This window comes from Sphingobacterium sp. Ag1 (assembly GCF_000988325.1).
Lineage (GTDB): Bacteria > Bacteroidota > Bacteroidia > Sphingobacteriales > Sphingobacteriaceae > Sphingobacterium.
In genome coordinates, this window is record NZ_LBGU01000031.1 from 57,672 (window position 1) to 115,342 (window position 57,671).

General features: G+C 38.8%; 49 protein-coding genes (1 of these 49 only partly in view). 25 read left to right on the plus strand and 24 right to left on the minus strand.

Annotated features, from left to right (window positions below):
- From AAW12_RS07400 to AAW12_RS07455, 11 genes are all read left to right on the plus strand, one after another.
- Positions 1-433, plus strand: the 3' portion of a protein-coding gene (locus AAW12_RS07400) for a spondin domain-containing protein (protein WP_046672971.1). Its footprint begins 866 nt before the window's first position; 433 of the gene's 1,299 nt are visible here — the last part of the coding sequence; the start codon falls outside the window, past its left edge; the stop codon is at positions 431-433.
- Between the two features lie 161 nt (positions 434-594).
- Positions 595-1,296 carry a peroxiredoxin-like family protein gene (locus AAW12_RS07405; protein ID WP_046672972.1) on the plus strand — a complete coding sequence of 234 codons (702 nt, stop codon included), beginning with the start codon at positions 595-597 and terminating at the stop codon, positions 1,294-1,296.
- 79 nt (positions 1,297-1,375) lie between these two features.
- Positions 1,376-2,215, plus strand: a complete 840-nt coding sequence (locus tag AAW12_RS07410) for an AraC family transcriptional regulator (RefSeq protein ID WP_046672973.1) — start codon at positions 1,376-1,378, stop codon at positions 2,213-2,215.
- A gap of 1,303 nt (positions 2,216-3,518) precedes the next feature.
- The gene (locus tag AAW12_RS07420; RefSeq protein WP_197083994.1) at positions 3,519-4,118 is read left to right on the plus strand and encodes an RNA polymerase sigma factor; all 600 of its coding nucleotides are present in this window, start codon (positions 3,519-3,521) and stop codon (positions 4,116-4,118) included.
- Positions 4,119-4,367: 249 nt separating this feature from the next.
- The gene (locus AAW12_RS25365) at positions 4,368-5,543 is read left to right on the plus strand and encodes a FecR family protein (protein WP_156167573.1); all 1,176 of its coding nucleotides are present in this window, start codon (positions 4,368-4,370) and stop codon (positions 5,541-5,543) included.
- A 193-nt stretch (positions 5,544-5,736) separates the two neighbouring features.
- Complete coding sequence (locus tag AAW12_RS07430) at positions 5,737-9,099, plus strand: TonB-dependent receptor (RefSeq protein WP_084823102.1); 3,363 nt, start codon at positions 5,737-5,739, stop codon at positions 9,097-9,099.
- Between the two features lie 18 nt (positions 9,100-9,117).
- Positions 9,118-11,031 carry a RagB/SusD family nutrient uptake outer membrane protein gene (locus AAW12_RS07435; RefSeq protein ID WP_046672976.1) on the plus strand — a complete coding sequence of 638 codons (1,914 nt, stop codon included), beginning with the start codon at positions 9,118-9,120 and terminating at the stop codon, positions 11,029-11,031.
- A 49-nt stretch (positions 11,032-11,080) separates the two neighbouring features.
- A complete protein-coding gene (locus AAW12_RS07440) occupies positions 11,081-12,262 on the plus strand; it encodes a DUF5000 domain-containing lipoprotein (protein ID WP_046672977.1) in 1,182 nt (393 codons plus the stop codon).
- A gap of 35 nt (positions 12,263-12,297) precedes the next feature.
- Positions 12,298-13,500 (plus strand): DUF4998 domain-containing protein, encoded by a 1,203-nt coding sequence (locus tag AAW12_RS25370; protein ID WP_197083996.1) that lies wholly within the window; start codon positions 12,298-12,300, stop codon positions 13,498-13,500.
- A 23-nt stretch (positions 13,501-13,523) separates the two neighbouring features.
- Positions 13,524-15,881 (plus strand): discoidin domain-containing protein, encoded by a 2,358-nt coding sequence (locus tag AAW12_RS07450; protein WP_046672978.1) that lies wholly within the window; start codon positions 13,524-13,526, stop codon positions 15,879-15,881.
- Positions 15,871-18,255: a glycosyl hydrolase family 95 catalytic domain-containing protein gene (locus tag AAW12_RS07455; protein ID WP_084823104.1), complete on the plus strand. Its 2,385-nt coding sequence runs from the start codon at positions 15,871-15,873 to the stop codon at positions 18,253-18,255. Before AAW12_RS07450 ends, AAW12_RS07455 begins: the two co-directional genes overlap by 11 nt.
- 298 nt (positions 18,256-18,553) lie before the next feature.
- Here the strand turns inward: AAW12_RS07455 and AAW12_RS07460 are convergent, their stop codons facing one another.
- From AAW12_RS07460 to AAW12_RS07480, 5 genes are all read right to left on the minus strand, one after another.
- Positions 18,554-19,771 (minus strand): transglutaminase-like domain-containing protein, encoded by a 1,218-nt coding sequence (locus AAW12_RS07460; protein WP_046672979.1) that lies wholly within the window; start codon positions 19,769-19,771, stop codon positions 18,554-18,556.
- Positions 19,772-20,399: 628 nt separating this feature from the next.
- Positions 20,400-20,873, minus strand: coding sequence for an SRPBCC family protein (locus AAW12_RS07465; protein WP_156167574.1), 474 nt, complete (start codon positions 20,871-20,873; stop codon positions 20,400-20,402).
- Between the two features lie 179 nt (positions 20,874-21,052).
- Entirely contained in the window at positions 21,053-24,016 is a 2,964-nt protein-coding gene (locus tag AAW12_RS07470) for a response regulator (protein WP_053003567.1), read from the minus strand.
- 145 nt (positions 24,017-24,161) lie between these two features.
- Complete coding sequence (locus AAW12_RS07475; protein ID WP_046672980.1) at positions 24,162-24,479, minus strand: hypothetical protein; 318 nt, start codon at positions 24,477-24,479, stop codon at positions 24,162-24,164.
- Positions 24,480-24,502: 23 nt separating this feature from the next.
- Positions 24,503-25,294, minus strand: a complete 792-nt coding sequence (locus tag AAW12_RS07480; RefSeq protein ID WP_046672981.1) for an SDR family oxidoreductase — start codon at positions 25,292-25,294, stop codon at positions 24,503-24,505.
- Between the two features lie 128 nt (positions 25,295-25,422).
- Between AAW12_RS07480 and AAW12_RS07485 the strand changes: the two genes are divergently transcribed.
- Entirely contained in the window at positions 25,423-25,782 is a 360-nt protein-coding gene (locus AAW12_RS07485; RefSeq protein WP_046672982.1) for a winged helix-turn-helix transcriptional regulator, read from the plus strand.
- Between the two features lie 242 nt (positions 25,783-26,024).
- Here AAW12_RS07485 and AAW12_RS07490 read toward each other — a convergent pair whose 3' ends face one another.
- The 3 genes from AAW12_RS07490 to AAW12_RS07500 all read right to left on the minus strand — a co-directional run bounded on the left by AAW12_RS07490 (position 26,025) and on the right by AAW12_RS07500 (position 28,486).
- Positions 26,025-26,414 (minus strand): DUF5856 family protein, encoded by a 390-nt coding sequence (locus AAW12_RS07490; protein WP_046672983.1) that lies wholly within the window; start codon positions 26,412-26,414, stop codon positions 26,025-26,027.
- A 187-nt stretch (positions 26,415-26,601) separates the two neighbouring features.
- Positions 26,602-26,967, minus strand: coding sequence for a response regulator (locus AAW12_RS07495; protein ID WP_046672984.1), 366 nt, complete (start codon positions 26,965-26,967; stop codon positions 26,602-26,604).
- Positions 26,957-28,486 carry a PAS domain-containing sensor histidine kinase gene (locus AAW12_RS07500; RefSeq protein WP_046672985.1) on the minus strand — a complete coding sequence of 510 codons (1,530 nt, stop codon included), beginning with the start codon at positions 28,484-28,486 and terminating at the stop codon, positions 26,957-26,959. Before AAW12_RS07500 ends, AAW12_RS07495 begins: the two co-directional genes overlap by 11 nt.
- Before the next feature lie 343 nt (positions 28,487-28,829).
- Here AAW12_RS07500 and AAW12_RS07505 point away from each other — a divergent pair, with 343 nt between their 5' ends.
- Positions 28,830-29,834: an alpha/beta hydrolase gene (locus AAW12_RS07505; RefSeq protein WP_231585225.1), complete on the plus strand. Its 1,005-nt coding sequence runs from the start codon at positions 28,830-28,832 to the stop codon at positions 29,832-29,834.
- 237 nt (positions 29,835-30,071) lie between these two features.
- Here the strand turns inward: AAW12_RS07505 and AAW12_RS07510 are convergent, their stop codons facing one another.
- Together AAW12_RS07510 and AAW12_RS07515 are read right to left on the minus strand one after the other, a co-directional pair.
- On the minus strand, positions 30,072-30,680 hold the full coding sequence (locus AAW12_RS07510; RefSeq protein ID WP_046672986.1) for a flavin reductase family protein: 609 nt from the start codon (positions 30,678-30,680) through the stop codon (positions 30,072-30,074).
- A gap of 19 nt (positions 30,681-30,699) precedes the next feature.
- Entirely contained in the window at positions 30,700-32,118 is a 1,419-nt protein-coding gene (locus tag AAW12_RS07515; protein WP_046672987.1) for an SDR family oxidoreductase, read from the minus strand.
- Positions 32,119-32,462: 344 nt separating this feature from the next.
- Between AAW12_RS07515 and AAW12_RS07520 the strand changes: the two genes are divergently transcribed.
- Entirely contained in the window at positions 32,463-32,723 is a 261-nt protein-coding gene (locus AAW12_RS07520) for a hypothetical protein (RefSeq protein WP_046672988.1), read from the plus strand.
- Between the two features lie 242 nt (positions 32,724-32,965).
- Positions 32,966-33,409, plus strand: coding sequence for a hypothetical protein (locus AAW12_RS07525; RefSeq protein WP_046672989.1), 444 nt, complete (start codon positions 32,966-32,968; stop codon positions 33,407-33,409).
- A gap of 190 nt (positions 33,410-33,599) precedes the next feature.
- Here AAW12_RS07525 and AAW12_RS07530 read toward each other — a convergent pair whose 3' ends face one another.
- Positions 33,600-33,965: a hypothetical protein gene (locus AAW12_RS07530; protein ID WP_046672990.1), complete on the minus strand. Its 366-nt coding sequence runs from the start codon at positions 33,963-33,965 to the stop codon at positions 33,600-33,602.
- A gap of 38 nt (positions 33,966-34,003) precedes the next feature.
- Positions 34,004-34,900 (minus strand): cyclase family protein, encoded by an 897-nt coding sequence (locus tag AAW12_RS07535; protein WP_046672991.1) that lies wholly within the window; start codon positions 34,898-34,900, stop codon positions 34,004-34,006.
- A 546-nt stretch (positions 34,901-35,446) separates the two neighbouring features.
- Between AAW12_RS07535 and AAW12_RS07540 the strand changes: the two genes are divergently transcribed.
- On the plus strand, positions 35,447-35,899 hold the full coding sequence (locus AAW12_RS07540) for an Hsp20/alpha crystallin family protein (protein WP_046672992.1): 453 nt from the start codon (positions 35,447-35,449) through the stop codon (positions 35,897-35,899).
- Between the two features lie 277 nt (positions 35,900-36,176).
- A complete protein-coding gene (locus tag AAW12_RS07545) occupies positions 36,177-37,205 on the plus strand; it encodes an LLM class flavin-dependent oxidoreductase (RefSeq protein WP_046672993.1) in 1,029 nt (342 codons plus the stop codon).
- On the opposite strand, the gene AAW12_RS07550 is transcribed toward AAW12_RS07545, so the two are convergent.
- A complete protein-coding gene (locus AAW12_RS07550) occupies positions 37,206-37,787 on the minus strand; it encodes a Crp/Fnr family transcriptional regulator (protein ID WP_046672994.1) in 582 nt (193 codons plus the stop codon).
- Between the two features lie 309 nt (positions 37,788-38,096).
- On the opposite strand from AAW12_RS07550, the gene AAW12_RS07555 reads away from it, so the two are divergent.
- The 5 genes from AAW12_RS07555 to AAW12_RS07575 all read left to right on the plus strand — a co-directional run bounded on the left by AAW12_RS07555 (position 38,097) and on the right by AAW12_RS07575 (position 42,563).
- Entirely contained in the window at positions 38,097-39,098 is a 1,002-nt protein-coding gene (locus AAW12_RS07555) for an alpha/beta hydrolase family protein (RefSeq protein WP_053003568.1), read from the plus strand.
- Between the two features lie 142 nt (positions 39,099-39,240).
- On the plus strand, positions 39,241-40,026 hold the full coding sequence (locus tag AAW12_RS07560; RefSeq protein ID WP_197083997.1) for an aminoglycoside 6-adenylyltransferase: 786 nt from the start codon (positions 39,241-39,243) through the stop codon (positions 40,024-40,026).
- 153 nt (positions 40,027-40,179) lie between these two features.
- Positions 40,180-40,914, plus strand: coding sequence for a helix-turn-helix domain-containing protein (locus AAW12_RS07565; RefSeq protein WP_046672995.1), 735 nt, complete (start codon positions 40,180-40,182; stop codon positions 40,912-40,914).
- Between the two features lie 73 nt (positions 40,915-40,987).
- Positions 40,988-41,521, plus strand: a complete 534-nt coding sequence (locus AAW12_RS07570; RefSeq protein WP_046672996.1) for a dihydrofolate reductase family protein — start codon at positions 40,988-40,990, stop codon at positions 41,519-41,521.
- Positions 41,522-41,756: 235 nt separating this feature from the next.
- Positions 41,757-42,563: a hypothetical protein gene (locus tag AAW12_RS07575; protein WP_046672997.1), complete on the plus strand. Its 807-nt coding sequence runs from the start codon at positions 41,757-41,759 to the stop codon at positions 42,561-42,563.
- A gap of 128 nt (positions 42,564-42,691) precedes the next feature.
- Here the strand turns inward: AAW12_RS07575 and AAW12_RS07580 are convergent, their stop codons facing one another.
- Positions 42,692-43,243, minus strand: a complete 552-nt coding sequence (locus AAW12_RS07580; protein WP_046672998.1) for an antibiotic biosynthesis monooxygenase — start codon at positions 43,241-43,243, stop codon at positions 42,692-42,694.
- 271 nt (positions 43,244-43,514) lie between these two features.
- Positions 43,515-43,895, minus strand: a complete 381-nt coding sequence (locus tag AAW12_RS07585; RefSeq protein ID WP_046672999.1) for a hypothetical protein — start codon at positions 43,893-43,895, stop codon at positions 43,515-43,517.
- Between the two features lie 551 nt (positions 43,896-44,446).
- Between AAW12_RS07585 and AAW12_RS07590 the strand changes: the two genes are divergently transcribed.
- A complete protein-coding gene (locus tag AAW12_RS07590) occupies positions 44,447-45,412 on the plus strand; it encodes an SDR family oxidoreductase (RefSeq protein ID WP_231585226.1) in 966 nt (321 codons plus the stop codon).
- Between the two features lie 329 nt (positions 45,413-45,741).
- Complete coding sequence (locus tag AAW12_RS25375; protein WP_053003569.1) at positions 45,742-46,536, plus strand: hypothetical protein; 795 nt, start codon at positions 45,742-45,744, stop codon at positions 46,534-46,536.
- 397 nt (positions 46,537-46,933) lie between these two features.
- Here the strand turns inward: AAW12_RS25375 and AAW12_RS07600 are convergent, their stop codons facing one another.
- From AAW12_RS07600 to AAW12_RS07615, 4 genes are read right to left on the minus strand one after another with little or no spacing between them, the layout of a single operon-like run.
- The gene (locus tag AAW12_RS07600; RefSeq protein WP_084823106.1) at positions 46,934-48,661 is read right to left on the minus strand and encodes an IPT/TIG domain-containing protein; all 1,728 of its coding nucleotides are present in this window, start codon (positions 48,659-48,661) and stop codon (positions 46,934-46,936) included.
- A gap of 4 nt (positions 48,662-48,665) precedes the next feature.
- Positions 48,666-50,333, minus strand: coding sequence for an IPT/TIG domain-containing protein (locus AAW12_RS07605; RefSeq protein WP_156167575.1), 1,668 nt, complete (start codon positions 50,331-50,333; stop codon positions 48,666-48,668).
- A gap of 4 nt (positions 50,334-50,337) precedes the next feature.
- On the minus strand, positions 50,338-52,044 hold the full coding sequence (locus AAW12_RS07610) for an IPT/TIG domain-containing protein (RefSeq protein WP_046673002.1): 1,707 nt from the start codon (positions 52,042-52,044) through the stop codon (positions 50,338-50,340).
- Between the two features lie 5 nt (positions 52,045-52,049).
- Positions 52,050-53,735, minus strand: a complete 1,686-nt coding sequence (locus tag AAW12_RS07615) for a hypothetical protein (protein ID WP_046673003.1) — start codon at positions 53,733-53,735, stop codon at positions 52,050-52,052.
- A gap of 425 nt (positions 53,736-54,160) precedes the next feature.
- On the opposite strand from AAW12_RS07615, the gene AAW12_RS07620 reads away from it, so the two are divergent.
- Positions 54,161-55,132, plus strand: a complete 972-nt coding sequence (locus AAW12_RS07620) for an Rpn family recombination-promoting nuclease/putative transposase (RefSeq protein WP_046673004.1) — start codon at positions 54,161-54,163, stop codon at positions 55,130-55,132.
- A 222-nt stretch (positions 55,133-55,354) separates the two neighbouring features.
- On the opposite strand, the gene AAW12_RS26725 is transcribed toward AAW12_RS07620, so the two are convergent.
- The 5 genes from AAW12_RS26725 to AAW12_RS07640 form a co-directional block, all read right to left on the minus strand.
- Complete coding sequence (locus tag AAW12_RS26725) at positions 55,355-55,477, minus strand: hypothetical protein (RefSeq protein ID WP_262506840.1); 123 nt, start codon at positions 55,475-55,477, stop codon at positions 55,355-55,357.
- A gap of 1 nt (position 55,478) precedes the next feature.
- Entirely contained in the window at positions 55,479-55,766 is a 288-nt protein-coding gene (locus tag AAW12_RS07625; RefSeq protein WP_046673005.1) for a hypothetical protein, read from the minus strand.
- A gap of 283 nt (positions 55,767-56,049) precedes the next feature.
- Complete coding sequence (locus tag AAW12_RS07630) at positions 56,050-56,514, minus strand: GyrI-like domain-containing protein (RefSeq protein ID WP_046673006.1); 465 nt, start codon at positions 56,512-56,514, stop codon at positions 56,050-56,052.
- A gap of 7 nt (positions 56,515-56,521) precedes the next feature.
- Positions 56,522-56,995, minus strand: a complete 474-nt coding sequence (locus AAW12_RS07635) for a YdeI/OmpD-associated family protein (RefSeq protein ID WP_046673007.1) — start codon at positions 56,993-56,995, stop codon at positions 56,522-56,524.
- Between the two features lie 3 nt (positions 56,996-56,998).
- Positions 56,999-57,628, minus strand: coding sequence for a hypothetical protein (locus AAW12_RS07640; protein WP_046673008.1), 630 nt, complete (start codon positions 57,626-57,628; stop codon positions 56,999-57,001).
- Positions 57,629-57,671 lie beyond the last annotated feature (43 nt).

Genomic DNA, 57,671 nt, shown 5'->3' on the forward strand with positions numbered 1-57,671 from the left:
TGATGCATCAGGCCTGGCGACTTATCTTAAAACACTCGCAGGTGTAAAAGCTGTTTATATCCTTCCGGCGGCTAGCTCAACTGTATTACTTCCTAAAATCGGAGCGCAGGCGGGAAGTAGCGTTTCGCAGCAGTTAAGTGTAGCAAGTGGAGACCGAATTGCCATTGCAAGCATGTACGGGCTTTCCAACGATTGGTTCTTTGCCACAAAAGGTAATGGAATTGATGCAACAGTAAAAGGAGATGTATCCTATTCAATCGGATTGTTTGACAATGGGACAGCGATTAATCAGTTTCCCGGAGCCGGCAATGAGCAAGCAGGATTAGGCGGCACTCCTGCGACAGAACGTAAACCTGTTATAGAAGTGCCTAATCCAAATGGGTTCACCACACTGCCATCAATTTCCAGCATGATTAAAGTAACAATCAACTAATTTTTGAGTCCGGTTATACGTACGAAAATCTCATGGATATTATTGTCCTTACTGGAGACAGGACAATCAGCAACCTATTACATGCAGGGCTAAAGTATCGATTGAGTTTCCATGGACACAAAGTATAGATTCAGTTTAATAAGTAGTAAATGTGTTGTAAAATGAAAAATTATATAAAAACAAAATTAGCTGCGTTTATTGCGTTGCTGTTATTCACGACGTGCATCGCAGGCATAGCCAATGCGCAAGAGCCGTCTCGCATGAGTAAAGCTGACGGCGTGATACATAAAATCGAAATGAAGCAATCCCCTTATCATATTCCGCAAAATCCGGAAGACATCAGCCCGCTATTGTGTGGAGAAAAAATACCGATGGCCGTATTGTTTGACGTTTCCGGTAAAGGATTTGATCTCAATAGGGCGATTTCCCAAAAACCGACCATTTTGGTTTTCTACCGCGGTGGCTGGTGTCCTTATTGTATCAGACAACTTTCGGGCTTACAAGAGGCCTTTTTAGGATTGGAAGAAATGGGGTATCAGTTGATTGCCATAAGCACAGACGAATCTGAAGGACTAATGGAAGCTGCAGCAAAAGAAAAATTAAGCTATACACTTTTATCGGATTCAGATCTTGCGCTGTCGAAACAAATGGGGATTGCATATAAAGCTCCAAAAGACTATTGGGAGATGCTTCCGAAAACAACTGGAGGTAAGGACAGCGAGTTATTGCTTCCAGTGCCATCAGTTTTTATAGTCGATCAAATGGGAACCATACACTTCGAATTTATCAATCCCAATTTTAAACAGAGATTGTCCTCCAATCTGCTGCTTGCAGCTGCAAGCAGCATTAAAGAAGACCTTTAAATTTCTAGTTTTTGGATAGTAGACTCTTAAGAAAATGATTAAATTTATGCGAATTGAAATGCTGTAAGTAAACGACAACATGATTAGGGAGTATAATGATAACGTGACCGCAGCACGGTTTGTGATGCATAGTGACAACAACCAGTTTTCAGGTAGGGGACTTCGTAGTGCGGGTTCTCTGCCTATCAACACATTTATCTACAACAAGGGCGGCGAACAGAAAGTGACGATCGATGAGATTAGCTATACGATGCCATCAAGGTGTATACTTCCTTTGGTTTCCAATCAGCATTTTGTATTTGAGCAGCCCGATGCGCTGACTGCCTGGCAGTTTAATAGGGAGTTCTATTGTATCGTTGACCACGATGCTGAGGTCGGTTGTGTTGGTTTTCTGTTCTATGGTATTCGACATCCAATGTTCATTGTATTAAATGATACTGCTGTCGAAGAAATGTCTCATCTGGAGAATGTGTTTTCCAATGAGATGATGGTAAAAGATAATTTTCAGGGTGAAATGCTGCGCACCCTTCTTAAGAGAGTTATTATCAATACCACAAGAATTGCAAAGCTCCAAAGTGAAAGCTATCAGCTATTTCCCGACGAAAAAATGGATATTGTGAGAAAGTTTGCATTGCTACTGGAATGTAACTTTAAAGAGGAACATGAAGTCAGGTTCTATGCCGCTGCACTCAACAAATCACCAAAAACACTGAGCAATGTATTTGGTCTGTTGAAACAGTCAGCGCCATCTGTTCTTATCCGTAACCGAATAATTCTTGAGGCTAAAAGGTACCTCCATTATACCGAGAAGTCAGCGAAGGAAATAGCCTACGAACTTGGTTTTGAAAGTCCTGCCCATTTTAGCCGGTTTTTCAAAAAGTATTCTGGAACAAATGTTTCAGCTTTTAAGAACCTTTGATCATAATTCAAGGCACGGGTTGCCGTTTAGAGAAAGACTGTATTGTATGGGAATTTGATTTATACCTTTCAATGAATATGCGATTAAGGTTTCCTTATGAAAAATAAGTGAATTTGCTCTTAAAATAAAACGTATGCCATTGGTAAACTGGCGCTAGAAAATTGAAGCCCAATATAACAAATTATTAATACTCTGTAAATGAATTTATTAAAACGGTATTTTGTGTTGATAGGGATGATCATTGCATTGATTTTTATGTACATTGCAATTTCGGTTTATCCGGGTGGAACGTACCAGAATGAATCATCGATTGGATTTGATTGGTCAAAGAATTTTTTTAGTAACTTATTTGGAGAAAAAGCATTAAATGGAGCCGAAAACACCGCTAAATACTGGGCATTTATAGGTATGTTTTTCTATTCCATAAGCTGTGCTGTATTTTTTGTTCATATATCAAAAAAAATTCCTAATACAACAGCGTCAAATTTCATAAAGTATGTTGGAGTACTTACTATGCCCTTTACATTTTTTATAATTACACCCTTTCATGATTTGATGTTGGCTATTTCAACTAATCTGTTTTATTCATGTGTGGTATGTATTACCGTATACGTGCTCAAATCTAAACTCACTTTTTTAAATATTATTGCATATTATGTTTATTCATCTTTTATTATGCAACCTATTTGTATGTTACAGGACAGTGGGATTTGCTATCATTAATACAGAAAATAAATAACGGTAGCACCATGATATTGATTATAGGGCTTGAGTATTTTACGGATCAAACTGATTTTTCCAAAAGAATCGGATGAGCTATCTTTTCAAAAATTGTATAAATAGTTCATAGAAAATAATAGGTGGCCTAGCCGGCGCGGCCACCGGACTATTTTTATCGCATCTGTTGCTAGCTATGGGACAGTTGGCTATTGCTGGATTTTGTAAAACCCGTCCTACACTATCTTTCTCTCTAAGGGGGAGGTAGAAGCCATCGTTGAACTCATCATTAGAGAATCGATAATCTTTCTGGATATTGACCTTTCTATTAAACCGGCATATCGGTTACATCGTAATATTTTACATGTTTTTAGGTGTTTTATACATTTCCGATTTAAATTATATTATTTCTTTTGTTTAAATATCAATTGTCAGGCGATTGTCAAGTGGCCAATGAAATTTTGCTGCTACATTAATGCGTCAAGTACCTAGAAAAGCGGGTGTATTGAAAGTGTAATCTACCTTCATGTACACGATAAAGCAATTGAAAAACCAAGGATTATTGAACTTCGAAAGAAAAAGAATTATGAATCTAGAGGACAACATGATATTGCTCCTACAATTGGCTGAAGGAAATCAAAAGGCATTTGAAACATTCTATTATAATCATAGGGCGCAGTTGTTCGGGCGGATATTAAAGCAGGTTCGTTCTGTGGAGTTTGCTCAGGATATCGTTCAGGATGTATTTGTTAAAGTCTGGCAGAATAGGGCACAGATCGATGTTTCGAAAAATTTCAAATCTTATCTCTATTCAATTGCACAGCGCACAGTTTACGACTATTTTAGAAAAATTGCTTCAGATGAAGTGAAGTGCGAACAGCTGATGATCCTTTCCAAGGGTAAACGTGCGAATGATATCGATGAAAGCCTTTCGTATAGAGAAATGGAGAAATACCTAAATGATATTCTGGATTTTGTTCCCGAACGATGCCGGGAAGTGTATGTTCTCTGTAAGCTTGAAGGCCGTAGCTATGATGAGGTATCCAAACTTTTAAATATTTCAACGGCGACAATCAATAATCATATCGTAAAAGCGACCGGTATTATCAAGTCGCATTGGAATTGGAACTGTTATTTTCTCCTGATGACTTTGATCGCAGAGTATCATTCGATGTTTTATTTTTAAGAATTGTCTCAGCGATATCTTTTGTTGATCGACAGGGCTTAAATCTGCCTGTCATTGTATTCCCAGATGCGCCGTTAGTCCGGGTTGGCGTTACTAACGGGGATGGCGCGTTTTTCCGTAGATTTCGTGTAATCGTGAACATATGCATAGGCACTAGCTGCAGCGATATAAATAATCTAATTTTTTTTATTTGGCATAGTTGATTTTTTTTTTGCTTACGTATATAGTATAAAAGAAAGACCAATTACTGTGGAAGAAAACCAAATAATAAGCTTATATAAAAGATATCTGGCGGGAGAGTGCACAGACGAAGAAATTCATTTGTTGATGCATTACATGCGACAAAAGGAGCATGCAAAATTATTCAAGGAAGTGATTTTGGATAGTTTGGAAAACGAAGAGGATATTGCGTTAGATGACCATGCAAAGAAAACCATCCAACGGATGGACGAATACTTTGAACAAGAATATTTTTATCAGAATCGAAGGAAGCCCGGTAGGAAGTTACTTGGATGGATTCCAATAGCTGCCGCGGCTCTAGTTATCTGTACAATTTCAACGATATGGTATATAAAAAGGGATGATGAGGCTGCTCAAATTGCCATGACAAATTCCTACAATACCTTGATAACCAGTAGTGGTGAGGAAATCGCGCTGGATGGTACTTCGAATGTGGAAATATTGAGACAGCATGGCACTATCATCCTACAGGATAGTTTAGGAGATATCCATGTTAACGTATTGGATAGCCTCTCAAATATGGATGCTACAACTATTTACCAGACTATTAGAACGGCAAAAGGCAAGCAGTCGCGAATATATCTTACGGACGGAAGTGTTGTGGCCCTAAATTCCGACTCCCAGCTTAAATTCCCGCTACGTTACACCGCAAATCAACGGGAGGTTGAACTTCAAGGGGAAGGATTTTTTGATATTGAGACCAATAAACAAAAGCCATTTATAGTTAAAACAATAGATCAACGTATTAAAGTGTACGGGACCAAGTTCAATGTCAACAATTATGAAAACGAACAAACTACCAAAACCACGCTATTTCACGGCAAAGTTTCCGTGCAAAATCTAATAGGAACATCACCTCAAAAGGAATATATCCTACAGCCAGGAGAACAAATAGTCCTGGATAAGAAATCCAAGGTATTAAAACAGGATAAGACTGGAAATGAGGAGCAGGTATTAGGTTGGAAAAATGGTGTATTTATTTATGATAATGCCACATTAGGAGAAATTATGAAGGATTTTGCCAGGTGGTATAACATTGAGGTGGATCTCGAAACCCTTCCTGCACTTACGTTTAGTGGAACTATACCAAGAAATTATGACCTAGACAGAGCACTAAGTGTTATCGCACGAACAGCGAATATCAAGATTAACAGAACGGGGACAACATTAAAATTCGAAAAATAGATGAAGAAAACAAACTAAACAAAAAAGCCGACAGTACTGGCATACCGTCGGCGAACATTAGGGTAATACAAAATTTTTCTAACTAACCTAACATCACAAAAGTATGAATTTAAAAGTTCAATACAAGCATTTGTATTGTTTATTACATCGCTTATCGTGGACTGTAATATGTTCTCACAAGCATCTAATCATAATGAAGCTAACATTTGTAATAACATTTTTATGTTCGATTTCAGCATTTGTGGAAGGCTATGGCCAACGTATTAATTTGGATCTGAAAAATGCGACTGTCGAGTCCCTGCTGAAAGAGGTCAAGAGACAGTCTGGCTACGATATGTTCTATAATATCGATTTGATCAGTCCTTTAAAAAGGAGCAATTTTAGATTGAAAGATGCTACACTTGATGAGGCTTTAACCGCAGTTACAGAGAACCTGGGGCTCGACTATGAGATTGAAGAACGAATGATTGTTATCTCCAAGAAAAGGGCGAATCGAGCCAGCCAAAATTTGATCAAAGGCTTTGTCTCCGGGGAAGACGGCAAAAAGCTATTGGGTGTTTCTGTCGTTGAAAAAGGTACAAGTAATGGTACTACAACTGATGGTGATGGTAATTATAGCATTAAAGTATCAAATCCCAAAGGGGTTCTTATTTTCTCTATTGTTGGTTATGGAAAAAAGGAAGTTCAGATTGACGGGCTTCAGCAAATTGATGTTCAGCTTGTGGTCGATAAAAGTGAACTGGATGAGGTTGTTGTTGTTGCTTATGGTCAGCAGAAAAAGGAGAGCATGGTCAGTTCCATTACAACAATCAACCCAAAAGAATTAAAGGGACCTACAAGTAACCTTACAACAATGCTCGCAGGGAGATTGTCTGGGGTAGTGGCTTTTCAGCGAAGTGGTGAACCAGGAGCTGACAATGCGCAGTTCTTTATTCGTGGGATCACTACATTTGGAAGCGGAAAAGTAGATCCTTTGATTTTGATTGATGGAATGGAATCTACTTCAGACGCTCTAGCAAGATTGCAACCGGATGATATCTCAGGTTTCTCCGTATTAAAAGATGCCGCTGCATCTTCGCTGTATGGCGCAAGGGGCGCAAATGGTGTGGTATTGGTTACTACTAAATCAGGTATTTCCGGGAAAACAAAATTTAATGTCCGAGTAGAAAATTCCCTTTCTTCGAATACACAGAATTTCAAGTTAGCTGACAATATTACGTACATGAAGCTAGCAAATGAGTCCGTATTGACCAGGGATCGTATAGGAGAACTGCCGTATAGCCAAAATAAAATTGACCGTACAATAGCTGGTAATAACCCCTTGTTGTATCCGAATAATGACTGGATAGGCCTGTTGATAAAAGATTATACACTCAATCAACGATTCAACATGAATATGAATGGTGGTGGGAAAAATGCACAATTTTATATTGCTGGAACTTATAACGTGGATAATGGCGTGTTAAAATCAGAACACGGAAATAAATTCGATAACAATATCAACTTGAAGAGCTATCAAATCCGTTCAAATGTGAATGTTAAGCTAACGCCGACGACAGAGGGAATTGTACGAACTTCGGGCAGTTTTGATGATTATCAAGGACCGATAGGCGGTGGTGGCAATATTTTTCAGGGGGCTATTGCTGCAAATCCCGTCAATTTTCCCGCTATTTTTCCGGCATCCGATATGCCCTATGCACAGCATCCGTTATTTGGAAATGCTAAAATTAGTGAAAGAGGAGAGGCCCTATATTTTAACCCCTATGCGGAAATGGTCTCCGGATTTCAACAGTACAATCGGTCAACATTAAATGTACAGTTGGAAGTCAAACAAGATTTCAACTTCATCACTCCGGGTCTCAATGCAAGGTTAATGGCTTATACACAACGCTATTCTTATTTTGATTTAAGCCGAAGATACAACCCATTCTATTATCGGGCCAATGCAATTGATGCCGATGAAGATAAATATACGTTAGAACTGCTAAATGAGAAAAATGCAACAGAGTACCTGGATTATAATAAAGGGAGCAAAGTTTCAAATACAGTTGGCTATATGGAAGCCGCAGTAAATTATAGCCGAGTTTTCTCCGAAAAGCACAGTGTCGGAGGATTGTTGGTGACTCAGCTGCGGAGTTATCTTACCGGTAATGCCGATGATCTTCAGGCTTCTCTTCCTTTTCGAAATCAAGGTTTATCGGGGCGATTTACGTATGGTTATGACAACAAGTATTTACTCGAAGCAAATTTTGGGCTGAATGGCTCCGAACGTTTTGCAAAAAATCACCGTTATGGTTTTTTCCCATCCATAGGTGTAGCTTGGAATGCCTCGAATGAAGAATTTTTCAAGCCACTAAGAGAGACAATAACAAAACTAAAATTTAGAGCAACCTACGGATTGATCGGTAACGATCAGATCGGTAACACAGATGATCGTTTCTTTTACCTGTCAAAAGTCAATTTGAGGGATGGCGGACATGGATCGGCCTTTGGTACAAATTATATCTATAGCAAAGATGGGGTGTCAATTTCGAGATATGCCAATGAAACGATCACTTGGGAACAGGCCACAACGGTCAATTTGGGAATGGATCTGAATCTATTTAATAGTGTGAATATTATTGTAGATGCATACAAAACACGTCGAAATAATATCCTAATGAATCGAACATTTATTCCTACGACAATGGGACTATCTGCTCCTATACAGGCCAATGTAGGCGAGGCAGAAGGGAAGGGTGTCGACCTTTCGGTAGATTACAATAAGAATTTTGGAGACATGTGGATACAAGCCAGGGGAACGTTTACCTATGCAAAGAGCAAATTGCTGGTGAATGAGGAGCCTAATTATCCAGCCAATTTATCCTATTTGTCCAAAATCGGCCATTCACTTAACCAGTATTATGGTTTGATTGCGGAAAGACTGTTCGTCGATAATGAGGAGGTGAAAAACTCTCCAGTGCAGAGCTTTGGTGAAGTTATGGGAGGGGATATCAAATATCGGGATATCAACGGTGATGGCATAATCTCCTCCTTAGACTATGTACCCCTAGGTTTACCTACAGTGCCTGAAATTATTTATGGTTTTGGCTTGTCAGTGGGTTATAAGAAATTCGATCTTAGTGGATTTTTTCAGGGTTCAGCGAGATCCTCTTTTTGGATTGATCCCGATAAAACAAGTCCTTTTGTGATGAATGGTCCCTATCAGCATGGACTCTTGCAGGCTATTGCTGACGATCACTGGTCTGAGGAAAATGGCAACATCTATGCCTTTTGGCCTCGTTTGAGTCCAACGCTAAACCAAAATAACCTCAAGCCTTCCAGCTGGTGGATGCGTAATGGCGCATTTTTGAGATTAAAGACCGTTGAGTTGGGTTACAATTTGTCGAGCAAGATGCTTGACAAGATGGGCGTGGGGCCAATTAGGCTCTATTTAAATGCGAGCAACCTCTTCGTGAAGAGTAGTTTTGATCTTTGGGATCCCGAAATGGGCGGCAATGGTCTAAGATATCCACTTCAAAAAGTATACAATTTTGGTCTAAATGTCCAGTTCTAACAAAAAAAGAAATTTAATATGAAAAGATATGCGATTCATTTGACTTTTTCAGCAGTATTGCTGCTCTTGATGATGAACTCCTGTAAAAAGAATTTTTTGGATGTTGTCCCTGATAATGTCTCCACCATAGATCATGCTTTTTCCAACCGTAATGAAGCAGAAAAGTTCTTATTTACCTGTTATGATGGTTTACCCAGAGAAGGCCATCCTGAAATGAACGCCGGTTTGAATACGGGAGATGAGCTGTGGATTTATTGGCCCATGCCGACAGGAGAGGATTATTCCAGTTTGTCCCCTTATAATATTGCTCGGGGGCTACAAAACAAAGATGAACCGGAATTGAACTATTGGGATGGTTTTGATGGGCGGTCTATGTGGAATGGGATTCGAAACTGTAATATATTTCTTGAAAATATTGATCGCGTTAAAGATGTGGAACCTTATATCAAAAGCCGTTGGATTGCTGAAGCTAAATTTTTGAAAGCCTATTTTCACTGGTATCTATTCCGGATGTATGGGCCGATACCCATTGTTGATAAAAACTTGCCAATATATGCCAGCCCTGAAGAGGTCCAAGTAAGCCGACAGCCTGTAGATGCCGTGGTCAACTATATTGTCAATCTATTGGATGAGGCTGTTGGGGGAGAGGCAAATGTCGGATTGCCCGATAAGATTTTGAATCAGGCTACCGAGCTTGGGAGAATTACCAAACCTATTGCATTAGCCATAAAAGCTAGGCTACTTGTGACAGCGGCAAGTCCTTTGTTTAATGGAAATACAGACTTTGTTAGTTTAAAGAACCCGGACGGCACAGCTTTATTTAATCCGACTTACGATCAGAAAAAATGGGAAAGAGCAGCAGAGGCTTGTAAACTCGCTATTTTGGCAGCAAAAAATGCTGGTATCGATTTATATCGTTTTACTTCACCAACAAATTCAGTAGATGATTTTACAAAAACGGAAATGAGCATCCGCAATGCTGTATGTGAAAAGTGGAATTCGGAATTGATTTGGGGAACGACCACAAAGCCCGATGATACTTGGACGTTACAGCTCTATGCAAGTCCACAGTTGGATCCGAATGTTCCTAATTCTGGCTTAAAGGGGCAGTTGGCACCTACTATGAAAATGGCTGAGCTGTTCTATACAGAAAATGGTGTGCCTATTACAGAAGATAAAACCTGGGATTATGCCAATAGATTTCAATTAAGGACAGCGACCTCGGCCGATTTAGGTATACAAAATGGTTATCAGTCGGTAGGGCTGCATTTTGACAGAGAGCCCCGTTTTTACGCTGATATGGCTTTCGATGGTTCCAAATGGTATATGGAAAATGGGAATTTCAATATCCAAGCCAAATCTGGGCAGCATTCGGGGAAAAAGCAAAGTCGGATCTATTCGGTAACGGGCTATTATACGAAGAAACTGGTAAATTGGAAAATGGTTGCAAGTGCGACCAACATCACTGTAGAGCGTTATCCTTGGCCTGTTGTGCGACTGGGAGATCTATATCTGCTTTATGCTGAGGCATTAAATGAAACGGACAACAAAGCACTTGCGCTGGAATATGTCAACCTAATTAGGGATCGTGCAGGATTAAAGACTGTCGAATCTTCCTGGATCAACTTCGCTAAAAATCCTAATAAATATAACGATAAGAATGGTTTACGGGAGATTATATATCAAGAGCGTTTAATTGAAATGGCTTTTGAGGGAAGCCGATTCTGGGATCTGAGACGCTGGAAAAAAGCAGGTGAATTCCTGAACCAACCGATTTATGGTTGGGATGTGATCCAGACAAGCTATACGGATTATAATCGTAGGGTTTTATTGTTTAATCAAAGTTTCAATAGCCCAAGGGATTATTTTTGGCCGATCAAAGACTACAGTATTTTAGTCAATCCAAACTTGGTTCAAAATGGAGGTTGGTAATCTAAACCACAGCAAAATTTAGTATGAACGACTAATCAATGAGAAAAAAATGAAACGAATAATATTTGTGTTATTTGCGGGACTGCTAATCGTGGGAGCGATTGGAGCCTGTCGGAAAACTGAGGTGGGCACAATGGATAAAAGCGATAAGCAAGCCCCAGGGCCTGTTAGCAACGTCGAAGTTGAAAATTTAAATGGTGGGGCTAAAATAACATATAGCTTACCAACTGACGATGATCTGCTTTACATAAAGGCCGAATATACAACGAAGCAAGGTGTGGTCCGTACGACGAAAGTGAGTAGATACCTGGACAGTGTGGTCCTTGAAGGTTTCGCTGATACCGATGTTTATGAAGCTAGACTATATGCCGTGGATAAAAGTGAGAATGTATCTGTACCATTGGTGGTAAAAGTACAACCCAAAACACCACCTTTTGAGCTTGTAAAAGAAAAGCTCCTCGCTAGTAAGGCATTTGGTGGAATTGATGTTGCCTATCAGAATGATACCGAATCGGATGTCGCTATTGTTGTTTTAACAAATGATAAACTCGGCAATTTTGTGCCCGTGAAGACACTGAGCACCAAAGCAAAAAAAGGAAGTTTTGGTCCAAGAGGCCTTCCTTCAGTGCAAACTCGATTTGGACTGATGGTACGAGACCGTTGGGGTAACCTTTCGGATACAACATATGTGACCTTAACACCGATCTTTGAGGAGAGACTGGATCGAACAAAAATGAAGGGACTGAATATTAATGGTACTGATGCAAAAAATTATCCAGGCAATGAGGTGGAGTATCTTTTTGATGGTGACGTGAGTAACAATCATGCTTACCATACAATTGATCCTGTAAAAATGCCACAGTGGTTTACATTCGATATCGGACAAACTGCTAAGTTGAGCCGTTTAGTTTGGTTTATGCGACCAGGATGGTTTTATGACTTACACAATCCAAGAAAAGTGGAGATATGGGGTTCTAATAACCCTAGCCCTGATGGTAGTTTTACAAATTGGGTTTTATTGGCTGAACATGAGCAGATTAAGCCTTCAGGTTTGCCTCCGAAACAAAATTCCAATGCTGATATTGAGGCAGCGCTCGAGGGCGAAACGGTTAATATCCCAATCGATGCTCCAGCTGTAAGGTATATCCGATTTAAAACATTACGGAATTGGTCCGATGGTGTATATGTGAACTTTACCGAACTGGCCCTATTTGGCAATTCAAATCCTTAGTCGATGCAATGCTAACTTAAAGTGAAAATATGAAAATGGTAAAATATATAATCTGCTTTTTCTTCATCTCGGCGGGAATAATTATGACCTCGTGCACCAGAGAAGATGCGTATAAGGAAATTACAAAAGATGGTGAAATTTACTACCCTGGTCGCGCGGATACTGTAGAGGCCAATGGTGGAAAAAATCGGATCCAATTGCGGGTTCACCTCGGTAACGATCCTCTGGTCACCAAGGTAAAGGTGTATTGGAAAAATTATACTGATTCGGTAGAAGCAAATGTTGTAAAGACTACTGGAAAGCATGTCGTTGATTTTATGTTCGATAATATTCCTCAGGGAGCCTATTCTTTTGATGTATATACTTACAACGCTAAAAATGCAAAATCAATTGTGAAGAAAGTTAATGGTATGGTCTACGGTGATAATTATCAACGGGCCTTGTCCAATCGTACGGTTAAATCAATCGGTTTTTCTCCAGATGGGAATCGCCTTATTGTAAATTGGAATGCAGCACTAGACGGTGAAAAATTCATTGAACTCAAATATATAGATGAAAACGGCTTGGCCAAAACCACTATTGTTCCTGGGGGAAGTACAACGACGGAACTACCAGGATATAAAGAACAGTCTAAGCTTTCCTACAGGTCCATTTATCTCCCTGAACCTCATGCAATAGATGAATTTACTGTAGACCCGATGGAATCAAGTATTCCACTGTTTGAGCGGCAACTCGATAAGTCGAAATTCAAAGAACTTGTTTTGCCAACAGATGTCACGGACAATTGGGGGTGGCTTTTACGTTTTCTATGGGATGAAAATTATGGAACACCAGGGTTTGCCTCTACATACAGTAACTCGCCGTGGTTTACTTTTGATATGGGCGAATCTGTTTCCATTAGCAAATTTAAAACCTGGCAAGCCTCAGATCGGATTTTTAGAGCTGAAAGCATTAAACGTTTTGAAATATGGGGAAGTAATAATCCTGCTTTGGACGGATCTTGGGGAAGCTGGAAAAAATTAGCCGAATGTAAATCTTTAAAACCTTCCGGTTTGCCAGGCGAGGAATCAACAGCTGGAGATATTGAATATGCAAAAGCCGGTGAGGAATTTGAATTACCACAAGGTTCTTCCAAAGTGAGATATCTCCGGATCAAAGTTTTAGAAACTTGGGGCAATGGTTCATTTATCACCATGGGAGAACTCGGTGTATGGACTAGCGATAAAATGGATAAATAATAACGATTTTATTAAAAAAATGTATGTTTAAGAACACGATTACAACACTTTATTTCGCTCTTGCGGTCAGCGCTGCAGTAGGACAAACGAATGCGACCGCATCAAAAACGATTAAAATAGATGGAAATGGAACTGGAAGACTTTTTGATGGAATAGGTGCGGTGAGCGCGGGATCTTCATCAAGGCTATTGATAGATTATGCGGACAAATCCAGAAGTGATATTTTAGATTATCTTTTTAAGCCAAATTTTGGCGCTGGTTTTACCTACCTGAAGACCGAAATTGGGGGTGATGGCAATACCACCTGTGGATCGGAACCGAGTTTTGCCCGAACAAGAGCGGAAATGGAGAAACCGCATTATAAACGCGGATTCGAATATTGGTTAATGCGTGAAGCTGTTAATAGAAATCCAAGTATTGAGCTTGATGCATTAGAATGGAGTATGCCGGGCTGGTTTAAAGGGGTATGGTCGCAGGATAATGCCGATTACCTGGTCAAATTCATCGATGGAGCTAAGCAATGGGGGCTTAAAATGAAGTATATTTCGGGGTGTTGGAATGAACGCGACTATAATCGAGATTGGATAGTCAATGTTCTAAGACCCAGCCTTGATAGAAATGGTTTTAAGGATATAAAGATCAATGCACCGGAAGGTGCAGGGAAGGCATGGGAAATCAGTGATTTGCTGGTTAAAGATTCCGTATTCAGAAACACCCTATCTTCGATCAGCTATCATTATCCCGATTCCTATATGTGGGGAAATCGGGGTGAGGAGCCAAATCCAAACTCGGTTTTAACTGAGTTGCCATTGTGGTCAGGCGAGGACTTTTCATTACCTGGAGCATCTTGGAGAAATACGACATATTTGGCAAAGAATATCTTAAGATGTTACATCAAATGGAAAATTGTCAAAGTGAATATGTGGTGCCCAATTGCTTCCATGCCCGATATCTCCTGTTTTTCGAATGTTGGCTTGATGAAAGGAGTGATGCCTTGGGCAGGGTATTATGAAGTGTGGCCCACGATTTGGGCCGTTGCTCATTTCAATCAGTTTGCCAAACCTGGATGGAAATATTTGGATAGTGGCTGCGGTGAATTGAGTGGCGATGGTGCATACTGTACCTATAAAAATATGGATGGTAGTAATGATTATAGTATTGTGATCGTCAGCGGTTCAGAAGCTCAGCAATTAAAATTTAATATTTCCGATCTTCCAAAAAACAAATTACACGTATGGAAGTCGGATAGTAAAAGCCAATTCCAACAAGTAGAAGATGTGACAGTTGTAGATGGACAGATTACACTGTCTGTTGATCCGGAATGTATTTATACGATCACAACGACGACAGGCCAAAAAAAGGGCATGCACAGCATTCCTAAAGAGAAAATTTTCCCAACTAAATATGCAGATAATTTTGATAACTACGCTTTAGATCGGGCACCACTTTCACCTCAATATTTTTATGACAATTCGGGGGCCTTTGAATTGGTACAGGGCGAAGGCAACAATAAATATTTACGGCAATTACTGGTAAATGATATCACCCACTGGATTCCGGATGAGTGTGCATATACCTTTGTCGCGCAGAATGCAGAATGGGATCAGGGTGAGATTTCTTCCGATGTTTATGTAGAAAATGATGCCTTTAATGGAGTGGGGTATGCTGGATTAATTTTGAGAGGAGCCTATGACAAAGCCAATCAATCAAACATACCTTTCGGCTATCGTTTCAACATCTATAAAGATGGCACATGGAAGCTATTGACCAAGAAAGCGACACTGGCAAGTGGTATTGTGGATGCGAGCAAGTGGCATAAACTTAAATTCAGCGGAAAAGGAAACACGATCAAAGGTTATATCGATGGGCGGCTTGTTGTGGATCTTCAGGACGATACGTATTCTATTGGTGCTGCAGGTTATGTATCAGGCTTTAATTTTGCTGGGTTCGACAATCTTGTGCTCAATTATACCCCAGCATCGGGAAAATTGCTGTCAGCATGGATGCCGGCAACCTCGCCAGTTGATCCCATAGGACATAGCTTTATCGGCGCGTTTGACGGAAATAGTCTTTCCAAATGGAGCCCAAAAGCTGATGGTACTGCGCAACACCTTGTCGTGGACCTCGGGGCCTTAAAGAAGATAAAGCGATGTGAGACGTTTACAGATTTTGTAGATAAGGGCGTAAAATATAAAATTGAATATTCTGCCGACAATGTAAATTGGTCAATTTTTGCGGATAAAACCAATAATGGTAAGATATCGATCCCTTGTTCCGTGGATCAAGGCAATGCTAAAGCCAGATGGATGAGATTAACACTTTTACCAGAGTCCGATAAGACCATTGCAAATATTTATGAATTTAAGGTTTATGGAGATTAACTCATTTATTTGGGCAAATGGTATTCGAAACCACATATTTATCGTGAAGAAATTTTTAACTGCAATTTATGCGTGCTGCTTCGCATTTACAGCCGTATCGGCCCAGCAAAAGCCTTTGAAGTTGTGGTATGATAAGCCAGCTGAGATTTGGGAAGCGACGTTGCCGTTAGGCAATGGCCGTTTGGGGATGACACCAGATGGTGGAATTTTAAAGGAAAGGATTGTATTGAACGACATCACTTTATGGTCTGGTAGTCCCCAGGACGCAAATAATTATGAAGCGTATAAAACTCTTCCTGCGATCAGAGCGCTTATTTTGCAAGGTAAAAATGATGAAGCACAGGCTCTAGTAAACAGCAATTTTGTCTGTAAAGGAGAAGGTTCGGCAGGGGAAAGATGGGGGAAATTTCAAACAATGGGTGCTTTGGAAATTGACTTTGCCTATAAGGGGGATCCTCAAGGTAAGCAAAAAGTAGAACATTACCGTCGCGAACTATTGTTGGATCAAGCCGTTGCAAACTGTACATTTACGCGTAATGGTGTCAATTACAAAAGAGAATACTTTAGTAGTTTTGACGATGATGTCGATGTGATCAGGTTGACCGCCGATAAGCCGGGACAACTGAACTTTCGGATTGCAATGAATCGGCCAGAGCGTTATCAGGTTAGGACCTTCGGCAATGAATTGCAGATGTCCGGTCAGCTTAACAATGGTTCGGATGGTAAAGGTATGCAGTATTTGGCTCGTGTGCAGGTCAAGTTGAAGGATGGAACTGTCCGCCCACAAGATAGTAACCTTGTTATTGAAGATGCTACAGAAGCTTTGATTTATCTTTCAGCCGGAACTGATTTCAAAGGTTCTGCTTTCAAAGAAAAGACGAGTCAGCTATTGGCTACGGCAATGGCAAAAAGTTATGATCAACAAAAACGCAATCATACAGCTGCCTTTAGAAAGCTCTTTCATCGTGCCTATATTGATCTTGGCGAAGGAGTGGGGGCAGATTTGCCTACTGATCGCCGAATAGCCAATTTTTATCACAAGTTCAATGATGACCCATCGCTTGCTACCTTATTTTTTCAATATGGAAGATATCTCAGTATAAGTAGCACACGAGTTGGTTTGTTGCCGCCCAATTTGCAGGGCTTATGGGCACAGGAGATTAATACCCCGTGGAATGGGGATTATCATTTGGATGTCAATGTGCAGATGAATCATTGGCCACTGGAGGTTGTCAATCTCTCTGAGCTAAATCTACCGCTTGCCGAACTTGTGAAAGGTCTCGTTGAACCGGGAAAGAAAACCGCGAAAGCGTACTATAATGCAAACGGCTGGATTGCACATGTAATTACCAATGTGTGGGGATTTACGGAGCCCGGCGAGAACGCTTCATGGGGAGTATCAAATGCGGGTTCAGGCTGGTTATGTAGTAATTTATGGGCTCATTTTGCTTTTACAAATGATTTAAACTATCTAAAAGACATCTATCCCGTGCTGAAGGGCTCTGCCGAATTTTACAAAAATGTATTAGTGAAGGATCCCAAAACGGGCTGGATGGTGACTTCTCCATCCGTTTCTCCAGAGAATACGTTCTATATGGCGAATGGAAAAACAGCTAGTATCTGTATGGGGCCAACAATTGATAATCAGATTGTGCGGGAGCTGTTTAATAATGTAATCACAGCGTCCGAAAAGTTAAAGATTGATGCTGAGTTTAGACAAGATTTGGTGCGTTTGTTAACTGCAATACCTCCAGCTGGAGTGATTAGTAAAGATGGGCGTATACAGGAATGGCTGGAAGACTATAAGGAAATTGAGCCGACACATCGCCACGTTTCTCATTTGTATGGCTTATATCCAGCGCCATTGATTTCACCTTTATCAACACCGCAACTAGCGGCAGCCGCAAAGAAAACACTCGAGGTTAGAGGCGATAATAGCACAAGTTGGTCCATTGCCTATAAGACACTGTTTTGGGCAAGGTTACATGAGGGTAATAGGGCCTTTAAACTAATCAGAGAAATGTTAAAACCGGTGGCTGATCCAAATAATATGGGCGGTGGTGGTGGCGTCTATCCCAATCTATTTTCTGCGCACCCTCCATTTCAAATAGATGGTAATTTCGGTGCTACAGCGGGTATTGCAGAAATGCTTCTGCAGAGCCATGATGGTTGTATCGATTTGTTGCCTGCTTTACCAGACGCTTGGAAAAGTGGTGAAGTTAAGGGGCTTAAGGCGAGAGGGAACTATACCGTCGATATGAAGTGGAAAGATGGCAGACTGATTCATTATGCTATTCGCTCTACCAAGCCCGAGAAAATTAAGATCAGACTAAATGGTCGATATCGTTGGTATACAACACTAAAAAGCAGCTAGGAATAGCGAGATCATAGCGATTTGCCACCAAATTCTCTTTGGCCGAATGTAAAGGTTTTGTTTCAAATGTAGCTAGATCTTACCTTTAGCTTGATTAGTTGTGATTACGTGGACACTTTAATATCGTAAATAAACCGCAAAAGGTCAGTATAAATCAAAAGTCGTTACTATCCCGTTTTAAGGTTTAGCTGTATGCCTTTGCTTTGGTAGGGACTTTGGAAATTTTGAATTCAGGTTTTATCCAGCAATTTTAAATAGCGTTGGCTGCATGCCAACGCTATTTTTATTGTATTGTTATTTATTGCGGAGATCTCCAGAAGTAGGTAGGATCACACGTAATCACGTTGTTTTTTAAATATTTGTTACTGCTTTTGTCAAACCCGCTAGGAACTAAAGAAATGTACTGCAGATCAGGGTCGGCAGGTCTATATCTACTTTCTGTGTTAAACTGGCTTTTATTCGTACATTGAATCCAGTATAAATTCTTTGCCATATAATAATCCAGGTACCAAAGTTTACTTACTTTGGACTCTGCGTTAAGCTTGAGCGATTGATTATTTTTTAAATGCTCCCTAACTTCTTCAATGCTCAGTAAATTGTTGTTGTCGTCCATCACAAATGTACCATGGGAAGGATCCATCCACAGCCATTTTTTTAGAGTCTCAGCATATACGCTATTGATCACATGGCAATCAGTATCTTTGTCGTCTTTTGGCATGCATGTAACATAGCGTGACTTAAATCCCATAGCGAGGTACATTTCATTTAACGTCATCGCTTTGTGCCGACAGTTGATACCTTTTCCCGTTGCCTTGTGGTAGTTGTAAAAATCAATTGCGTCAAATTCACATAACGCCCAATTGCTGCCGTCATATTTAATGTTATTTGCCACGAAAAACATGATATTACTGATTTTGGAAATTTCGTCGCCATTACCAGCTATCGAGTCCAGGTTGAAAAAATTTTTTACCGCTAATAAATTACGATCGCTCGCTACCTCATAGGTAAATATCGGCAAAGAGTCACTATCCGTTGAAACGTATCCTCCTGATTGCTGCAACAGAGTTAATTTATCGTATTGCTTCAGTTGGACCAATGCTTTTACAAATTTACTTTCCTTACGAATATTATCTAGATCATGATCATTTAAAGCATTACGATAGTCGGTATATCCCCACAAAATCGCCTTTTCAAAACTTGAAACAGCTTGTTTTTTTTGATTGAGTAATGATTGTAAACAAGCAAGGTTGTAGTTTATATTCGCATTAATTTCACTTATCGTAGTTTGATATTCCTGCTTTTCTTTTTCAGATAGCTGTAAGTTGTCCATTTTGGCCGCAATGGCATTTAATACTGTGGCTGCTTTTCGATAATCCTTTGCCGGGTAATAATTATTATATTCCTGTTCTAACTTCTTAAAGTCTGAGAGGAATTTATGCCATGTCGTCGAAGTTGTCTGCGCGATTACACAGGTGGTCAGCAGCATGAAAAGAAGAAGGTTAAATAATAGTTTCATTGGAGGTTTTAGTTAAGTAAATAGTTTTATTGTATCAATGTCAACTGTAATGTTTACGCTTGAAAATCTTTGTCCCACGATTTTATAAAATAGATTTTGCTTTAAGACAGCTATGCCATGTGAAATATTACATCTAGCTGGTGAAATATTATCTAAATACTTTTTAAATAGTTATTACTTAATTCGCCGTGATTGAAGATCGTCTTCAATCCATTCTGACTTTAAAGAAGGATGTGATCTTACGTTTGATTTAGGTGGTTCGTATCTACTTAATTCTCGAGGTGATGAAGTCGGGTTATTTGGCAATTATTCCAAACAGATATCCGATGATAAGGGAACAGAAAGAAGTTTTCTTTCTGACCAGAATTCGGGAATAGGGGCATTCGGATCGTATTAGTAGGTACCTCATAGAATCGGTGTAATGGCACGAGTAATGCAGAATTTCGTGACCGAAAATAGATTTGGTGGGATTGCTTTTCAAACAGGTGTAAATTTCCTGATACCAGCAAAATAACTCAAAGGACGCTCTAAAATGTATGCGTGATTTTTGACAATAAAAAATTAAGCAAGTGAGCCTAGGTTTTGAAGGAAGGATTTGCGTCTGTTTATTCCAAGGAAATAACCCAGATTATTGGGTTATTTCTGTTGTGGCTTCATGCGAATTCAGGTAAGGAGTTCCTACACCTGTTTCAACATATGATTTTAAGCTTGCTGTAAATTGTCTCCAGCCATCCGAGCAGATCTGATAGCATTCAACATCGGGTTGTAATCCCATATGTGTCAGCTGTAGTTCAGTATCATTATTTTTTTTGATGATTTCCCAAATAATGGTTGTACCGATCCATTCTTTCTTGTTTTCTAGACTCGGAATATCTAACAGTGAGTCCTCTACGTACCATACGGCTTTTGTGTTAGGTTCGAGTTCCTGTACGCGAAATTGTTTAAATACCGATTCTCCAAAATGAATCGTAAATGATTCCCCTTGTTTGTTAGAAATGCCTTCAAACATTTCAGTCCACCATAGTGGAATATCATTGGTCAATGCACCAAATACTTTTTCTACAGGTGAATTCAGAGGTATTGTAATACGGTAATTTTCCATATTGACTGATTTATAATTTTTGTTGTGATAACCAAAATTAAGCTTTAGTATCCAACCCAAGCTTGACGTAGGACAAGTATTACCAAATGTATTATAAGCATTTTGGTGGATGATAAATTATAGATGACGCGATAATATGAACTCATTTATATGCTAAGCACACCTTTTTTTCATAACTACTAAACACTAATATATTTTTTGAGTAGTTCAAGAAGGTCCGCTCGCCGTATCGGTTTTGGAAGAAAATCATTCATTCCGGATTCAAGGCATTTTTCTTTTTCCCCTAGCACATTTCCGGCGGTAACGCCTATGATAGGTATGTGTTCATATCCTGGCAGCATTCTAATATGTTGTGTCGCCTCAATACCACTCATTATCGGCATCTGCACATCCATAATAATAAGGGAAAATTGCTTTTTCCTGCATTCTTCCAAAGCCTGTAAACCATTTGCTGCTTCCGCTAAATGTATATTGGGAGCAAGAGACTTCATTATTCTATTGTTCAGGACCATATTCACTGGGTTATCATCAACCAAAAGCACATCTAGTTCTCGCGCAAATGCATGTGAATCTTTCTCAGGCTTTTCTTGAATAATTTCTATCACATTGCTTTGATCTACCTTTTTAAGGGTTTTGTATAGATCATGCGATTTTATAGGTTTCAACAGCAAATGTGTATTTTCTATTTTCCTAACCGAAGTAAGTATATCCAGTTCTTCCGAAGACGACGAAAGTACGATAAATGGTGCAATCTCGTTTTGCTGATTTAACAAGCCTTTTATTTTCGCTATTGTTTCCAATCCGGACATGATAGGCATATGATAATCCATCAGAATCACATCGAAGCGCTCACCCTTCAACATGATATCCAGGGCTTCCATCCCATTAGAAGCTAACGTGGATTTGATATTTTTATAGGTAAGCATATGTTCAAGAATGATCCTGTTACTTTCATTATCATCCACCACCAAGGCCGTTTTAATAGTCGTTTCATCCTCTTCTTTCCATTCAGACATTTCGTAAGGAACCTTAAGATCGAAGAAAAATACAGAACCGCTGTTCATTTCGCTGGTTAGCGACAAATGACTTCCCATATAGCCCAAGATATTGTTCGAGATGGTCAGCCCGAGACCGGTACCGCCATATCGCTTGCTGATTGAACTGTTTTCCTGGGTAAAGGCATCAAAAATATAATTCTGTTTCTCGGCAGGAATGCCGATTCCTGTATCCCTTACAGAAAAACGCAAAGCAATCGTATGATCATCCATGCTCAATTTCTCTACTTTCAGTTCGATCTCTCCCTCTTCGGTGAATTTCACAGCATTCCCCAGTAGATTGATCAATATCTGTTTTAACCTGGCTTCATCAACAGAAAGTGTTTTCGGGAGGCCCGGCTCGACGTTGAGAAGAAGTTCGATATTTTTTTTCTGGGATTGATAGAGGATCACATTGATGACTTGGCTTAACATATCATAAACGTCACTCTTCTCAATCAAAAGGTCCATTTTTCCGGATTCTATTTTAGAAAAATCCAGTATATCATTGATGATGCTAAGTAGGTTTTCACCTGATTCATTAATATAATTCAGATATTGCGTCTGCATTTCATTCAGCGGTGTCCGTAGGAGGAGATCTGAAAATCCAATAACTCCGTTCAAAGGCGTACGGATCTCATGACTCATATTGGCCAGAAATTCGGATTTTGCCCTGCTGGCTATATCCGCAGTTTCCTTAGCGCTTTTCAGTTCTTCGTTTATTTTTACGGCATTTGTAATATTCTGTATGGAAATAATTATACCTCCAACCTCATCTTTTGTAAGATACCAAGGTCCGACTTTAAGATCGTAATGCTGAATTTCTTCTTTTCCTTCCACCTTTAATGCAAAATCTCCGTCGATGTACGTTTTTCCCAGAAGCGCATCCCTGTAAATCTTTTGTCTTTCCGCGGGAACATGAGGAGATATTGTAAATATATTATTGCCGATAGGATTTATTTCATTCATACTAAATTCATCTCGCCATCGGCTACTTACAGCGACATAGTTAAGGGCTTTGTCGAACATCGCCAATGGGATAGGAACATCAGTGGCAAAGGACTGCATCATAGCCTCCTTCTCGGCAACCTCCAGAAACATTTTTTTGAAGGCATCAATGTCCTGAATAATTCCAAAAACCCTGTTGCAAATTTCATTTTCAAATTCGGGAATCCCCTTTACTCTTACCCAAATCGTAACGCCATCATTACGTAAAAGCTTTAGCTCCTCATCAAAAGGTATTCCTTGTTTTATTGCCTTTTTAAAGAGATATTTTATTCTCTTTCTGCTTTCTCCTTCGTAAAATCCAAGGACATTCTCAAAAGTTGGTTGGAAATTAGTGTTAGCTTTGTGAATTTCTCTCGCACTTTGAGACCAGGTGAGCTTTTCGGTCGTCATATTGGCCTCCCAGCCCCCCACCTGGGCAACGACGCTTGTTTCCTCAAGCATTTCCTTCGTATGAAATAGATCTTTTTCTAGCTTGTCCCGACGTATAATGTCGGATTTTATTTGGATATAAACGAAAATGGAAACACCAATAGCTGCGATTGCAGAAAAGATAATGAATAAAATGGTCCGTTGGGTGGAATTGTTCAGATCTTCATTTTTTATAGCAAGCTGACCTTCTCCGTGTTTTACAAATTCCTGAACGAGCATCCGGCATTTATCCATGGCCCGCTTGTTTTGCTCAAGTTCTTCTGGGGTCATTAATATACCCTTTTTACGATTATTAATCAGCGAGGCATATTCTTTCATCAGCAGTTCTGAGGTATGCTGCAGTTCATGAAAGATATTAATTTGGAGTTTATCTTTAAGATTAAATCTGTCTCTATCAGCAATAAGCAGGGGATATTCCTTCCCGCTTTTATCCAACGGTTCAAGAAATTCTTCCTTGCCAGTAAGCTGATAACCCCGGTTGCCTGTTTCAGCATTTAACAGCGTGTTTAAAATATCCTTTATTAAACTGATAGATTCCTTCGTTTTTAGGAGGCTTTGCCTGCTTTCCATCTGCTTATGTATACTAATATAAGCGGCTATAGAACCTGTAATCAGCAGTATTAAAGAGAGCATTACACCTATCTGAAGATTTCTAATAATTTTTTTTGGCATAGGATGGTTGTTTACTGTTAAGATACTAAAAAAGTAAATAATTACCCCAGCTTACCTATTGAATACTTTACATAAGATTGAATACTTTGCATAAGAATCCAAAGGCGGGCAATGTTACTATCGGCGCCAATAGTATATTGCACTGTTAAGTTGTTATTTTCAGATATTTAATTCGATCATTAAACAATTGGAAATGATATTTCAAAACAACAGGACTACCAGGAAATGCACCTGCAGTCTCCGCTGATAAAAGACTTTCACCTTCATTAAAATCCAAGGGTGTCATTGTCGCCCCGTATTCTTTGTTAGCTTTGTCAATCCAGTTTTGAATTTCAATTTGTCCCTTGTGTTTTTTTTCTTCATCAACTACTTCTGCATCTTCAGTGAAACAATTCGCGTAAGCACCACTGTCAAATTTGTTTTGTGCTTTCACGAGTTCGGAGATAATGTTTGGTAAATTCATGTTTTTAATTCTTTAGAAGATTATTAAATCGTTGGTACTGTTCCGCCATCAATAACATATTCTGTTCCCGTTAGATAACTGGCTCTCGGTGAAACCAGGAAGCCAACAAGTTCAGCTACCTCTGCAGGCTCTGCAGGTCTACCGAAAGGGATTCCTCCGAGTGCATCCATTACACCCTGCTGGGCTTCTTCTATGGTACTGTTCGAATTTCTTGCAATTTCTCCTAGCCAAGCTTCCGATGCTGTGGTATTGATCCAGCCGGGCGATACCGTCAGCACACGGACGCCTTTAGGAGTGACTTCGTTCGATAAGCTTTTGCTGTAGTTCCTCAATCCTGCTTTTGCCGCTGCGTAAGGTAACGTTGAATCATATAAGGGTAGTCTGCCTTGAATAGAAGCAATGTGAATGATCACACCGTTTTTGCGTTCAATCATCTGCGGTAAAAAGCCTCTGTCTAGACGGATCGGAGCCAAAAGGTTAGCTTGCAGTGTTGATTCCCAATCCTCATCGCTTAGCACAGCAAATCCTCCTGCAGGTGTAGACGATCCACCGAGATTATTTACTAGGATGTCAAGTCTACCATACTTCGAAAGCACCTCGCTCACCACTTTTTGAGCGCCCTCTACTGTACTCAGGTCGGAAGCAATGAAATGCAGCTTGCTGTTTTCCACTTCTGGGACGTTTCTAGCAGTAATTACAACTGTTGCCCCAGCATGTAATAGTCTTTCCGCAATTGCTCTTCCAGTGCCTTTTGTACCCCCTGTTACCAAAGCAATCTTGTCTGATAATTCGTTGTTGAAATTAAATTGTTCCATTTTTATAAATTGTTTATAGGACAAAATTGAGGTATAAAAGCAGCCTGTGCAAGTACGGAATTACGATTCATATAGGGATAAATTTTTCCCCTATTGTACAAATCGGAACATACCTTTAATTTTGAAATATGTATGAGAGAAAAATAATTCCGAACCTGAACTGCGGTCTCGACTTGATAGGTGAAGTGCTTTATGGCAAATGGAAAATACGCTTGCTCTGGTTTATTGATCAGGGACATAAAAGACCGAGTGAATTGCAGCGTAAGATACCAGACGCCTCTAGACGGGTGCTGAATATCCAACTGAAAGAACTGGAAGATCATGAGCTTGTCATGAAGAAAATTTATCCTGTCGTTCCACCAAAAGTCGAATATTCACTCACAGATTTAGGGATGAGTTTAATCCCCATAATTTCTGCATTGGGACATTGGGGTGATCAAAACGAAGATAGACTGCGAACAATAATTTTAAAAAGAATTTCAGGATAATACGATAGTTGCTCTTATCGGCAATATATTTTAGTTTATCCAGAATTTCTCTTTTATTTTCTTAGCCTTTGCCAGAAGCTTAAGTCGGTAAAACATGAGGTAATCTCGACGTTGACGGTTAAAAAATAGCGTGCTATTTTTTATTAGTGAAGGGTAGAGCAATTGACTATTCGACTCGATCTATAAAAAACGGCCGAATATCGGTTCGGCCGTTACTCGGAAAAAGCTCCCGAACATGGGCATTACTCCAATCTTTTTAATCTGAACAATAACTGTTGAACAGCTTCTTGCGCATCATCAATAATGGATTGTGAGAAGTTTTCCTTAAAGAGTCCTTCTCGTTTGTTTTCAACCTGCTTATAAAAGTCTTCAATGTATTTGATGTAATTGGCCGGTTTTGACGTTTGGGGAATCACGATATCGAGTGTGCCTTCCAATGAAAAAGTGGTTTCCACCAGTCTATCTGTAATATCTATAAGAGACTCAATTGCCTGGTCTAACGAAATATGAGCCTCATAGCTCCCTTTTCCGGTTATCGACCAATGGGTCAGCTTCAATGCGTTCCTGAATGAAATCATTTCACCTAAAAAGTTCGCAATTTCCTGTTTTGAGTTCTGTTGTTTTTTTGCCATGATATTTTACTTTATTTAAGTCACATTTTTGATTATTATAACAACATCCTAGCGGTCAAAGTTTCTAATTTATTAGAAAAACCGCTAGTGATCAAGAAATCAAGGACATCCGGATGACTGTATAGTTTTGTGTGCCAACAGGGCCTACCCAACGAGGTCGGTCGAAATAAGGGATTGTACTATACTTTTAACTAGCCAATACGTCGTGAATACTGGATGTAATTTCATTTAAATCAAAAGGTTTCGCAATAAATCCGTTTACGCCAAGTCCTTCGGCAACATCGCGACCATCTACACTGGCGGATAGTACAAGGATAGGTATATTTTTGATTTCGGGTGTATTGCGAATGATTTTAATCAGCTGGTCGCCCGAAAGCACGGGCATCCAAAGATCCAATAATAAAAGATCCGGTTGATATGCTATAAGCTGTTTGGTCAGATTTGTACTGTTTGTTTCGCTTAAGACCTGGTATCCCTCCAAATCCAGGAACAACTCCAGCATCTCGACAATGCCTTGGTCATCGTCGCAGATCATTATTTTTTTACTTTCCATCGCTTTCTGTCCTCATTATTGGTAATGTAAAATTAAAAGTAGAACCTTCTCCAGGTTCACTTTCCACCCACAGGGTTCCGTTATGATGCGTTATAATTTCGTGCGAGACATAAAGTCCAATACCCAATCCCGGAAATTTCTTTTGGGTATGGCCGGCCCGAAAGAAGCGCTCAAATATTTTTTGCTTGTCGACATCTGCTATCCCCATGCCATAGTCTCGTACAGAAACCTTAACAAAATTTGCAACCCGATGGATGGCAACGTCAATTCTATTTGAACCCGGCGAATATTTAATCGCATTGGATAACAGATTATTGATTACCTGAATAATTTGCAATTCATCGCCGCTAACTGTAGCCTCTGTGAAGCCCGAAAGGTTTATTTCGTAACCAGGCGCACCTAAAGTCATATTGTCAATGGCTTCCCGAATTGTATGGTCTATGTTAAAAGGCTCCATGTGGAGTTCAATATTTCCAGACTGTATTTTTGAGGTATCTAATAGTTTAGTGATCAATATATTCAGTCGATCTATATAGGCCGATATTTTATCCAATGTACTCACAAATTTACTGTCTGAATGATCTATACTCAGTCGTTGCAGAATCTGTACAAGTCCCTTAATGGTCGTTAGGGGTGTTTTTAGTTCATGACTGGCGACAGACAAAAAATCGTCTTTACGTAGATCCTGTTCTTTTTTCTCGGTGATGTCTTCAATGGCGATCAGTATACGGTCTTTATATTGCCCTTCAAATTCAACGCGATAGGCATTTAATAGCATCACCTTGCGGCCAATATGCGGAAATACATGTTCTACTTCGTAGTCAATTACGGGATTGCTAGTTGGCAAAATATGCGTAAGAAGTTCCTTCAACGAGGAGATATTCCATTGCTTATTGCCCAGATCAAATAATAATTTTCCGACAGTTTCTTCTGAGGAGACGTGAAATGACGTTAAAAAATGTTTATTTGCACTCAGTACGGTATAGTTGCCATCGAGTACTAAAAGACTTTCGCGAACCGTTTCAATCATGCTCGAGAGGAAGCTTTCCTTATCTTGCAATTCTTTGGTCCGTTGCTGTATTTTGATCTCGACATTGTTTTTTTCCTCCCGGAGCTCATGTTCGGCTCTTTTACGCAAGGTAATATCATTTTGAACACCAATAAAGTGCGTGACCTGGCCGGCTTCATTCTTCACAGGCGAAATAAAAAGCTCATTCCAGAAGAGTGTTCCGTCTTTCCGGTAATTACGGATTTCGATCTTACATTCTTCACCATTTTTGATAGAATCCTTTAGGATATTGCGTTCAGGTTGAGAACGATCCTGCGCTTGCAAAAAGCGACAATTGTGACCGATAATTTCATCGTGTGAATAGCCACTGATGTTTTCAAAAGCCTTATTGCAATAGATAATCGGATTATCATCTTGTAAATTATCGGTGATAATAATGCCTGAATAAGCAGAATTTAACGCCTTAAGATATATATTTAAATCATTGATGCCTGACGCACGTTTTCCCATATAGTAATATATTCCAAATATCGTTGTCCAATTTAATCTATAAAACGAAAACCAAGGTAAAAGAGCCTGTTTTTTTTGAAAAACACGTATAAATCCGCGTCATTAGTTCAGCTCGTATGTGGTGGTTTCAAGCCCTGCTATCAACTCCATATCCATAGACTTCTGTCGATTTTAAGCTTATAGAAGCCTGACTGGTCTTAATGCGAATTCCATAGCGAATCAGTTCGGTGATATTACTTTATTTTTTTCCATTACTTACAAATTTGTTAGTAACATACATTCAGCTGTGCATTCTAGTAAATATATGTCTTCTATTTAATTTTGCTTGAAATTTTGATAGCGTATGAAAAAAATTCTCGGAATACACGTGATACCGGGAGTGATTTTCTATAAAAATATAAACGATAATAAAGAAATGAATACAATTGAATTGACTCCAGAAATAGTTAAAATAGTTGAAAACCTAAACAAGCTGCATGTGTTTGACGGCATAAATCCATTAGATATAAGCCGCAAAGGTTATGAGACAATGGCCATTCAGCTCAGTGGCAAAAAAGAAGCGGTGAAAATGATAGAGGAATTTAATATTCGTAGCAAGAATCAAGAAATTCCTGTGCGAATATACCGACCCAATGAAATTGTAAATGAAAAATCATCTGCTATCATTTATCTTCATGGCGGTTGGTTTATTTCTGGAAGTTTTGAGACGCACGATGCTATTGTCCGTCAATTGGCCAATGTTACAGGTTCTGCTATTGTTTTTGTCGATTATCGATTGGCGCCAGAGCATCCTTTTCCGGCTGGTTTCGATGATGCTCAATTAGCCACTGAATGGATCCTTAATAATTCGGACTCTTTAAACATCGATAAAAATAGGATCGGAATTATTGGCGACAGTGCCGGGGCAGCTTTAGCCGTAGGAGTTTCGACACGGCTTGGTCGGCAATTGAGGTTTCAGGTGTTGATTTATCCTGCGGCTGATAATCAATTAAATACGCAGTCATGGAGCGAATATGAAAATGGTCCAATTATTAATAAAGAGGAAGGAATAAAAGCCTGGAATTGGTACTTAGCCGACCCAAAGGATCAACAGAACCCCATGGCAATTCCGCTATTGATTAAAGACTTTAAAAATACGCCTCCAACGTTGATTTTATTGGCTGAACACGATCCTTTGCGAGATGAGGGAAAACAATTGGCAGAGAATATGAAAACTTCGGAAATTCCAGTCCAAATTATGCATTACAAAAAGATGGTCCATGGCTTTATGCATATGGGAGCTGTTTTAAAAGAGACCAAAGAGGCCCTTTGGGACATCGCAGCATTCACAAAAGAAAACTCACAATAAAACTTCAGTCGATGGTATCATGATCACCGCATGGTTTTCGACGTACAGTTATTTTACGGATTACCTCAATAAGGCAAAAGGAACGCATGAGAAAATGGCAAGCTACATGTTGGTTTTTTTGGTGTTATCGATGTTTTGTTACTGAAATATAGGAAAAATGCTGAACATGAAGGTGACCGGAACACCTGCATTTTTCCTTTCCGGAACATTGAAATTTCCAATCTTCCGGAAAGTTAATTAAGGTTTTGCATAAGGTAACCTTTCAATTCGACTTGTGGTATGATAGCTGTCAAGACCGCTAGAGGTTATTGTCCCGGCTTCTTCGATATCGATATAGCCATCGTCTTTTAAATATCTATTCGGCACGAAAGCGGTTGTAATCTGACCAATGACCAATGTCGTACCATTCAGTTCAATTGCTGTTTCTTGAACAAAATTGCAGGCGAATTTTATTTTACTTTCCCGGACAAAAGGGACAGGAATTTTTTCCAGGTATTCAGGGGTCAGTCCGACCTTTTCAAATTCGCTTACTCCCTTTGGATATTTGGCGCTACATTGATGTGCCTGTTGTACAAAAACAGGGGAGACATGATTAATCGTATAATATTGCTGCTCCAGAATATTATCCAATGTGCTGCTAAACATTGTGGCTGGCCTAAGTATAATACCACAAAGTGCAGGATCTGCGCCCAAGTGGAATAAACTACTCAAGGTCGCTAAATTTTCACTTCCGTCGCTGTTTTTTGTGCCGATCAGTACCAGGCTTTTAAACCCACCCAACGAGTTAATAAAATTAGCTCGGTATCTTCTTTCAAATGCAGCAATCGCGTTTTCATTATAAATCATAGGTTATGAATACTTATTTTTAAGTTTTAGCAATCCGATTAATCATTCCCTTAAATATGAAGCCGTGAAAAGGCCACACGGCATACCAATAGATCCTTCCAGCGATACCTAAGGGCCTAAAGGTCGCCGTCTGTATTAGGATATTATTCTCAATTTTAAATTCTAGCCAGGCTTCACCCGGGAGTTTCATCTCCGCATAAAGCAGTAATCTTTTCGTCTTCCTATCTGCGATTAGTACGCGCCAAAAATCAAGTGCATCACCCGCTGTTAGATCACTTTTGTTTTTTCGCCCCCGCCGCATGCCCACACCGCCGACCAATTGATCCATGAATCCACGGATTTTCCAGAGCCAATTGCCATAATACCAGCCAGAATTTCCGCCAATGGACCAGATTTTGGTCATTGATGCCTCACTATTTTGAAGCGGCGCCTTGCGGATATCCTTAAAACAACCATAACTGGGTACTTCCAGTAGGCTGGTAATTCCTCCGGATAAAATTTTACTGGTCTGTGCGTCTTTCCAGCTAGACACAATAGTGTTGCTTTCAATTTTTTGAAATGCTAATTGTATGGATGTGCGGTAATTGATCAATTTAATACCGAGTTCGTCTGCTAGATTATTTGGTTTACAGATCACTTCGACTTTCATGCTGTCAACCAGGTTTTTCGCCAGATTATAGGAAGTAGAAGTGACAAAATAGAGCCAGTATGAGGACAGCCTTGGCGTCATCAGCGGGATAATATAGATTTGTCGTCTAAGTTTTCGTTCAGCGGCATATTGCAGCAGCATTTCTTTATAGCTAAGGATGTTTGGCCCGCCAATATCGTAGCTTTTGTTAAATGTATGCGGTTTAGCGATGACACCGATCATAAATTCGATCACATTGCGTATGGCGATCGGTTGACATTTTGTTTGCAACCATTTGGGTGTGATCATAATGGGAAGTTTTTCTACAAGATCCCGTATGATCTCGAACGATGCGCTTCCTGAGCCGACGATGATACCAGCTCGCAGGGTGGTGATTGGAACCCGTCCGCTGGCCAATATACTTTCGACGTTTCGTCTTGAGTCGAGGTGTTTCGACAAATGATCTGAATTAATTATTCCACTTAGATAGATGACCTGTTGTGCGTTGGTATTTTCAATAAAGTTTTTGAAATTAGTAGCGCATTGGGCTTCCATCTGCAGGAAATCACCCGATTGGGTAGCCATAGAATGGATCAGAAAATAAGCGATATCAATTTCAGGTGGAATATTTTTTAGACTTTCTTTCTCTAGAAAGTCAACTTCAATGACTTGAACATGGTCTAATATTTTCGATGTATCAAAACGATTCTTATCTCTCACACAGCAAGTAACTTCATGTCCCTGTTCCAACAACACAGGCAAAAGACGTTTTCCGATATACCCCGTTACGCCGGTTAAAAGTACTCTCATATCCTGAATTGTATAGTGTATTAATTTGTTTTTTGTGTATAAATGTACTAAAAATATATTTGGTTTACTTAATTTAGTGTAAATATATTCTAATTGGTCTAACAGCTAGGCCTACCCAATAGCCCCCGATCCGTTCTCGGATTTTTACATCATTTTCTTTCAGAAAATCGTTATTATGAATAGGCTAAGTTGTCATTTTTACAAAAAGGATCATCGCTTTTGGCACGATTATTTGTTGTAATTCGTTATAAGAAGTATAAAAATCTTAGTCTAATTTTATTCAATTAGTATATTTTTATTGTATTGTCATTACTATATTTTAAAAATTTTAGAAGGTTACATTTATGCAGGGCACAATTGACAGGACAAATGGAGAGGCACCTCGTTCTCAGATATTCCGTTTAACTTATAAAGGACAGGATTACCAATTGGTGCTGTTGAAAAAGACTTTATCAAAGCTCGATACAGAGTTGCCAATTTTGCTTGACGGAATAGATCAAAAATTAGTAAAAAGAGGAGAGTACTGGTTTTTTGAGAATAAACATTCGGATCAGCACTTTGCGACAGAAATTTGGCGTAATTTATCACTTCGATATCGTCTTTAATCTTTACGAGAGGACTGATTATTGTTTTACTAACAGTTCACGTACTTTTTTATGTTCTTGTCCCTATTTAAAGTTTTCGAGGTTATTTCTCTGCAGAGCATACCCGGAATGTTTGTATTGCTTTATACATTGTGACAAAAATTTCATCTGTGGATTTGATTAAACTATTTTAGGTTGCCCATTGTTCTCAAAATAACTGCACATAAACAGTACAAAAAGGTTGAACACGTAAAAAGCATAATATGAATGGATTTAATAAAAATATGTTGGGCGGATTGATCGGTGCGCTCGTACTCAATGTAGTCCATAGCGTTGCCAAGAGATTTGATTCCAAAGCACCCGCAGTAGATAAAGTAGGTGAAGAAGCGATGCAGAAAACAGTTCGCTTTGCTGGATTTAAACCACCAAAAGGAAATGCGTTAGTGGCGGCAACCTTTGGAGCAGATGTAGCTTCCAATACCATGTTGTATACTCTTATCGGCTACGGTGGGCAGAAAAATATGCTACTCAAAGGAGCACTGCTTGGAACAGTGGTTGGTCTAGCTACACTGACCATTCCGGAACAAGCCGGTCTGGATGCCACGCCATTAAAAAAGACTGACCATACCAAGTTAATGACTGTTGCCTGGTATGTGATCGGAGGAATCGCCGCTGGTCTGGCTATGAAAGCTATGAGGAAGAGTTAGGAAATATCGGTGTTTCATATTTTGAAATAATGAAAAAGGTTGGAAACCATTAAATATGTGTCGATCGGAAAAAAGCGATTATCGCTTGAAGAGCCGACAAGCCGGAGTCATGTCGCCTAAATCCTTAATTAAGAAGAGATTCGTAACAGAAGGTAATCGCTTCGCCAGCTGCAGCCTTTTATCCTAAGAGCTATGGTGCTGTCAACAAACATAGATTTTCCATCACAATCGTCCAGTACTTTTTAGTTACTTCACGCTGACCGTCATTTTTTAAATTATCAACATGAACTGAAATTGTGGTTTTATCCTTATTTTTAGAGGGAATAAATCTGACCTGTAAATGCGCACTTTCTTCGAAATCTTTATGCTTCCATTTAGTTCGGATATGCGAGTATTCTTTAAAAGTCGAAAAGTTCTGATCAACTCCCTTAGCCCAGCAGCCTAATCCCTTGTCTGAGAAAAAGGCTTCCCAAAGTGTTTCCACATTCTCTGGCACAGTCCTTCTGATTCCAAACTGCCAACCGGCATCTTTTGTTAGTCCAATGTTATTTACCATGTTTAGTTTTCTTAGTAAAACGTAGTTTACATTCGAACTTAAATATTTTTTTCAATCGAAGCAAAAGCTCTTACCGGAAATGTCCCGACACCTTTAAATTTTGGTGGGGCGGCGGTGAAGGAAAAACCCTCAGATGGTAATTTATATAAATTACAGAGATGTTCAACAATCAAAATCCCTGCTTCCAGTAGCTCTGTATGAACTGGTCTTGTTCTGCCAGCCGTGTCATCTATATTATGGGAATCAATACCTACAAGTTTGACGTTACAATCCCGAAGATACCTTGCCGCCTCCTGAGTAAGATAAGGATGATCCTGATAATATAGCTCTGTATTCCAATGAACATCCCAGCCAGTCTGTATTAGCACTGCCTTATTTCTGATTTCTCTGTTTTTAAGATGATGTTCCGTGATTTTCAAAGTATCGGTAAATGGTATGTGAATCTTTACGGCATCAATCTGCGCAAAATCCTTCAATGCTGTTTGTGCCGTATCGTTGCCATCAGCAAATCTATGAAAAGGACAATCAATATACGTTCCAGTGTTAGTAACCATCTCAATCTTTCCAATGTGAAAGGTAGTACCGCCGTCATAATTTTGCTTTGACTGTTCTCTCGACAGGAAATCGCAAATATGTGGTGCTGGCAGACCTTTGTAAGTTATCAGACCATCTTCGATTGTGTGACTAAGGTCAATTAACAATTCTTCTGCAACACCATCATCAATTGGTTTACGTTTGTGATGTTCAATCAGGATTTCCTTATTTAGAATATTCACCTTACCAACCATAAGTAGCCTCATATCTTGGACGATATATTCTGCCAGGGCACTATCGCTAATATCGTCGCCGATTATATCCAGCCTGAAATCCTCACCTTTGATATTGCCCCCATTTGTAAAGTATACCTCGAAATCAAATTTTACTCTTTTTTGCATAAGATATTTTTTATTGTTAAGGTGACAAAAATGTAGAATTCTAAATATTGTTTACTTGACTAAATAAAAGCTCGCTATTATTCATGGCAAAAAGACATTCAATGTTTTGGATCAATTGATTTAAAGGGTTATTTTTCAAGCGATATACATTTTAAATTTTGACCGTACTTTGAGGTCAATCAGCAAACAATTAGATCTATAAAAGTAGTGAATAATATCATACTATTTTATTCAACTGCCCAGGGTTTATCATTCGACTATTTTTGAAAAACTTTCTTGTCCTGCTGTTCCATTTCCTTAGGCAAAGTCAATTGGAGAAGATGGTTTTTAATTTTCTGTCCTTTATACTTGAACTTTGATTTTAATGCCTGATTATTTTCGAAATAGCTCCAGTCCGATTTAAGCTTAAAATCTGAAAATTTGACAGCCTGTATGAAAAAAATTCAGATTTTGGCAAATGGCATTCTCTTTGATTTGGGTCTTATACAGCTGGCCAGCTGGAGTGTTATTAAATTGATTGTTAAACTTATTTAAAAGGAGATTACAATGAATAATCTAGTGAGGAGAAACGGAAACAGCAATTTAGGCTTTTCCAGCATCTTTGATGATTTTTTCGGTCGTGAACTTTTTAACTGGGGCAATAACAATTATTCATCCACCAGTACGACCGTACCTTCCGTAAATATTAAGGAAACTGGAGACGCCTATGAGGTGCAGGTTGCAGCACCTGGCATGGACAAAAATGATTTTCAGATCAGGCTCGATGGTAACCTGCTTACGATCTCATCCATGAAGGAAGATAACAGAGAAACTAAAGAAGATAACTTTACCAGACGGGAATTTAGTTATCAATCTTTTCAGCGAAGTTTCGAGCTTCCAAAAGATGTTGTGGATCAAGATAACATTAATGCAAAGTATGAAAACGGACTGCTCATGTTGACCATTCCTAAAAAAGAAGACGCAAAGCAGAAACCTCCTAAAATGATTGCGATATCATAAGTGAACGATAGTGAAAATGGCTACCCTCCGTAGCCATTTTTTTTGAATTAAGGTCATATTATACTTAACGTTATACTATCCTCAGCTTTTTTAAAACCATCATTTACATCTTAAATTTCATAATTTAGTATTGGCTGCAAATTGCAGTTCCGTTAACTGCCAATCTAAAATGAAAAAAACATTTTTTTTGATGTAGATCATCGTTTTAAGCCGTCGGAAAAATTGAAATTTAATTAGCTTTTCAATAAGGGAAATCTATCAGATTAAATCAATAATTATGGAAATAGGAATAGATAGTTTTATAGCAACCGGAGCATATAATGGGGGATTGAGCTCAGCGGAAAATATGACGGCCATGGAAACGCTGTTGTCGAAGATAGCGTTTGCAGATCAGGCAGGATTGCATGTCTTCGGGCTCGGGGAACATCATAGAAAAGAATTTTTGGATGAATCACCGGCAGTCATACTTGCGGCGGCGGCCGCCAGGACTAGGCAGATTCGTCTAACGAGCGCGGTCACTGTACTGAGTGCCGCAGATCCTGTAAGGGTATTTCAGGAATATGCAACATTGGATATTATTTCTAAAGGGCGGGCTGAAATTGTAGCTGGAAGAGGGTCTTTTATCGATGCTTTTCCATTATTTGGGTTCAACACGCAGGACTATGACGTACTTTTCGAGGAGAAAATCAAATTGCTTCTAGAAATACGTGATCACGAAACAGTAACCTGGAAGGGAAGATTCCGGGCAGAGCTGAAACAGCAGGCAATATATCCTAGGCCGGTGCAGGAGCAGCTTCCTGTCTGGATAGGAGTAGGAGGCACGCCACAATCATTTATTCGTGCCGGAATACTGGGGCTCCCATTAATGGTAGCCGTCATCGGGGGTGAAACCCATCGCTTTCGGCCTTTGATAGATTTATATTACGAAGCGGGAGAAAAGGCCGGACACCCTCGGGAGAAGCTTAAAGTAGGGCTACATTCACTCGGTTTTGTAGCAGATACAACTTCAAAGGCTAAAGATCTTTACTTTCCGGGATATCAGGAAATGATGGGTAAAATTGGAAAGGAGAGAGGCTGGTCGACACCCACACGGGAAATGTTTGAGGCCCAAGCCAAACCGACAGGTGCCTATGTTATTGGCAACCCCGAAGAAGTTGCAGAAAAGATATTGCGGCATAGTGAGGCTTTGGGTGGGATCTCAAGATTTACATTTCAGATGGATAACCCAGGACTGAGTAGGGAAGATATGTTTAGAGCCATTGAATTAATCGGAACAAAGGTAATTCCCCTGCTAAATCAATCCTAATTATTTTTTGACTGCCCGGGACCTGATTCTGCTCAGCGTTTCTTTGGTGATCCCTAGATAAGATGCAATCAATTGCTGTGGAAAGCGCTGTGTAAATTCAGGATAGCTATCAATAAGCATATTATAACGTTCTTCAGCCGTCATACTTAGGGCAGCATTGATTCTTTTTTGGCTTGCATAAGAATAATTTTCATCCAATCGGCGTGTAAGTTCATTCATGATTGGAAGGGAAAATACCTCCGCTGCGGCTTTTTTCGTCAAGACAAGCAAATCAGTGTCTACACAAGCTTCAATATTGAAGGCGGAGGCTGTGATTTTTGCAAAACTTTCCCGATCACCGACCCACCAGCCTTCAATATAAAGGCTCATGATGTGTTCGGCACCTTTTGCATCTATACTGTATTTTTTCATAGCTCCTTTGACAAGAAATCCCATGTGATTACTTATTTCACCTTCTTTCAAAAATGCCTGACGCTTTTTTATTTTACGGTGAACAAAATTATTTTTTAGGATCCCAATTTCATCTAAGTTTAGGGGCCTGGAAACCTTCGAATTGATATAGTTGATTAAAGTATCGTACATCAGTCGTTGTTTTACCTGGCACAAAAGTAAATATACCAACTTTTATTTTTTTATGTATTTTTAGTTTGGATGTTTTATTCGTCAGCTAAATTGGATGTTTAACCCATTCGTATTGAAAATAAACCACCCAAGGCTAGCAGCTTCGTCTATACCTGAGCTGCTATTTAAAATATAGCATTGCGGAGAAAACTATTTTATGGTTAAATATAACCATTGATCTAATAAACTTACCGTTCGTAAATTTGTCTATTGATAGGTGGTTTGTCTCTATTTTCAATTGATAATAGCCTAAGTTTAGTCGTATCGAATATGAATATCCCATTTAGTTTTGTTTTGTTGAGTCTATTTTTAATGATTTATCATACACCGGTCAAAAACGTTGGTGAACGTAAAATTGCGTATACTGATTCTATTCGAGGGCGTCCTTTAAGTGTGCAGCTCTGGTATCCGACAGAGGACAGCAATGTTAAGGATACAGAACGGCCATTTATTTTACCGCCTACAGCAAAAGACGCCGCATTTATACAAAATAAACATCCATTGATCGTGTTGTCTCATGGTACTGGAGGCGATCGATTTAGCTTATCTTGGCTGGCGATTGAATTGGCGAAAAACGGATATCTTGTTGTTGCTCCAGATCATTGGGGCAACACGCTCGATAATAAAATTCCTGAGAACTTTGTACGCTATTGGGATAGACCGCTAGATATTCGTTTCTTGATTTCATCATTACTTGACGATACACGGTTTAATAGCTATATAGACAGCAATAGGATTGCCGGCATAGGATTTTCACTGGGGGGGTATACTACTTTGGCGCTTGCCGGGGTCAAACTGGATTGCGATATGCTCAAGAAAAACGCTTCGTTAGCCGAAAACCGAAAGCAATTTGTCGTTCCTGAGTTAGGTGACCTCCGGGAATTAATGCAAAGAATATCCTGCGAACGGGTGCCCGCAGATTTAAGAGATAGTCGCGTTAAAGCCAGTATAGCCTTGTCTCCAGCCCTTGGGCTTGGCCTTCGAAAAGCGAAGCAAACGAATACATCACCAGCTTTGATCATTGGCGCGGCAGAAGATTCGATAGCTCCTCTTAAAACGAACGCACTACAGTACAATAATGTCCTTAAAAATTCAAAATACAGTGTACTTCAAGGTAAAATAGGACATTACATTTTCTTGAATGAAGGGAAGCTTCAATTGGTTAAAGATGAGCCTACTTATTATCGCGACCATAATGCCACGGACAGAAAATCAATACATCGACAATTGGTAGCCGAAATACTCGCTTTTCTTTCGGAGCATTTAAAATAACTATCAGTGAACATAGCTCGCAAATGCAATTCGCTAGCGACGTTCAAGGAGCTTAATGCAGTATGATATTCTTTTAGTGCAGAGATCGCTAAAATAGAACAATGCTTAATTAACTGGGAGAATTACCAATTCTTAAAAGAGTATGATGATACAACAAGCATTTGCTTATAAAGCAAAGGAAATTTTAGAACCAGATGACAATGTGATTGGTTTGGCAATTGCGGGGTCCTGGCTAACAAATGAAATTGATGACTTTTCAGATCTTGATCTAATTTTGGTAACGAGACAACGAATTTCTAACGACAGAAATCTTATGTTGGACTACGCGAAAAGACTAGGGAATTTTTTGTCGGGTTTTACCGGAGAGCACGTTGGAGAACCGAGATTATTAATTTGTCTTTATGCCGATCCTCTTTTGCATGTTGATATAAAATTTTTAACAATTGAAGAATTTAAAGTCCGTATTGAAAATCCAACACTACTAATCGATAAAGACAAACAACTGGAAACAATACTTTCTCAGACCGTTGAAAAATTTCCTTACCCAGATTATCAATGGATTGAAGATCGTTTTTGGATCTGGGTGCATTACGCGTTGTTAAAAATAGGACGGGGAGAATACTTTGAAGCATACGACTTTATGGCATTTTTACGGATGGTTGTTTTTGGCCCATTGTTGCATATCAAAAATGACAATTTACCCCGGGGTGTTAGAAAAGTCGAACAGGATTTGCTCCCCGATGATCTCGAAAAATTAAAACTCACCCTTCCAACGTATGATAGAAAATCTTTATTAAGCAGTTTGAGGAATGGCATATTGCTCTATAGACAATTGAGGCGAGATCTTTTTGACGATGCCGTTACTTTGCATAATGAAACGGACAAAAAAGTAATGTCGTATTTCGAAGAAATCGAAAGCCGGAGATAAATTAAAACGGGATGATATTCAAATTTGGAGTTTTTCGCGTGATAAAATGTACTTCTGCGGTACTACTTTTCAAGAATGCGCCTCCGAAAATACATGAGTGAATTCTGATCATAACTTCGTATTTTACCGTAGTAAACTGAGCCCATAAGACTAATGGAATACAAGAAAGTGAAACCTTATAAAGAATTAGAATCCTATATTCATTTTTATTGGGAACTGAAAGGAAACGAATATGAAAAAGGGTGGGAGCGTGTTTTTCCCGATGGTTGTGCTGGAATCCTATTGAATTTAGGGAATAAATGTTTGACTGATAATGGTTGTTTTTCGATGGATTCTGGGAAAACCTATGTAGTAGGTGCTATGACTGCTTTCAAAGACAGCCTTATTGATAACGATACGCATCTCATTGGCGTTTGCTTAAAGCCTGCGACTTTTGCTAATTTTTACCGTTATGCTTCTCAAAATGAATTAACAAACAATACCGTCGAACTTGAAAAGTGCATCGCCTTTCGTGTTGATAAAGTGCATGAAGATTCATTCAATTATTTCGATCGTTTTTATTCCGAAAGGCTAAAAACCAAAACAAATCAGTTACACACTGTGATTAACGATATACATTTATCCAAGGGAAGAATTAGCGTTTTTGATCTGGCAAAAAGAAATTGCACAACGGTGAGACAGCTGGAACGCAATTTCAAAAAGCTTATCGGACTATCACCAAAAGAATATTCAAACATTATCCGTTTTCAGCATGCATTGTCCTTAATCAGAAATTCGAAACAAAGCCGCAGTTTTATGGATATCGCTTTTGAATGTGGCTACTACGATCATTCACATCTCAGTCTTGAAATCAGACGAAATACAGGACTTCTACCTTCGTCACTTTAATTTTGTCGCATTTTTACAAAATGTCGATGATACCGTAGATGTAAATTTGCTTAAACTTTAGAACTTTAATCATATGCGAAAAATTTCACTTTTCATTGCAATGAGCCTGGATGGATATATTGCAAAGCCCAACGACGACTTAAGCTTTTTGAAATTAGTAGAAAAAGATGGAGAAGACTATGGCTACGCTGAATTTACGTCCCGGATTGATACCATAATTGTTGGCAGAAAAACTTACGACTATGTTGTTCGCGAAATCGGATCATCGCACTACGACAATGGGCAGCGAGATATTTATGTCATTACAAGAACCGAAAGGCCACAAGTAGGTAGGACGATTTTTTACACAGGGGACTTAGCCGAATTGTCAGCATACCTAAAATCAGGGGACGGTAAAAATATTTATTGTGATGGTGGCGCGGAAGTAATCAATGAGTTATTGAAGTACGGCTTAATAGACGATTTTTTCATTTCGGTTATTCCGGTTCTGTTAGGTAATGGAACAAGGCTTTTTAGAGATGGAAGACCTGAGCAAGCCCTAGAATTTATCACAGCAAAAGCATTTGATACTGGATTGATACAGCTGCATTACAAGTGTAAAAAATAAAGAACAGCGCGTGCAACTGTGACATGTTACTTTAGCGGGCCTGGTATTTCCACTTCTTGGTTCTGGTTGCGCAAAAATTTACCACTGTACTGCGAATCATAATTTTCTGCTTACGGATTTTAAATAGAGGACCATGGATATTGTCCAAGACCTTATTTTTATTTTTGAATAATAGAGAACTGCAATGGCATAAACTGTAAAGGTTATTGCTTTGCTTAAGTCTGAACTAAGTCTTATGAAATCAATTGGGAAATTTCTTCAATGGTCGGTGGCTGCAGCCTTCATCTTTGTCATCATTTTTTGGGGCAATAGTTACCGTTATTTTATTTATGCGCTGGTATGCTCTGCTTTACTTTATTTCCTCTTGCAAAAAATGATCCTTCGCAAATTAGGTAACGGAGATGCCCGGGAGGAAGTCCGCTATGATGTGAATGGAAAACGCATAACGATGCAAGGCGGCAAGCGCATGGTGTTTGCGGTCCTATTGGTAGCAGTTTATATTTTAATAATTTCCGTTTTTTCTGTAAGTCCATCTTTGGAGCGGAAAGAGTTTGTGCTGACGCATCCAAGCTGGGTTGCTACAGCACCCGCTATCCTAAACTTCGAGTCTAAAATACACAGAGGAAAGACAAAATACGCGTATTTAAATATCGAATACCGATATACTGCCAATGGACAACAGGTCTTGCGGAAATTAGACAAGGCGGAAAAGCACTATGCATTTTTACCGGTTATGAGCCAGCGACGTTTTGAAGGGATGCGGACTGAACTGTTGGACAGAGCAAAGAGAAGAATAGCTGATAAGGAATACATATTGTTTTATAATCCACAAAATATTGAACAGCAAACGTTTTTTCTTGCAGACGATTCCTTTTATCTGCAAGGATCTTGGCTATACGATATATTATTTGTCTATTTATTATTATTCTTATTCATTGTAATTATAGTGTTTCTGTTTAGAAAAGACTATAATAATAGGATGAAAAAATCTAATTCGACCATTCATTATTATCGTCGTACAGATTATTATGAAAACAGATAAAGTTTTTTTGCGGTTTCATAAAGCCTGAATTTTCCCTTACTATTAAATACCACAAAGAAATTGTTTTATGAGTGCGGAATTTGCAAAGCTGGGTGTCGTTTTCTCTGACAAATTTTCTCTCATTTAAGTTACCGATAAAGCCATTTTTTTATCCATTTTGTATAGTTTGGCATAATGACATAGACCATTAATGCAACAACAGCACAAGATATAAACAGTGAATCAAGCAACCGGATGGGAGGGAATCCCAGCCTTTTTAATATTGGAAGTAAAATTAACGGAATTACTATTGACAAAGGATAAATAGCCGACCATGTTACCAAAAACTGCTTCCAGCGCACCGGAGGCTTCATCGTGCTATTTTCCGAAGTAAATAAAAAATCAAGTCCCGTGTTAATGTAATAATTATCATCTTTTGCCAAAAGGGGGCGGATTTTTTCAATCAATTGTTTTCTATCGTCGGATTGCATCCAGTGTTTCAAATTACTTATCGTATCAAAACGAATGATAACGGTATAGAGGTACGTTAACCCCTGAATCGGACGAATGATCTGCCAGTCGATAAGCCCTCTGGCATTTCTGCAGAGCGGTCCTATCTCATTCAGCCATTGCTCATAGTCGTGATCCCTTCCCTCTCTGATATGGTGAGAAATTACTACTGTTGCTCCATTAGTTTCCATAGACCTAGCGTTAAAATGAATGATTTGAAAATTAAAAATTGTGTTATTTAAATATATTATAATCTGCGTTTATAAAGCGTAAAAAAAAAACAAAAATATTCCTATTAACGGGTTGCCTGAACGGAGTGCCAAGAGGCTCGCTCCGGTTATTGCTTCCTTACATCCCTGGCAGGTACATGGAGTGATCTCCTTCGATAAGGCAACGATCAGTACATGAATTGCTAATGATGGAAATTCAAAGTCCTCTTCCATGAAATTGTTTTTACAAAAATCAGAAATCCTGCCATCTATTAGATGGTTTGAAGGGAACTCTATTTGGCTTTATTTTTTTCCAGTCCCGATACGCGAAATGTCTGCTAACCGTTAAATAATAGCGCCAACGCCAAAAACACAGCGGGTTAATTCTGTAAAGCCTAAATATTTCCATATTGGTCATTTCTGGTTTGGTATCATGGATAAATCCATACATTGTCCACTTGCTCATCCAAGGGACATAAGTATCTATGTATTCAATGCTGGTAAACGCGGCGTTTGCATTAGCATATCGAAAATGGTCACCATCAATGGCCTTTAATATTTCTGTCCCTATAATAGGTGTATTGGGTATAACCAAAATACATAGTATAATTCCTTTAATAAATTTTCCTTTCATATCTTTTATTGACAATTTGTGCTAGCTATCGGAACTACACGACCTAAACGCTACATTACTTTAGTAGTATCTGATGTTTTCTTCTTTAGATTATTTTCGATAATACTGAGGCCATATAGTCAAAATGTCCACCATTGACTACATAGTTTTTCGGCCGTCAAAAACAAAATATATAAATTGAGTTTCCGTAAATTTTCGTTAACATTTTATGTTGTTGATAAATGAGTGTTGCTGTATTTCATCTGTCTAATGAACCATCGGACCTAAATTAGGCCTATTAAAACTTAAATCTTTTGACAAAGGGCAAAAAATCGCAGTAAATTTTAGATGGCATCGCAATTATAAAATCGGAAAATCTTGCTTCGAAAGCATTATTTGAGAAGTTTGGTTTTGAACTTTATTTTAGCGGACCGGAAGAAAGTATGGCTATTTCTTTAAATACTAACAATAAAAATATCAAAAAGGGATATTAGTCGGTCATGCAAATTTCAATAAAGCGGCATCAATTAGCATGTAAGATATCCTCAAGAAATTGTCCGTCTTAAAAATCAGTGGCATTTTTTCAAATCCCTTCGTTAAAGGGCAAATATAAATACCTACCAAACTTTTCAGACTTTGACTTTGTTCACTTTACGGATGAATCGGTAAATGGTATGAAAAAAGCAGCAAGTAAGAAGATTCGACCGTTGCAAAAGCAAAAGCGACCCGGATTGGAAGTAAATATGACACCAGTTCCTGACACTTCACCGTTAACGTATCCTGCAGAAGGAAAATTGCACAATAAGGTAGCGTTAATTACGGGAGGAGATAGCGGCATAGGCAAAGCTGTAGCTTTGTTATTTGCGAAGGAGGGAGCTGATATTGTTATTGCCTATCTTAGCGAAACAAAAGATGCAAAACAAACCCAGAAAGAGGTTGAATCCTTCTCCAGAAAATGTATGCTGATTAAAGGGGATTTAGGAAAAGAAAATCACTGTAAAAAAGTGATTGAACTTACGATCAAAACGCATAAGCAAGTTGATATTATCGTTAATAATGCAGGTCTTCATTGGGAAACAGAATCAATCGAGAAAATCACCACTGAACAGTTAAACAAGACATTTCAGAATAATTTCTTTTCCTATTTCTGGATTACGAAGTATGCCATACCGTATCTTAAGAAGGGGGCAAGCATCATTAATACATCCTCTGTGACTGCATATCGAGGCAGTCCAAAGTTGATCGATTATTCTGCAACAAAAGGAGCAATAATTTCTTTCACACGAAGCTTGTCAGCAAATCTTATCGCTAAAGGAATTAGGGTCAATGCTGTTGCGCCAGGTCCGGTATGGACTCCATTGATCGCATCTTCATTTGACCCTAAAAAAAACTCCGAATTTGGAAGCGACTCCCCCATGGGGAGGGCAGGAATGCCGAATGAGATTGCACCAAGTTTTCTATTTCTCGCTAGCGAAGATTCGAGTTTTATAAGCGGTCAAGTTTTACATCCCAATGGTGGAGAAATCATCAATGGTTAATCAGCGAATAACTCACCTTGCAACAGCTTTAAGACTTAATTATGAAACATTATCCTTGACAGAAAGAGATATCGTTAAAGTGAATCGTATTCGTATTACTCAGGAACAGGTTGACCATCGGAGGCCGAACTGTAAATTTTGCCAATGAAATGGTTTAATGGATTATATATCTAATTATAGGGTATAAACTTTTAAAAATTTCCTGTTAAAATATTATCCCTAAAAACCAATTTCTTTACCTAAATTTGGATCAGTATTAATTTTCAAATTGTTTAACATGTTGAAAATTAATACATAATTTATTTTTACTTAGCCAAAGTTTTGTTTTTATGAAAAAGAAAGTTTTATTTTCATTATTTTTTTGCGTGCTAGGCGTACAACAATACTGCATAGCTCAGACGAACACATTTCCAACCACAGGTTATGTCGGTATTGGAACTACCTCGCCAGGGAATCTTTTACATATTGATGCGGGTAACCTCCGACAAGGGATAAGTGTTTTCGGTGATGGTGGGGCCGATGCCTATTCAGATATCATGTACTCAATAAAAAATCGTCAAAATATTCCGGTTGGGGGACCCGTAGCGTGGTGGATGAGTTATCGTAAGGACGGTTATTTTTCGGGGGCTGCTGGAGCGTTTACGCTAGAATTTTTTGCGGACAGACAAGGAGGGGGATATTTCGCGCCACTCAGTTTTAAATCAAATGGCGATGTCGTATTGGTTTCTCCTAAAAATGCCCAGACCGGCAATGTGGGTATTGGAACTATTTCACCCTCTGAAAAACTTTCTGTTAATGGTAAGATCAGGGCTCAAGAAATAAAAGTGGAAATCAGTAATTGGCCAGATTACGTATTTAATAAAGAGTACCGACTATTGTCTTTAGAAGAGACAGAAAGGTTTATTAATAAACACGGTTACTTACCCGATGTGCCTAAAGCAAGCGAGGTTGAAGCAAACGGTATTTCACTGGGTGAGATGAATAAAGTGCTTTTAAAAAAGATTGAAGAGGTAACTTTGCATCTGATAGAAAAGGATAAAGTATTGAAACAGGTTATTGAACGTCTCGAAAAATCGGAGATGGCATTGTCCGAGATGAGGAGTGAACGAGAAAAAAAACAGTAAAAATATTGTTTAACCGCTAACAATTAAAGCCTCCCTTGCTGACTGTCGAGGGAGGCTTTATTGTGCTGTATTTTCGGTATCTCCCAATTACCGCTTATAAAGCGGAAGTTTCTCCCTGCTAGGTTCTGCTATAGCTATACTTTTGCCTATATCATTTAAATTAAAGGAATATGGTAAATCAATTTTTGGTTAAGGATACCATAATAGCTATGCGGAGCTTTACAACTCGGTAGTATAACCTTTACGAAAAAATATTTTAAATAATATTATGTATTTGCCTTTAGTGTATGCGGCATGGGAAGCCATGCTCAAACTCGAAAGAGGTTTTTAAGTTTTAATCCTATGACACAGTTGGTGTTACACTCTCAAAAATGATCGTATTTATAATTCCTTTGTTTTATTTTGCTTCAAATTTTTGTGATGCTACCACTTCGCCATTTGGAATGTAGTACATCATCCGTATCGGTACAGGGCCTTTACGAATGGTGATAGGTACATATATTTTGACAGAGTTGTTATTGAATGATATTACTTTTGCAGATACATCACCTACGAAAACATTCACCATACTGTACATATTTGCAAATCCTTTGCCTGTTATCGTCATGATATCTCCAGCATATCCGCTAGTCGGCGAAAAGCTATCGATTCGAATACCGGGTACATCAATTGTTTCACCCTTATCGGGATAAACAGGGTAGTAGTCGCCGCCACCAATGCCAACTAGAAAAGTTTCTTTCCCAAAATTGGCATTCCATAGTTTAAATTTTAACATGGAATTCTTTGCAGCTCCACTAAAGATATCAAAGTCATTTATCTTAATAACGTAATTACAATGATCTAAAAAATTTCCTTTTAATGTGATCTCATCCCCTATATAGTAAGGAACCTTATTTTGTATCTCATATTTTAACTTCTTAATTTCTATTGGTTTTTTGAGTACAATATTGCCATATTGTGGCGTATTTATAGTCACTTTGTAACTACCATCAGCCAATCGAGGCATTTGAAAATGCATACTGTCCGGACCATAATAAATAGGTCCAGAAGAAAGACTATCACCTACAAAGATTTTCATATTGTAATAATCCGATCCAAAATACTGTAATAAATTGGTGAATCGCATGGTATTCATCTGTCTTGGATGCGCAACAATATTTGTCGTTTCAAAGAAGTCTTGATTGGGGCGGATCAGCTCAAGCTTTTGTTTGGCAATAACTGTATCCACGCCATTGTAATACCCCAAACGGATAGACTGCTGGGTGATTTTAAGCCCAGAAAGATTAATTTTGTCATTGTCATTGAAATAGGATAGAATCCTGTTGCCAATGATAAGGTTGAAATTTGAAACACCCCAACTGAGCCCATAACTTTTGATAGGAATATCATCACCAAAATAATGTGGGCCATTCGCGTTGAATTCCACCTTCCCCAGCAGTTTGATGCTTACCAGACTTTGTTCTCTTCCAAAATTGGAGTTCTGCCCGTTGCTAGACTTACTAAGGAGAATTGTCATGTTCTGGCCATGGTTCCCGAGATCTTTGGGAATCAAAATGTCCATAAAATCCTTGTCCCGTTTTACTATGCTGAGTTCTCTTTGAGGATATATATTGCTTACCCTTACTATATTATAGTTGCTCAGCTGTTCAAATTTTCCGGTTAGATGGAGTGTATCACCCAATGTGATCGGCAATACACTTTGCTGATCTACCCAAAAGTCCTTAACCGTAAAAGAGATGGATTTACTTAGGTATCGCTGTTTTTCGGTCTGTATATAGTAATAATAAGAATAATAAGCATCGAGCTCAAAAACCGATTTTGATTTATACTCCAGGTTAATTGGCCCAGCTTTTACAATCTTTCCAAGCGATACTTTTTCAGGATTACTGTTGTTTACTCCCATGATCATAAAACCATGGTCCAAGACGACTTCATCATTGAGATACTGAACCTCGGCATTTAGGGTCACTATTGAAGCCGTAACATTTCCTGCTGGAAGAGCTTCTATCTGTATCGGTTTTGTATCCGGGATAATTTCCTCTTTGGTACTACAACCCAGCCATACAAAACTCATCAATGTGAAGAGAAAGATTAGAAAAAGAGAATATACATTAATTTTTTTCATACAGTTACAAGATTTCAATGTATTGGTTGGTAGCTAAATCTTTATTATTGTAATTGAACCTTAACATTAATTTATACTTCCCTGGAAGTACGGTGTAGGGAATGGGGATCTGGATTGTTTCCCCATTTATATGTGAAGGAAAGAAGGCATAGTTGTTTAAGAAAACCATATCGACATCGTTCAGTCCTTTTCCTGAAATTGTTATATTTTGACCTACAGATACTGTTTTGGGGCTGACATCCGTAAACTGCGGATCCAATATTTTTATGTCCTGTGCTGGAGCGTCTTCCAATTTTAATTTGTAGTCACCGGGTGTGACGCGAGGGATCTTAATATCGATCTCCGTAGCCGATTTAGCTTCAAAGATTTCGGACGATGGACCAATGGAGAGCACATACCATTGGTTAGGTATAAATGCCCCCGTCAATGTCATTTGATCGAGCTGATATACTTCTTTCCGGGGTAGGGGATTTAGGATAAAGTTTTTCACAACAATCATCATATCACTTTTAACGGAGTACATTGGCGATACAAACTCCAATGGATATCGACCTTCTGGGAGGCCTTTTAAATCAAAAATTAGACTCTGATCGCTAAAATGAGCATCTGTTATTTTATGAGTTCCCACACGGATCTCGGGAAGGGTAGTGCCATAATACTTAGAAAAATCAAAATCATGGATGATAATAATTCCAGAGGGATGATATCCATTGGGTTCAAACTTAAGATGGGATAGGGAGGGGGCTTTAAGTTGCAGCGGTTCGGCAAATTCTACCACTTCATTCCCATAATCAATAGCCCACTGGATCGTATTTCCCTTAAATGGGCCAAAATCAGCAAAGGTCAACGCAGGGTTATATTCCACCGATTTTCCATTCATCACGACTTTAAGAGTTCCCGTTACAGGTTTTTCTATACCAATCCCACTGAGCGGCAATACATCGCCATAATAATAGGTATTTGGCAATGGTCTATTGACAGTTCCCAATAGTTTCAATGTTAGTAGTTTCCGTCTGTACTGATTAAGCCCATTTTCCTTTTTATGAAGCAAATAAATTTCCAACGACTGCCCATGATTTTTATTGGTAGCAGGAAGCACAAAAGACAGCTCCGAATTATCTTTAGAAATTTCAAACGGCACAGTCTCACTAGATTCGGCGTCCAAGCTGATAACGTAGTTTCTGTTCAGTTGTGCGAAGTCTCCCTTTATCGCTGCTTTTTGACCTATTTTGGCATAGCGAATATTATCCCCATCAATTTGAATAAGGTCTACTGAAAAACTATTCTGTACGCCTTTATAGAAGGCCTTTTTCGTTTTGACATAAAAGCTAAATCCATAGGTCTGCCCCATGATGAAATTCGCTTTTGCTTTGTAATCATAGACGATCTTTCCGACTTTGGCAGCTTCTTTCCCCATACTGATCTCAATCGGGTTTTGTGGATCCTTACTGAGGTCATAGAGCATAAAACCCACATCCAGGATCTCCTCTTTGTTGAGGCTGCTGATATTTCCCACAAACTGGATTTCACTCTCCGACATTATCTTCACTTCCAAAGTTTCCAGTTCGATTGCTACTGGATTGCTATTATCAATCGTTTCTGTTTTTTCACAGGATGCCAACGTCAGGGCAATAAGAAAGACACAATAGTGGAAGATGTTCCTGTGTATCATCAGCTTAATAGAGCTCAAAATAGTCATCGCTCTGGTATAATTTTTCGTTCATATAATAATTGATACGTACTTTCCCGGTCCCATTTATTTTGGGGATCGAAAAAGTGACCTTATTGTTGTTGATGATTACAGGTCGTAGATTTTGATCACCCAGCATAAATTTGCTGGCGTAGGCTATTCCTTTTCCTTCAATAGTCAGGATATCGCCTGACATTCCACGTTTAGGATAAAAATTATCGAAAGTAAATCCCTTGGACGTGAAATTTAACGTCTTATCAATGATTACATATTCATTATAGCTCTTGGGATAACCAAGTTTGATCGCTTTCACTTGATCAAACCAATTGGTGATGTGAAATTTCAGTTGATTATTTTGAGCAATACCCTCACCAATACTTTTTCCATCCTGGTCAAATACGATATATGGTTTACCTGAAATAAAATTTCCTTGAGCAGTTACTGTCTCTCCCCAAAAACCGCCCGAACGGTCCAATGTTGTCCAAGCCAGTTCCTGAACTTTTATTTTTTGTGGGTACTTATAAGTGTAGAAGCGACTTTTTATGATCAGTTCCTGCTCTCCGCTAGGTACCTGAGAAGCTGCCATACTGAGTAGATAGGTTCTGTAATCATAACCACCTGTAATGGGCTTTCCTCCCAGGGTCATTTCCATCTCTGGGAAAAACAAAGCCATATTTCTTGATTCCAGTGAAAATTCCCCGCTCGGGTGTATTGTTGTTTGAGCCATGCTGGCATCCATTTCAGTAGCTGGGACCAGTTCCAGTGGTTCCTTAAAATATACCGTATCTTTTGCATTGCAATAGCCGATCCGAAAACTGGTTCCCTTTAATGTCTTATGGTCAGAGAGTATGATGAAAGATGAAAATGGAAGGACAAGATCATTGATCAAAATTTTAATTCGACGATCATTTTCGTGCAGCGTTCCAAGGTTTGTGGACGACATTAGGATGATATCGGATGGATAGTAACGTTTTTTCGCCAATGGATCTAGCTTAGGCAAAAACTCAATCGCTAAGACTTTTTGTTGGTAGACATTGGGGTTTTCTCCTTTGCGTACCAAAGATATTTCGATTTCAGTACCTCTATTGAGATTGAGCGATGGGCCTATCTCGAAATACAGCGATTTTTTATCCTCGCTTTTTACGTAAGGGATGTCAAAAAGGTCAAATGCTCCAGAGGCTTTCAATCTATAATCGGAATCCAATCCTTCAAAATTACCTGTCACTGTAATTGTTTCTTTACCGTAAGCATATTTTTTAGGCTGGCTGTTAAAAGCGATATTATTTAGCGTAAAGCTGCGTTCTGCACCTTTGTAAAATGCATTGTTGGTTTTTATATAAAAATAATAAGTATAACTGATCCGCTGTTCGAAATTTTCAGAAGGCTTCACCAGCAAAGATGTCTCCCCAATTTGGGCATTCTTACCTATACTATAATTTTTTTCAGCAGATTTTTTACCATTGGCGTCGATTTTGGTTACCATAAAGCCAGCATCCAAAATATTTTCCTTGTTTAAGCTCTTTACTGTAGCGAGGAGGGTGACCTGATTAGCTGTGATGCCGGAGAATGAACCGGTTTCAATAACAATTGGCTCCTGACTGATTGTTTCTTCGTTGGATAAGGACTCCTTGTCGCCACAAGCAGAGAGAGAGCATATGATTATACTTATAATCAGTGCGTATAGATGTTTCATTTCTATTAATATTTTAGCTCGAAAAACTGTTCAGAAGTGAACCATTCTCCATTTTGAAAAATTGATATTTTATATTTTCCCGGTAGGATATACATGGGCATATAAAGATAGGCATTACCATAGTCATCAATCGTTGGGAACAGGACGCTCTCACCGATATGGACAGTAGCACCCCTTAAACCCTGCCCATGTAAGTCTATTTTAGTATTGTAATTGCCGCTCAAAGGTGAAATCCCAGTAAAGGTTGTAGCCTTTATTGCAACTTTAAGACTGGTATCGACCCAGGTTGGGGGATTCCAGTCACTGCTGTATCCAATTTTTACAATTTCGAATTCTTTTGTATTTGACATGGCATACACATCCAGGCTTCCATTGCGGGCAATGTTATCGTAGCCGGATCCCCCTTTTTCTACCACAGTATATCGTTGACCCTCCATAAAGTTGCCAAAAACTTTTACCAGGCTCATTGGCTCCACTGGCCCTGCACTTATCCCGGAAGGTTTAAGTTTTTCAACACGGAGTTTTTGCGTGCTTGTGTAGTTATATAAGTCTGTGAATATTTCAATAGGATAACTGCCTTCAGCAACGTTTCCTATCGTCAGATTGTCATCCTGTCCCCATAATATTTGCAGCTGTGCTGTTTTACCTGCAAGATTTATCGTTGACTTATCCCAACTTAAGGGCAAATATTGATCTAAATTTGCTGCATCCACACGGAGGGTACTTCCAGGATGTGCAAATGTGTTATAGAACTGGAATGCCGATTCAGAAGGGATATTCAATTTTATTTTTTTCGGAAAGATAATCGTGTCGGCACCGTTAAAGTAACCTATTCTAAATTCTTTTCCTCGTTGTCCGTTCAGTAAATCACCTAAATGATATTCCACATTGTAGGGAAGCACTTTATTGCCAATGATGATTTGGAATGGAGCATCGGTATTCGAACTAAGGCCCTGGCCGTAAAAGCGGATGACATCATTATAGGTATATTCGTAAGTTTCTGGTGGTAATAATGTGCCGAGGACAGAAACTTTTGCCAGGAAGGATGACATATACCTATTGTCCACCAGAACAAAATCAATTTCATTACCATGCTTCAAATTTTGCGGTACAGCAAATGAAATACTTGTTTTGTTGGTATTCAGCGTAAATGGGACCGGATCTGCAGCGATTGAATTTTTAGAACGCATATAGATACGAAAGGTATCATCAATTTTAGCAAAGTCGCCAGTTACGATCAGTTGTTGTCCGAGTGTCACTTTGCTATCTTCCAGCGCATTTACTTTGATAGGAGTGGGGACAAATTCACTTGTATTGGCCCAATATTTTTTATCTTTTGTTTGCACATAATATTGAAGGCGAAAGGCTTGACCACTAGTAGGAATGGTTAGGTCTTTTATCAATAAGCTGTTGTTACCAGCCACGGCTTGGTCTGTTATTTTTAGCCAAGTCGTATCAGCAGCGCCTAGCCCTTTGGAAGTGGTCAGCATAAAGCCGTGTTCCGTAATTTTTTCACTGTTAAGTGCCAGTATACGTCCCAATAATTTGGTCCCTTGCGACCCCAAGCTTTCTGGTATAAGTGTTTCCAACTCGATCCCTCTTTGTATCACTTCAACTTGGGGTTCAGTGGTCGATTTTTTACAAGAAATTAATAGACAAATAGTGGCTATTATGGCAATAATTCTTTTCATCAATTAGTTAATTTGAGCAAAAGTAATAAAATTTGCAAATTTTCATATGAAGAAAATTTAAACTCGTGTTAATTCTACGGCAAATCGTATAGCCTTTAGCACAAACTGCTGCGGTACACAGTGTTTCGAAGATAGAATTGAAGGAGACATACATCTTTGGTAATTATGATTTAGTCGTGCCGAGTGAGTCGTAAGCCAATTCCCATTCCCTGGGACATTCTGAAGACATAAAATGAGTTGCTATTTTTTTCGTACAGATAATAATCACGCATGCCCGTACCTTTATCTGCTATAACTTATTTTACGAGCATGATACGATTGCGACAGTGTACTTCTAATGGTTTCATAAATGTGAATTTACTAATTATTTTAGTATTCATCAATATATTGTTGTATATTTGATTGATAGCCAATTTATAAAAATTATGAGCAGATCAAAAAAACAGCTCGGTAAGTACGTAGATCCGCGTACCGATTTCGGTTGGAAATTTTACTTCGGTAGAGAAGACAACAAAGTATTACTAATTGAATTTCTCAATAGTCTGTTTCAGGGAGAGAAGATAATTTCGGATCTGAGATACAAGCCAGTAGAGTATGATGGCGATTATGAAGAAATGCGTCGTGTTGTATTTGATTTACATTGTATCGGCAGTGATGGTGAGGTTTTCATCATTGAGATGCAGCAGCTCTTCCAGGAGTTTTTTAAGGACCGCGCAGTGTATTATACTTCGCGTCTCATCAATAAGCAATTGGCGCGGGGCAAGAAGGGCAATGATTATTACCTGCCAGAAGTTTACTTTATCGGTATTTTGGAGTTTAATATGGATGGAAATGGAAATTCTGGCATACCCCGAGTCACAGAACATCCTTATTTTTATGATGTCGCACTCTGTGACAAGTTGACGAAAAAAATATTTTATGATAAATTGGGGTATAAGATGATTTCGCTTCCATTGTTCAATAAACAGCCAGAAGAACTAAAGACAGTTATGGATCAGTGGTTGTACTTACTTAAACACTTGAGTACCATGGATAGATTGCCATCATTTTTGGATAAAAGAATATTTGGTCTTATCTTTGAGATAGGAGAGATAGGTAAATTAACGGAGGAGGAACTCATGTCATACGAAGCACGTTTAAAACATAAGCGAGATGCGGAGAGCGTATTCAATTCGGCCCTGAAATCCGGAGAAGCTTTAGGTCACGCAAAAGGTCTGGCAGAAGGTCTGGCAGAAGGTAAAGCTAAAGGTTTAGCGGAAGGTGAAGCCAAGGGACTGGCAGAAGGGGAGCGCAGAAAAGCTCTTGAGACTGCTAAAGCATTTAAGGAAATGGGATTACCTATAGCTGATATTGCTAAAGGCACAGGGCTTTCGACCGAAGAGATCGAAAAACTCTAAGTTTCGGGAAGTGTAAAGTAAATTGTGTCAGCGGTCGGGGAAGCAAGTCCGGCCTTTGTGTTTCTCTCTGATAGGTATCTTTTCTATTCGATAATTAATTTACTATCTAACCAAAAGTATCTATTTTTAGGAGCTCATTGAACTGGTTCTAAGCTTTTAACCATTGAATCTATCATGGGTTTTGTAGGAGATAACCTTAACTTTCTCTAAGTGATCATTACCTTAATAGATCCATATAGGCTCTGTTTGACCTGCCTGTTCAAAGCCATTCTTTTTATAAAAGTCGATGGCTTTACCGTCGGCAGTAAGCATCTGCATATGAAAACCCCTATAAATCTCTTGCATTTTATGCATAATCAAACGCCCATCCCCCCATGCTTTGATAAGCCTTCGCTCCTTTGAAAATATCAGCAAACGTTGACCACGCAGCTTTTTCAGCATTTACATTTGCGTCTGTATTATCATAATACCCTTGGATGTCTCCAGCGTATGATGCCAAAGCCTCTAGAAAGTCGGGTAAAGTTTTGTTTTCCCAAGTTTCTGGGTGATGGAGCAAATCCCAGCGCAACAAATCAAGAAATTTGATGAAGCTTTGTTTGTCTTTTACTTTCAATTCATATAATTGATTATCCATGTATTTTTACTTATTTGATTGAAATTATTTTTACAAGTTTAATGAATAAATGTCCTTTTCTGTCACTGCGAAAAGTAGTATGATCAATGTAAAAAAGAAAAGATGTCCCATTAATATATTTGTGTTTTTATGAATAACCATCCATGATCCAAATCCGGTAGGCGATTGTACTTTATTTAAATTATTTATAATTCTTGGCAATGTATCCAAGTTTCCAGATCTGGCCAATTTTAAAACTTTGTATTCAATCACTTTTTGGTCTTTATTAGCTTATTTTACACAATTATTTGATTGACAGATAAGTTTCTACCTCAGCGTTATCTCCGTCGTAATATTTCTTTCCGTGGATTGTAAAATCAGCTTTGTAAGCACGTCTTGAATTCAAGTCTTGGTCTGCCCATATTTCTAACCAGGTTTCTACAATCGCTTGAGGCATTTTGCCCTTAGAAACAAATTTTTCGTAGTTGTCCGCTTCAATAATTATTCCTACAAAACCTTCGGGACAATTCTCTAGTGAATCAACAGACATTCCTATAATCGTTGTGTAAAAGCCTTTGAAATCAGATTTATAGTCCGTGTAAACGGCGTAGATTTCGTCACTGGTTTTATTGGGGATTTTATTCTGAATATCTTCAGTCCAGAATCTTTCCCAAAGTGCTTCGATGTCTTCTGAAGCTTGACCATTTTGATTAGTCGTTCTCACAGAAATTCCTGCGATATAAAATTTTTGAATCGTTATATTTTCCATTTTTACGCTATTTAATTTTGTTAACAATTTCGTCAATTGTTTTTGCAATCCGGTTCACTCTTGTCAGGTCTGTTTTTGCCGAATAGATACAGTTGAGAATCGTAATTTTTTTTCTTTCAGAATACGCTAAAAATGCTTCATAAACACCTTCAACTTCTTTTAGACAAAGAGTTAAGTCCTCTGGGATTTCAATTGGATTCACATCTTCATACAATATAATGTGAACATAATCGCCTTCCTGTTTTTTGATTTTTTTACGGATTTCAGATTTTATTGGAAGAAAAAGAAGGCCATTTCCCATTGATTGCAGATTATAGTTTCGGATTTTGCAACCGTCAATCGTTCCGTTAACTCTTATCAAGCCAAAAGGGGAGTTGTTATTTGGAGCGACTTCAGGTATTCTGGCAAACGTCCATCCCCCTTTTCCTTGAAATTTTTCAAGAAGATATACCTTGTCAACAAGTGGAATTTGTTTTGTCATTCTTTATGCAATTAAGTGCCAAAAATTTAATTCCATATTTTCTTTATCAGCAAGATTTAATAATTCCAGACCATAAAGATTCTCAAAATAGCCGAAACAGATCTGCTTGGTTTTTGCGAGAGTTTTACCAAAGGTTACTTCGGAAAATTTGTTTTCAACTAATTTTCCGATGAAATGCTCTTGAGTATTTTCAAAAGCACTTAAATATTCATTTTCGATATTCTCGGAAACTGACAATAATTTATCTGAATTATTAATATCATTCAAAGAAAATGTTCGTTTCTCGACGCAGGAAAAATGCGTCGGAATCTCAAAATTGTCTTTTTGTATTTCGTGATATTCGATTTTTACGGTTCTCCCATCAACCATTTCGAAAAAACGTTGAACTTCCGGTAGATGAGCTAGATTTTTACTCAAATCTTTTAAAGCTTCGATAGAATCCCCAAAAAGAACATTTGCATATTCATTTTCATAATTCCTGACCAGGCAATGAAAAAGGATACCTTTTTGTTGAGCCAAGACCGTTTCAAATTTTAACACAGCAAACAAAAGCTCATCATCGGTGATATTTTCTCTTTTTCTAAAACTCGTAAATTCCATAGCTTTTGCTGGACCAGTGTTGAGTAGAATCATATTTTTTTCAGTTTTAAATTTATACTGATGCAAAAATAGATCA

What these genes read in the sequence shown, in the direction of transcription:
- AAW12_RS07405 (WP_046672972.1), top strand. Translation starts at nt 595, where the DNA reads ATGAAAAATTATATAAAAACAAAATTAGCTGCGTTTATTGCGTTGCTG.
- AAW12_RS07410 (WP_046672973.1), top strand. Translation starts at nt 1,376, where the DNA reads ATGATTAGGGAGTATAATGATAACGTGACCGCAGCACGGTTTGTGATG.
- AAW12_RS07420 (WP_197083994.1), top strand. Translation starts at nt 3,519, where the DNA reads ATGAATCTAGAGGACAACATGATATTGCTCCTACAATTGGCTGAAGGA.
- AAW12_RS07430 (WP_084823102.1), top strand. Translation starts at nt 5,737, where the DNA reads ATGAAGCTAACATTTGTAATAACATTTTTATGTTCGATTTCAGCATTT.
- AAW12_RS07435 (WP_046672976.1), top strand. Translation starts at nt 9,118, where the DNA reads ATGAAAAGATATGCGATTCATTTGACTTTTTCAGCAGTATTGCTGCTC.
- AAW12_RS07440 (WP_046672977.1), top strand. Translation starts at nt 11,081, where the DNA reads ATGAAACGAATAATATTTGTGTTATTTGCGGGACTGCTAATCGTGGGA.
- AAW12_RS25370 (WP_197083996.1), top strand. Translation starts at nt 12,298, where the DNA reads ATGGTAAAATATATAATCTGCTTTTTCTTCATCTCGGCGGGAATAATT.
- AAW12_RS07450 (WP_046672978.1), top strand. Translation starts at nt 13,524, where the DNA reads ATGTTTAAGAACACGATTACAACACTTTATTTCGCTCTTGCGGTCAGC.
- AAW12_RS07455 (WP_084823104.1), top strand. Translation starts at nt 15,871, where the DNA reads ATGGAGATTAACTCATTTATTTGGGCAAATGGTATTCGAAACCACATA.
- AAW12_RS07460 (WP_046672979.1), bottom strand. Translation starts at nt 19,771, where the DNA reads ATGAAACTATTATTTAACCTTCTTCTTTTCATGCTGCTGACCACCTGT.
- AAW12_RS07465 (WP_156167574.1), bottom strand. Translation starts at nt 20,873, where the DNA reads ATGGAAAATTACCGTATTACAATACCTCTGAATTCACCTGTAGAAAAA.
- AAW12_RS07470 (WP_053003567.1), bottom strand. Translation starts at nt 24,016, where the DNA reads ATGCCAAAAAAAATTATTAGAAATCTTCAGATAGGTGTAATGCTCTCT.
- AAW12_RS07475 (WP_046672980.1), bottom strand. Translation starts at nt 24,479, where the DNA reads ATGAATTTACCAAACATTATCTCCGAACTCGTGAAAGCACAAAACAAA.
- AAW12_RS07480 (WP_046672981.1), bottom strand. Translation starts at nt 25,294, where the DNA reads ATGGAACAATTTAATTTCAACAACGAATTATCAGACAAGATTGCTTTG.
- AAW12_RS07485 (WP_046672982.1), top strand. Translation starts at nt 25,423, where the DNA reads ATGTATGAGAGAAAAATAATTCCGAACCTGAACTGCGGTCTCGACTTG.
- AAW12_RS07490 (WP_046672983.1), bottom strand. Translation starts at nt 26,414, where the DNA reads ATGGCAAAAAAACAACAGAACTCAAAACAGGAAATTGCGAACTTTTTA.
- AAW12_RS07495 (WP_046672984.1), bottom strand. Translation starts at nt 26,967, where the DNA reads ATGGAAAGTAAAAAAATAATGATCTGCGACGATGACCAAGGCATTGTC.
- AAW12_RS07500 (WP_046672985.1), bottom strand. Translation starts at nt 28,486, where the DNA reads ATGGGAAAACGTGCGTCAGGCATCAATGATTTAAATATATATCTTAAG.
- AAW12_RS07505 (WP_231585225.1), top strand. Translation starts at nt 28,830, where the DNA reads ATGAAAAAAATTCTCGGAATACACGTGATACCGGGAGTGATTTTCTAT.
- AAW12_RS07510 (WP_046672986.1), bottom strand. Translation starts at nt 30,680, where the DNA reads ATGATTTATAATGAAAACGCGATTGCTGCATTTGAAAGAAGATACCGA.
- AAW12_RS07515 (WP_046672987.1), bottom strand. Translation starts at nt 32,118, where the DNA reads ATGAGAGTACTTTTAACCGGCGTAACGGGGTATATCGGAAAACGTCTT.
- AAW12_RS07520 (WP_046672988.1), top strand. Translation starts at nt 32,463, where the DNA reads ATGCAGGGCACAATTGACAGGACAAATGGAGAGGCACCTCGTTCTCAG.
- AAW12_RS07525 (WP_046672989.1), top strand. Translation starts at nt 32,966, where the DNA reads ATGAATGGATTTAATAAAAATATGTTGGGCGGATTGATCGGTGCGCTC.
- AAW12_RS07530 (WP_046672990.1), bottom strand. Translation starts at nt 33,965, where the DNA reads ATGGTAAATAACATTGGACTAACAAAAGATGCCGGTTGGCAGTTTGGA.
- AAW12_RS07535 (WP_046672991.1), bottom strand. Translation starts at nt 34,900, where the DNA reads ATGCAAAAAAGAGTAAAATTTGATTTCGAGGTATACTTTACAAATGGG.
- AAW12_RS07540 (WP_046672992.1), top strand. Translation starts at nt 35,447, where the DNA reads ATGAATAATCTAGTGAGGAGAAACGGAAACAGCAATTTAGGCTTTTCC.
- AAW12_RS07545 (WP_046672993.1), top strand. Translation starts at nt 36,177, where the DNA reads ATGGAAATAGGAATAGATAGTTTTATAGCAACCGGAGCATATAATGGG.
- AAW12_RS07550 (WP_046672994.1), bottom strand. Translation starts at nt 37,787, where the DNA reads ATGTACGATACTTTAATCAACTATATCAATTCGAAGGTTTCCAGGCCC.
- AAW12_RS07555 (WP_053003568.1), top strand. Translation starts at nt 38,097, where the DNA reads ATGAATATCCCATTTAGTTTTGTTTTGTTGAGTCTATTTTTAATGATT.
- AAW12_RS07560 (WP_197083997.1), top strand. Translation starts at nt 39,241, where the DNA reads ATGATGATACAACAAGCATTTGCTTATAAAGCAAAGGAAATTTTAGAA.
- AAW12_RS07565 (WP_046672995.1), top strand. Translation starts at nt 40,180, where the DNA reads ATGGAATACAAGAAAGTGAAACCTTATAAAGAATTAGAATCCTATATT.
- AAW12_RS07570 (WP_046672996.1), top strand. Translation starts at nt 40,988, where the DNA reads ATGCGAAAAATTTCACTTTTCATTGCAATGAGCCTGGATGGATATATT.
- AAW12_RS07575 (WP_046672997.1), top strand. Translation starts at nt 41,757, where the DNA reads ATGAAATCAATTGGGAAATTTCTTCAATGGTCGGTGGCTGCAGCCTTC.
- AAW12_RS07580 (WP_046672998.1), bottom strand. Translation starts at nt 43,243, where the DNA reads ATGGAAACTAATGGAGCAACAGTAGTAATTTCTCACCATATCAGAGAG.
- AAW12_RS07585 (WP_046672999.1), bottom strand. Translation starts at nt 43,895, where the DNA reads ATGAAAGGAAAATTTATTAAAGGAATTATACTATGTATTTTGGTTATA.
- AAW12_RS25375 (WP_053003569.1), top strand. Translation starts at nt 45,742, where the DNA reads ATGAAAAAGAAAGTTTTATTTTCATTATTTTTTTGCGTGCTAGGCGTA.
- AAW12_RS07600 (WP_084823106.1), bottom strand. Translation starts at nt 48,661, where the DNA reads ATGAAAAAAATTAATGTATATTCTCTTTTTCTAATCTTTCTCTTCACA.
- AAW12_RS07605 (WP_156167575.1), bottom strand. Translation starts at nt 50,333, where the DNA reads ATGATACACAGGAACATCTTCCACTATTGTGTCTTTCTTATTGCCCTG.
- AAW12_RS07610 (WP_046673002.1), bottom strand. Translation starts at nt 52,044, where the DNA reads ATGAAACATCTATACGCACTGATTATAAGTATAATCATATGCTCTCTC.
- AAW12_RS07615 (WP_046673003.1), bottom strand. Translation starts at nt 53,735, where the DNA reads ATGAAAAGAATTATTGCCATAATAGCCACTATTTGTCTATTAATTTCT.
- AAW12_RS07620 (WP_046673004.1), top strand. Translation starts at nt 54,161, where the DNA reads ATGAGCAGATCAAAAAAACAGCTCGGTAAGTACGTAGATCCGCGTACC.
- AAW12_RS26725 (WP_262506840.1), bottom strand. Translation starts at nt 55,477, where the DNA reads ATGCAAGAGATTTATAGGGGTTTTCATATGCAGATGCTTACTGCCGAC.
- AAW12_RS07625 (WP_046673005.1), bottom strand. Translation starts at nt 55,766, where the DNA reads ATGGATAATCAATTATATGAATTGAAAGTAAAAGACAAACAAAGCTTC.
- AAW12_RS07630 (WP_046673006.1), bottom strand. Translation starts at nt 56,514, where the DNA reads ATGGAAAATATAACGATTCAAAAATTTTATATCGCAGGAATTTCTGTG.
- AAW12_RS07635 (WP_046673007.1), bottom strand. Translation starts at nt 56,995, where the DNA reads ATGACAAAACAAATTCCACTTGTTGACAAGGTATATCTTCTTGAAAAA.
- AAW12_RS07640 (WP_046673008.1), bottom strand. Translation starts at nt 57,628, where the DNA reads ATGATTCTACTCAACACTGGTCCAGCAAAAGCTATGGAATTTACGAGT.